This window comes from Solilutibacter pythonis, from assembly GCF_003697345.1.
In the GTDB taxonomy this organism is placed as follows: domain Bacteria; phylum Pseudomonadota; class Gammaproteobacteria; order Xanthomonadales; family Xanthomonadaceae; genus Solilutibacter; species Solilutibacter pythonis.
Window position 1 is genome coordinate 111689 of record NZ_RFLY01000001.1, and the last position, 56308, is coordinate 167996.

The 56308-nt window shown below is 65.3% G+C and carries 52 protein-coding genes (2 of these 52 cut by a window edge); 32 read left to right on the plus strand and 20 right to left on the minus strand.

The annotated features are described in order from the left end of the window. Positions 1-363, plus strand: partial view of an RluA family pseudouridine synthase gene (locus EBB59_RS00550; RefSeq protein ID WP_122100207.1) — the final stretch only. Its footprint begins 594 nt before the window's first position; the window shows 363 of its 957 coding nt (coding positions 595-957); its start codon lies off the left edge, out of view; the stop codon is at positions 361-363. Positions 364-790: 427 nt separating this feature from the next. Here EBB59_RS00550 and EBB59_RS00555 read toward each other — a convergent pair whose 3' ends face one another. Further along, positions 791-1129 carry a 4a-hydroxytetrahydrobiopterin dehydratase gene (locus tag EBB59_RS00555; RefSeq protein WP_122100208.1) on the minus strand — a complete coding sequence of 113 codons (339 nt, stop codon included), beginning with the start codon at positions 1127-1129 and terminating at the stop codon, positions 791-793. Between the two features lie 48 nt (positions 1130-1177). Here EBB59_RS00555 and EBB59_RS00560 point away from each other — a divergent pair, with 48 nt between their 5' ends. Together EBB59_RS00560 and EBB59_RS00565 are read left to right on the plus strand one after the other, a co-directional pair. After that, the gene (locus EBB59_RS00560; protein WP_122100209.1) at positions 1178-1771 is read left to right on the plus strand and encodes an NfuA family Fe-S biogenesis protein; all 594 of its coding nucleotides are present in this window, start codon (positions 1178-1180) and stop codon (positions 1769-1771) included. Positions 1772-1799: 28 nt separating this feature from the next. After that, on the plus strand, positions 1800-3428 hold the full coding sequence (locus EBB59_RS00565; protein ID WP_147455468.1) for a hypothetical protein: 1629 nt from the start codon (positions 1800-1802) through the stop codon (positions 3426-3428). A 122-nt stretch (positions 3429-3550) separates the two neighbouring features. On the opposite strand, the gene EBB59_RS00570 is transcribed toward EBB59_RS00565, so the two are convergent. Together EBB59_RS00570 and EBB59_RS00575 are read right to left on the minus strand one after the other, a co-directional pair. Then, complete coding sequence (locus EBB59_RS00570; protein WP_122100371.1) at positions 3551-3970, minus strand: c-type cytochrome; 420 nt, start codon at positions 3968-3970, stop codon at positions 3551-3553. 8 nt (positions 3971-3978) lie between these two features. Next, the gene (locus EBB59_RS00575) at positions 3979-4320 is read right to left on the minus strand and encodes a c-type cytochrome (protein WP_122100372.1); all 342 of its coding nucleotides are present in this window, start codon (positions 4318-4320) and stop codon (positions 3979-3981) included. Positions 4321-4513: 193 nt separating this feature from the next. Between EBB59_RS00575 and EBB59_RS00580 the strand changes: the two genes are divergently transcribed. From EBB59_RS00580 to EBB59_RS00590, 3 genes are read left to right on the plus strand one after another with little or no spacing between them, the layout of a single operon-like run. Beyond that, complete coding sequence (locus EBB59_RS00580; protein ID WP_122100211.1) at positions 4514-5644, plus strand: efflux RND transporter periplasmic adaptor subunit; 1131 nt, start codon at positions 4514-4516, stop codon at positions 5642-5644. A 17-nt stretch (positions 5645-5661) separates the two neighbouring features. Then, a complete protein-coding gene (locus EBB59_RS00585; RefSeq protein WP_122100212.1) occupies positions 5662-9117 on the plus strand; it encodes an efflux RND transporter permease subunit in 3456 nt (1151 codons plus the stop codon). Next, complete coding sequence (locus tag EBB59_RS00590; protein ID WP_122100213.1) at positions 9114-12239, plus strand: efflux RND transporter permease subunit; 3126 nt, start codon at positions 9114-9116, stop codon at positions 12237-12239. The genes EBB59_RS00585 and EBB59_RS00590 overlap by 4 nt, the downstream gene beginning before the upstream one ends. A 22-nt stretch (positions 12240-12261) precedes the next feature. Here EBB59_RS00590 and EBB59_RS00595 read toward each other — a convergent pair whose 3' ends face one another. The 6 genes from EBB59_RS00595 to ykgO all read right to left on the minus strand — a co-directional run bounded on the left by EBB59_RS00595 (position 12262) and on the right by ykgO (position 16972). Continuing rightward, positions 12262-13074, minus strand: a complete 813-nt coding sequence (locus tag EBB59_RS00595) for a DUF4198 domain-containing protein (RefSeq protein ID WP_122100214.1) — start codon at positions 13072-13074, stop codon at positions 12262-12264. Positions 13075-13116: 42 nt separating this feature from the next. Next, positions 13117-14316 carry a TraB/GumN family protein gene (locus EBB59_RS00600; protein WP_211327663.1) on the minus strand — a complete coding sequence of 400 codons (1200 nt, stop codon included), beginning with the start codon at positions 14314-14316 and terminating at the stop codon, positions 13117-13119. 41 nt (positions 14317-14357) lie between these two features. After that, positions 14358-15245: a carbon-nitrogen hydrolase gene (locus EBB59_RS00605; protein WP_122100216.1), complete on the minus strand. Its 888-nt coding sequence runs from the start codon at positions 15243-15245 to the stop codon at positions 14358-14360. Next, positions 15245-16279, minus strand: a complete 1035-nt coding sequence (locus EBB59_RS00610; RefSeq protein WP_122100217.1) for an agmatine deiminase family protein — start codon at positions 16277-16279, stop codon at positions 15245-15247. The genes EBB59_RS00605 and EBB59_RS00610 overlap by 1 nt, the downstream gene beginning before the upstream one ends. 55 nt (positions 16280-16334) lie before the next feature. After that, the gene (locus EBB59_RS00615) at positions 16335-16661 is read right to left on the minus strand and encodes a hypothetical protein (protein WP_122100218.1); all 327 of its coding nucleotides are present in this window, start codon (positions 16659-16661) and stop codon (positions 16335-16337) included. 185 nt (positions 16662-16846) lie between these two features. Beyond that, on the minus strand, positions 16847-16972 hold the full coding sequence (gene ykgO / locus EBB59_RS00620) for a type B 50S ribosomal protein L36 (RefSeq protein ID WP_010342887.1): 126 nt from the start codon (positions 16970-16972) through the stop codon (positions 16847-16849). A gap of 128 nt (positions 16973-17100) precedes the next feature. Between ykgO and cmk the strand changes: the two genes are divergently transcribed. The 8 genes from cmk to EBB59_RS00660 all read left to right on the plus strand — a co-directional run bounded on the left by cmk (position 17101) and on the right by EBB59_RS00660 (position 25481). After that, positions 17101-17817, plus strand: coding sequence for a (d)CMP kinase (gene cmk / locus EBB59_RS00625; protein ID WP_122100219.1), 717 nt, complete (start codon positions 17101-17103; stop codon positions 17815-17817). A gap of 174 nt (positions 17818-17991) precedes the next feature. Continuing rightward, on the plus strand, positions 17992-19677 hold the full coding sequence (rpsA, locus tag EBB59_RS00630) for a 30S ribosomal protein S1 (RefSeq protein ID WP_122100220.1): 1686 nt from the start codon (positions 17992-17994) through the stop codon (positions 19675-19677). Positions 19678-19773: 96 nt separating this feature from the next. After that, positions 19774-20076 (plus strand): integration host factor subunit beta, encoded by a 303-nt coding sequence (locus EBB59_RS00635; RefSeq protein WP_122100221.1) that lies wholly within the window; start codon positions 19774-19776, stop codon positions 20074-20076. Between the two features lie 77 nt (positions 20077-20153). Continuing rightward, positions 20154-21332: a lipopolysaccharide assembly protein LapB gene (lapB, locus tag EBB59_RS00640; protein ID WP_122100222.1), complete on the plus strand. Its 1179-nt coding sequence runs from the start codon at positions 20154-20156 to the stop codon at positions 21330-21332. Then, a complete protein-coding gene (locus tag EBB59_RS00645; protein ID WP_122100223.1) occupies positions 21329-22315 on the plus strand; it encodes an MraY family glycosyltransferase in 987 nt (328 codons plus the stop codon). The genes lapB and EBB59_RS00645 overlap by 4 nt, the downstream gene beginning before the upstream one ends. Further along, positions 22315-24225: a polysaccharide biosynthesis protein gene (locus EBB59_RS00650; RefSeq protein ID WP_122100373.1), complete on the plus strand. Its 1911-nt coding sequence runs from the start codon at positions 22315-22317 to the stop codon at positions 24223-24225. The genes EBB59_RS00645 and EBB59_RS00650 overlap by 1 nt, the downstream gene beginning before the upstream one ends. A 6-nt stretch (positions 24226-24231) precedes the next feature. After that, entirely contained in the window at positions 24232-25131 is a 900-nt protein-coding gene (galU, locus tag EBB59_RS00655) for a UTP--glucose-1-phosphate uridylyltransferase GalU (RefSeq protein ID WP_122100224.1), read from the plus strand. Positions 25132-25136: 5 nt separating this feature from the next. After that, a complete protein-coding gene (locus EBB59_RS00660; protein WP_122100374.1) occupies positions 25137-25481 on the plus strand; it encodes a tRNA-binding protein in 345 nt (114 codons plus the stop codon). A gap of 117 nt (positions 25482-25598) precedes the next feature. Here the strand turns inward: EBB59_RS00660 and EBB59_RS00665 are convergent, their stop codons facing one another. The 3 genes from EBB59_RS00665 to EBB59_RS00675 form a co-directional block, all read right to left on the minus strand. Next, on the minus strand, positions 25599-26807 hold the full coding sequence (locus tag EBB59_RS00665; protein WP_122100225.1) for an acetyl-CoA C-acyltransferase: 1209 nt from the start codon (positions 26805-26807) through the stop codon (positions 25599-25601). Between the two features lie 26 nt (positions 26808-26833). Then, a complete protein-coding gene (locus EBB59_RS00670; RefSeq protein WP_122100226.1) occupies positions 26834-29206 on the minus strand; it encodes a 3-hydroxyacyl-CoA dehydrogenase/enoyl-CoA hydratase family protein in 2373 nt (790 codons plus the stop codon). Between the two features lie 76 nt (positions 29207-29282). Then, the gene (locus EBB59_RS00675; RefSeq protein ID WP_122100227.1) at positions 29283-29906 is read right to left on the minus strand and encodes a TetR/AcrR family transcriptional regulator; all 624 of its coding nucleotides are present in this window, start codon (positions 29904-29906) and stop codon (positions 29283-29285) included. A 246-nt stretch (positions 29907-30152) separates the two neighbouring features. On the opposite strand from EBB59_RS00675, the gene ndk reads away from it, so the two are divergent. The 9 genes from ndk (at position 30153) to EBB59_RS00720 (ending at position 38327) form a co-directional block, all read left to right on the plus strand. Beyond that, positions 30153-30578 carry a nucleoside-diphosphate kinase gene (gene ndk, locus EBB59_RS00680; RefSeq protein ID WP_122100228.1) on the plus strand — a complete coding sequence of 142 codons (426 nt, stop codon included), beginning with the start codon at positions 30153-30155 and terminating at the stop codon, positions 30576-30578. Between the two features lie 42 nt (positions 30579-30620). Continuing rightward, on the plus strand, positions 30621-31817 hold the full coding sequence (rlmN, locus tag EBB59_RS00685; RefSeq protein ID WP_245978864.1) for a dual-specificity RNA methyltransferase RlmN: 1197 nt from the start codon (positions 30621-30623) through the stop codon (positions 31815-31817). A 7-nt stretch (positions 31818-31824) separates the two neighbouring features. Then, positions 31825-32619, plus strand: coding sequence for a tetratricopeptide repeat protein (locus EBB59_RS00690; protein WP_158601673.1), 795 nt, complete (start codon positions 31825-31827; stop codon positions 32617-32619). 5 nt (positions 32620-32624) lie between these two features. Next, entirely contained in the window at positions 32625-33416 is a 792-nt protein-coding gene (locus EBB59_RS00695) for a helix-turn-helix domain-containing protein (RefSeq protein ID WP_122100231.1), read from the plus strand. Between the two features lie 92 nt (positions 33417-33508). Then, a complete protein-coding gene (locus EBB59_RS00700) occupies positions 33509-34132 on the plus strand; it encodes a YfgM family protein (protein WP_158601674.1) in 624 nt (207 codons plus the stop codon). Between the two features lie 55 nt (positions 34133-34187). After that, complete coding sequence (gene bamB, locus EBB59_RS00705; RefSeq protein ID WP_122100233.1) at positions 34188-35372, plus strand: outer membrane protein assembly factor BamB; 1185 nt, start codon at positions 34188-34190, stop codon at positions 35370-35372. Positions 35373-35375: 3 nt separating this feature from the next. After that, a complete protein-coding gene (gene der, locus EBB59_RS00710; RefSeq protein ID WP_122100234.1) occupies positions 35376-36776 on the plus strand; it encodes a ribosome biogenesis GTPase Der in 1401 nt (466 codons plus the stop codon). Between the two features lies 1 nt (position 36777). After that, positions 36778-37869 (plus strand): molybdopterin-synthase adenylyltransferase MoeB, encoded by a 1092-nt coding sequence (gene moeB, locus EBB59_RS00715; protein WP_122100235.1) that lies wholly within the window; start codon positions 36778-36780, stop codon positions 37867-37869. After that, entirely contained in the window at positions 37866-38327 is a 462-nt protein-coding gene (locus EBB59_RS00720; protein WP_122100236.1) for a DUF3592 domain-containing protein, read from the plus strand. Before moeB ends, EBB59_RS00720 begins: the two co-directional genes overlap by 4 nt. A 68-nt stretch (positions 38328-38395) precedes the next feature. Here EBB59_RS00720 and EBB59_RS00725 read toward each other — a convergent pair whose 3' ends face one another. After that, the gene (locus EBB59_RS00725; RefSeq protein WP_122100375.1) at positions 38396-39163 is read right to left on the minus strand and encodes an alpha/beta hydrolase; all 768 of its coding nucleotides are present in this window, start codon (positions 39161-39163) and stop codon (positions 38396-38398) included. A gap of 54 nt (positions 39164-39217) precedes the next feature. Between EBB59_RS00725 and folD the strand changes: the two genes are divergently transcribed. The 3 genes from folD (at position 39218) to guaA (ending at position 43331) form a co-directional block, all read left to right on the plus strand. After that, on the plus strand, positions 39218-40117 hold the full coding sequence (folD, locus tag EBB59_RS00730; protein ID WP_122100237.1) for a bifunctional methylenetetrahydrofolate dehydrogenase/methenyltetrahydrofolate cyclohydrolase FolD: 900 nt from the start codon (positions 39218-39220) through the stop codon (positions 40115-40117). A gap of 90 nt (positions 40118-40207) precedes the next feature. Continuing rightward, the gene (gene guaB / locus EBB59_RS00735; RefSeq protein WP_122100238.1) at positions 40208-41668 is read left to right on the plus strand and encodes an IMP dehydrogenase; all 1461 of its coding nucleotides are present in this window, start codon (positions 40208-40210) and stop codon (positions 41666-41668) included. A 103-nt stretch (positions 41669-41771) separates the two neighbouring features. Continuing rightward, positions 41772-43331 carry a glutamine-hydrolyzing GMP synthase gene (guaA, locus tag EBB59_RS00740; protein WP_122100239.1) on the plus strand — a complete coding sequence of 520 codons (1560 nt, stop codon included), beginning with the start codon at positions 41772-41774 and terminating at the stop codon, positions 43329-43331. Between the two features lie 580 nt (positions 43332-43911). Here the strand turns inward: guaA and EBB59_RS00745 are convergent. The 4 genes from EBB59_RS00745 to EBB59_RS00760 form a co-directional block, all read right to left on the minus strand. After that, positions 43912-44397 (minus strand): IbrB-like domain-containing protein, encoded by a 486-nt coding sequence (locus EBB59_RS00745; protein ID WP_245978866.1) that lies wholly within the window; start codon positions 44395-44397, stop codon positions 43912-43914. Between the two features lie 34 nt (positions 44398-44431). Next, positions 44432-44977: a GNAT family N-acetyltransferase gene (locus EBB59_RS00750; RefSeq protein WP_122100241.1), complete on the minus strand. Its 546-nt coding sequence runs from the start codon at positions 44975-44977 to the stop codon at positions 44432-44434. Then, positions 44974-46212, minus strand: coding sequence for a DUF3440 domain-containing protein (locus tag EBB59_RS00755; RefSeq protein WP_122100242.1), 1239 nt, complete (start codon positions 46210-46212; stop codon positions 44974-44976). The genes EBB59_RS00750 and EBB59_RS00755 overlap by 4 nt, the downstream gene beginning before the upstream one ends. A 222-nt stretch (positions 46213-46434) precedes the next feature. Then, positions 46435-47445 carry a helix-turn-helix domain-containing protein gene (locus tag EBB59_RS00760; protein ID WP_122100243.1) on the minus strand — a complete coding sequence of 337 codons (1011 nt, stop codon included), beginning with the start codon at positions 47443-47445 and terminating at the stop codon, positions 46435-46437. A 786-nt stretch (positions 47446-48231) separates the two neighbouring features. On the opposite strand from EBB59_RS00760, the gene tadA reads away from it, so the two are divergent. Next, positions 48232-48801 (plus strand): tRNA adenosine(34) deaminase TadA, encoded by a 570-nt coding sequence (gene tadA / locus EBB59_RS00765; protein WP_122100244.1) that lies wholly within the window; start codon positions 48232-48234, stop codon positions 48799-48801. On the opposite strand, the gene EBB59_RS00770 is transcribed toward tadA, so the two are convergent. After that, positions 48719-49198: a DUF2721 domain-containing protein gene (locus tag EBB59_RS00770; protein WP_122100245.1), complete on the minus strand. Its 480-nt coding sequence runs from the start codon at positions 49196-49198 to the stop codon at positions 48719-48721. The two genes, tadA and EBB59_RS00770, sit on opposite strands and share 83 nt — an antisense overlap. Before the next feature lie 64 nt (positions 49199-49262). On the opposite strand from EBB59_RS00770, the gene orn reads away from it, so the two are divergent. Next, entirely contained in the window at positions 49263-49823 is a 561-nt protein-coding gene (gene orn, locus EBB59_RS00775) for an oligoribonuclease (RefSeq protein WP_122100246.1), read from the plus strand. A gap of 44 nt (positions 49824-49867) precedes the next feature. Here orn and EBB59_RS00780 read toward each other — a convergent pair whose 3' ends face one another. Then, positions 49868-50773, minus strand: coding sequence for a mechanosensitive ion channel family protein (locus tag EBB59_RS00780; RefSeq protein ID WP_122100247.1), 906 nt, complete (start codon positions 50771-50773; stop codon positions 49868-49870). Positions 50774-50867: 94 nt separating this feature from the next. Further along, positions 50868-53240 (minus strand): phosphoenolpyruvate synthase, encoded by a 2373-nt coding sequence (gene ppsA, locus EBB59_RS00785; RefSeq protein WP_122100248.1) that lies wholly within the window; start codon positions 53238-53240, stop codon positions 50868-50870. Between the two features lie 90 nt (positions 53241-53330). Here ppsA and ppsR point away from each other — a divergent pair, with 90 nt between their 5' ends. The 4 genes from ppsR to EBB59_RS00805 all read left to right on the plus strand — a co-directional run. Further along, on the plus strand, positions 53331-54152 hold the full coding sequence (gene ppsR / locus EBB59_RS00790; RefSeq protein WP_122100249.1) for a posphoenolpyruvate synthetase regulatory kinase/phosphorylase PpsR: 822 nt from the start codon (positions 53331-53333) through the stop codon (positions 54150-54152). Positions 54153-54214: 62 nt separating this feature from the next. Continuing rightward, the gene (locus tag EBB59_RS00795; protein ID WP_122100250.1) at positions 54215-54688 is read left to right on the plus strand and encodes a DUF1249 domain-containing protein; all 474 of its coding nucleotides are present in this window, start codon (positions 54215-54217) and stop codon (positions 54686-54688) included. 574 nt (positions 54689-55262) lie between these two features. Next, positions 55263-55796: a hypothetical protein gene (locus tag EBB59_RS00800; protein WP_122100251.1), complete on the plus strand. Its 534-nt coding sequence runs from the start codon at positions 55263-55265 to the stop codon at positions 55794-55796. After that, a protein-coding gene (locus EBB59_RS00805) for a di-heme oxidoredictase family protein (protein ID WP_122100252.1) crosses the window boundary here: on the plus strand, positions 55793-56308 show its beginning. Its footprint extends 789 nt past the window's final position; 516 of the gene's 1305 nt are visible here — the first part of the coding sequence; its start codon is at positions 55793-55795; the stop codon falls past the right edge of the window. The genes EBB59_RS00800 and EBB59_RS00805 overlap by 4 nt, the downstream gene beginning before the upstream one ends.

Here is a 56308-nt window from a genome sequence, read left to right on the forward strand (position 1 = left end):
CATGTGGGCTTGCGCCAGGGCGGCGAGCGCCATGTGGTGGTCAGTCCGGCCGGCAAGCCTTCGACCAGCCATTTCCGCGTGCTGGAGCGGCGTGGCGGGATGAGTTGGTGCGAGGTGAAGATCGATACCGGCCGTACGCACCAGATCCGCGCGCATGCTCGCCATCTCGGCCACCCGGTGGCGGGCGACGACAAGTACGGCGACCCGGCCATCAACAGAAAACTGCGCGAGCAGGCGGGGCTGAAGCGATTATTCCTGCATGCGGCCAGCCTGCGTTTCGCCTTGGGCGAGGCGCGTGCCGAATACGTGCTGGATGCGCCGCTGGCGGCGGATTTGCGGGAGGTGCTGGACAGACTGGGGTGAGCCGGTTCAGTGGGGCTGTCCGTCCCGCTCGCTGCTGGCCATTTCCGGCATGTCGAGTCTAGATTGGAGCAGTTTGTTCAGTTCGGCTACCCTGTTCTGATAGCGTCGGTGGATCGAACCAAAGGTTTCGTTGTATTTCCCACTGGCCTTGATGCTTTCCAACTTGCTACGGTCATCTGGACTTGCAAAGCCAGGAAATTGTCGCGTGTCGCCCGCTGTTGTGTCGTCTCTTGGCTTCGTAGAGTGAGCACTAGAAGAAGCAACGAAATAGGGGTCAGTAAAGCACCGATGAAGGCAGCGAAGCCGCCCGCTTCCTGAAGGTTCCGCGGCCAGCCGAAGAAGACGACTGCAAAGCCCACCGCTCCCAGGCAGGAAAACAGGATGATCCACTCGAATGCGTTATGTGATTTGGTGTTTTCCGTCCGCTTCACCCCAGTCGCTCCGTTTTCGCCGCGCAGATGAAGTCGTTTTCGCTCAACCCGCCGACGTCGTGGGTGGAGTAGCGCACCACGCAGCGGTCGTAATGGACGGAAAGGTCGGGGTGGTGGTCCTCTCGGTTGGCCATGTGCGCCAGCGCGTTAACGAAGCTCATCGTGCGGTAGTAGTCGGGAAAGGAAAAGGTCTTGGAAAGCGCGGCGCCGTTTTCGGCCAGTTCCCAGCCCGGCAACTGCGGCAGCAATTCACGGATGCTGGCTTCGCTCAGGCGGTGCTCCTGCCCATGCTTCGGGCTACAGTGGGCATTGGCGAGGGGAACCAAATCGCTCATCGGTGTTCCTAAAGTCGGCAGTCATTGGGAGGCCGATAGAATACCCGCATGATCGACATCACCGAATCCGCACAGAATCATTTCCGCAAACTCCTTGCCAAGGAGGCGATGCCCGGCCTCGGCGTGCGTCTGTCCGCCGTCCATGCCGGCACGCCGCGCGCGGACGTGCGGCTGGAATTCGCGGGCCCGGATGACTTGTCCGGCGATGAGTGGGCGGTGGATTGCGAGGGCTTCACCCTGTGGGTGGATGCCGGCAGCGCCAAGGCGCTGGATGGCGCCCGTATCGATTACGAGCCGCGGGCCACCGGCGGCCAGTTGCAGATCCGCGCGCCGAAGATCAAGGGCGAGGTGCCGCAGGCCGACGCCTCGCTGGTGGAGCGGGTGATGTGGGTGGTGGAGCAGGAGGTCAATCCGCAACTGGCGATGCACCGCGGTAGCGTGCGGGTGGAGGAAGTGACCGCGGATGGCATCGTGGTGTTGCGTTTTGGCGGTGGCTGTCACGGCTGCGGCATGGCCGACATCACTCTCAAGCAAGGCATCGAGAAGACCCTGCTGGAAAAAGTGCCGGGCGTGACCGCGGTGCGCGATGCTACCGACCACGCCACCGGGACCGCGCCTTACGCGCCACGCGCGGGCGGCTGAGACGGTCCCAATGGCATCGAGAGAGGGGTTGCTTGCAGTGCTGCTGGCACGCGGGCGTGGGCGCGGATCGTCGGGCCATCCGGGGCTGCCCGGTTTCGGTGCCGATGGGTGGGACGGGTTCGATTCCGGCTGGCAATTGCCGGCCGCCGCTGGCCCGGCGCGCGATGAATTGGTGGCGGTCATGGCGGCGCGCCCGCCACAGTCGCCTCCCGCGATTCCGCCTGAACTCGGGCGTTGGCAGCGCTGGCGCGGCCTGTTCGATGCGGGCTGGGATCCCGGCGGCCGCACCGAGCCGCGCCTGCGTAACGGCGCGATGGTCTTCAGCCTGTTCGTCAATGTGTTGTTCGGGGTGTTCCTGTTGGCTTCGATGTATCTGCGTTCGGGCGGCGAGGCGCCACCGGAGGAGGAGACCATCCGTATCCGCATCACCGGCTTCGGCAGCCCGGAAACCCCGGGCGGCGGCGCGGCGGCGGCCGATGGCGAACCGCGTCCGGCCGTAGCCGCCCGCCAAGCGAATGCGGTGACGGCTTCGGCCCGTAGCGCGCGCCGTCCTGCGCCGGCCAGCGCCCGGGCGGTTGCGGCTGAAACACAGGTGGTCGAGCAGCTCTTGCAAGTGACGGAGACGGCTGAGCCGGTGGGCGCGTTCCGCCTGCCGCCGATGCGAACCCTGGCCGTGCCGACGCCGCGCGCGCCCGAATTGCGCGAGGCGCCGGCGCCGGTCGAGCAGGCGATTCCCGGCCCGTTGCCGGACGTGCGCGCGATCGATTTGCCGGCGGCGCGTGACCCAGTGGCGCGGGCGCCGGCGATGAACGTTCGCGAACGCGAGATTCCGATGCCCGAAGCGCCGCCGCCGATGCGTGTTCCGCAGCTTGCCGCGCCTTCGTCCGAGCCGCGTCTTGTGGTGCGCGAGCTGCCGCCTCGCGCCTTGCCCGACTTGCCGGCCGAGCGGGCCGACAGCGGCGCCGCGTCTGCTGCCGAAACGGCGGGGAATGCGCCTGCCGCCCATGCCACTGCCAGCCCGCGTCCCGGTTTGCCGGGAGCCGCCGAGCGCTCGCCACGGCCGGGTCAGGCAGCCTCGGGGGAGGAGGCCGGGCCGGCGCGCGCGCGCGCTTCCGGCGGCTGGTCGGCCCCGGTTCGCGGCGACGACTGGGATGCCGCCGCGCGCAACCGCGCGGGACAGGCCAGCGGTGGCGACCGCGGCAATCCGCGTGGCGCCGGTGGCCAGGGAGGGGGGCTGTCCGGCCCGGATGGCCGCCCGCGTCTGGTGGACGACCGTTTCAAGCCACGTTTCCCCGACCCTTATAAAGAGGGCACTTGGCTCAAGCGGCCCGGTTTGCAGGCGCGCGGCACCATGTTCGATAGCATTTGGCGGCCGTCCGAGACATTGCTGCAAGAGTGGGTGAGGAAAGGGGTGAAGTCGATGCGCGTCCCGATTCCCGGTACCGACCTGGAATTGGAGTGCGTGGTGTCGATGTTGCAGGCCTTGGGCGGCTGTTTGCCGGTGGCGGGCAAGAATGGCAAGTTCGACCAGCCCGCGCGCGCGCGGCCGGCGCCGCAGGTACCGTTCAAGCGCGAACTCTTCGAGAACCAGGGAGACCTGACGCCGCCCAACAAGACCGAAGCCCGGCCAGCCGAGCCGGGCGGTTCACCGGCCTGAGGCGGATGCGGGGCCGGCGTATGGGGGCGTGGCGTCCTGGGGATATGCCGGAGATGCGCACCCGGGCTCGAACAGTGGCTCGGGCATTGCTCTCAACTGGGCCGGGCCGCTGAAGCGGCCTGTCAGTGCGCCGACATGTCTTGCAGTTGGCTGGGGCGGCTGCCGAAGTAGGCGGAGACGTCGGCGATCTGTTGGTCGCTGAGCTTGGTCGCTTGCGGTGTCATCAAGGCGTGTTCGCGCTTGCCGTCGCGGTAGCGTTGCAGGGCATGGGCGATGTAGTCGTGATATTGGCCGCCGATCTTCGGATAGCTGGGGTCGATCGGCGCGTTGCCTTCCTCGCCGTGGCAACTGACGCAGCTCTGGCCGGTGAGGGCCGTGCTGCCGGCGAGTTCCTTGCCGCGGGCGATATCCCCTTTGGGCAGGCCGGCCGAGGACGAGCTGCCTTGATCGCCGTCGCTGGAAGCGGTGGTGTCGTCGCCGTTGGCGCAGGCAATGACGGAAAGGGTGATGGACAGGATGGCGAGGAGGCGGAAAGTCGTCATGCGCTGGCTCACTGGGTCTTCAGGCTGGCGAGGTAGGCCGCGATGGCGGCGATGTCCTGTTCCGAAAAACTCTGCGCCTGGGCCTGCATGGTTGGATGCTGGCGTTTGCCCTGTCTGTATTCGGTCAGCGCGTTTTTCAGATAGATCTCGGACTGGCCGACCAGCTTGGGTACCCGGTAGCTGGGGTAGGCGTTCTTGTAGCCGGCGATGCCGTGGCAGCCGCGGCAGGTGTAGGCCAGGCTGGCGCCGTCGGCGGCGGGCCGGGGCGGGGTGGCGGTGGCCGCGTTCTGCGCGGTGGCGGCGAACGGCAGCAACAGCGCCAAGCAGGCGGTGATCATGGTCGGTCGCATCGGTCTGTACCCGGAGTCGGAGGGGTGCCGCTTCCTGCGGATTTCGCGGAGTATAGCCGCCTTGAACAAATATGGAATTCCCGTGTTGATCTCGATCAAACCAGGTGGTGATGTCATGACATGACCTTCGGCACCTTCACGGATTTTTCAGCAGGTGATTTACTTTCATACAACACCGATCATGAGCCAGCCCATGTCCGTTTCGTCTCCGACGTTTTCCCGCCATTGCCTGCGCGGTGCCGCCATCGGCGTGCTGGTTCTTGCCCTGGCCGTTGGTCTGGTGGCCTGCAAGCGCGGTGACGCCGCCGGCAAGTCGGATGGCCAGGCCGAGAAGGTGGAGGCGGTGCCGGTCGAGGCCGTGCGCGTCGCCCAGCGCACCATGACCGCCAGCTATACCGGCACCGCGGCGCTGGAAGCGCGTGGGGAGTCGCAGGTGGTCGCCAGGACCTCGGGTGTGGCCTTGCGAGTATTGGCCGAGGAAGGCCAGCAGGTGCGCGCCGGCCAGCCGCTGGCCCGCCTCGATCCCGCCCGCGCCAGCTTGCAGGTAACGCAGAGCAATGCCCAGGTGGCCAAGCTGGAGGCCAATTACCGCCGCGCCGTGCAACTGGCCGAGCAGAAGATGGTCAGCGCCAACGATGTGGACCAGCTCCGTTTCGATCTTCAGAACGCTCGCGCGACCAACCAGATGGCGCGGCTGGAGTTGTCCTACACCACGGTGGTGGCGCCGATCTCCGGGGTGATCGCTTCGAAAACGGTGAAGCCGGGCAATTTCGTGCAGATCAATTCGCCGATTTTCCGCATCGTCGATACCTCGCGGCTGGAGGCTACGCTGAACGTGCCCGAGCGCGATATCGACCGCATCAAGCCGGGGCTGCCGGTGCAACTGGCGGTGGATGCGTTGCCGGGCCGTGGCTTTGCCGGCCAGGTCGATCGCGTCGCCCCGGTGGTCGACGCCGGCAGCGGTACCTTCCGTGTCATTTGCGGTTTCGAGGGCGGCGGCAGCCTGCAACCGGGCATGTTCGGGCGGATGGCGATCAACTACGACCAGCGCGCCGACGTCCCGGCGATCCCGCGCGTCGCCCTGCTCGATGACGGCAGTGAGCCGGCCGTGTACGTGGTGCGCGCCGGCAAGGCCGAGCGTGTGCCGGTCAAGCTCGGGTATGCCGATGGGGCGTACGTCGAGGTGCGCGAGGGCCTGAAGCTTGGCGAACAGGTGGTGACTGCCGGCAAGAGCGCCCTGCGCGAGGGCGGCGCGGTGCAGGTGATCGACCCGAATGCGCCGGCCAGGACGGGCGTCGCCGCCCCGGCCGCGTCCGCCAAGTAGTGACGGAGCCGCCCGCGATGACGCCTTCCCGTGGCTTCAATCTGGTCGAGTTCGCAACCCGGCGCCGCGTCACCATTCTGATGATGATGGTGACGCTGGTGCTGTTCGGCTTGATCGCGCTGTCCGGCCTCAAGGTCAATTTGTTGCCCGATCTCAGCTATCCCACGCTCACTGTCCGCACCGAGTACACCGGCGCTGCGCCGGTCGAGATCGAAACGCTCATCACCAAGCCGGTCGAGGAAGCGGTTGGCGTGGTCAAGGGGCTGCGCAAGCTGAAGTCGGTTTCGCGCACCGGCCAATCCGACGTGGTGCTGGAGTTCGTCTGGGGCATCGACATGGACAAGGCCAGTCTGGAAGTGCGCGACAAGATGGAAGCCCTGCAACTGCCCCTGGACGCCAAGCCGCCGGTACTGCTGCGCTTCAACCCCTCCACCGCACCGATCATGCGCCTGGTGCTGGCGACGAAATCCACCGACGGCGACGACAGCGCGCTGACTCGGCTGCGTCGCTACGCCGACGAGGACTTGAAGAAGAAACTGGAGCCGGTCGGCGGCGTGGCCGCGGTCAAGGTGGCGGGTGGGCTGGAGGACGAGATACAGGTCGAGATCGACCAGCAGAAACTGGCCGCGCTCAACATCCCGATCGACACCGTGATCAACCGGCTGAAGCAGGAGAACGTGAATCTCTCCGGTGGCCGACTGGAAGAGGGCGCCCAGCGCTATCTGGTGCGCACGGTCAACCAATTCGGTTCGGTGGACGAGATCGCCGAGCTGCTGGTCACTACCCGCAATGCCGGCAATGCCGAGGCCGAAAGCGCCGCGGCGCAGATGGCGCGAGTGGCGGCGGCCTCGGGCGATGCCAACGCGATGTCGGCCGCGGCCTCGGTGCAGAGCGCCACTGGCGGCGGCGGCGCCGAACCCGGCGGCGGTTTGCCGGTGCGGCTGAAGGACATCGCCAGCGTGCGCCAGGGCTTCAAGGAGCGTGAGGCGATCATCCGCCTTGGCGGCCGCGAGGCGGTCGAACTGGCGATCTACAAGGAAGGCGATGCCAATACCGTCGCCACCGCCGACAACATCGACAAGACGCTGGCGGCGATCCGCAAGCAGATGCCGCCGGAGGTGACGCTCACCACCATCGATGACCAATCGCAGTTCATCCGCCATGCCATCCGCGACGTGCAGGTGGATGCGGTGATCGGCGGCTTGCTCGCGGTGCTGGTGATCTTCCTGTTCCTGCGCGATGGCTGGAGCACTTTCGTGGTCTCGCTGTCGCTGCCGGTGTCGATCATCACCACCTTCTTCTTCATGGGACAGCTCGGACTTTCGCTCAACGTGATGTCGCTGGGTGGCCTGGCGCTCGCCACCGGGCTGGTGGTGGATGACTCGATCGTGGTGCTGGAGTCGATCGCCAAGGCGCGCGAACGCGGTCTGGGCATCCTCGATGCGGCGATCCGGGGCACGCGCGAAGTCAGCATGGCGGTGGTCGCCTCCACCTTGACCACCATCGCCGTGTTCCTGCCGCTGGTGTTCGTCGAGGGCATTGCCGGCGAACTGTTCCGCGACCAGGCGCTGACGGTCGCCATCGCCATCGCGGTCTCGCTGCTGGTTTCGATGACCTTGATCCCGATGCTGTCCTCGCTCAAGGGCCGCGCACCCCTGGCCTTCCCCGAAGAGGCGCCGCGCGAACGCTTCGAGGCGCGCACGCACTGGCAGAAGCCGTTGGTGGCCGGGTCTCACGGCATCGGCCGGCTGTTTTCGATGCTCGCTTACGGCCTCGCCCGGGGGCTGGTGCGGCTTTGGCGCGGGCTGGTGCGGGTAGTGTCGCCGGTGATGGGCAAGGCCAGCGACATCGCGATGGCGCCTTACGATCGCGCCGAACGCGGCTACCTCAAGCTGTTGCCGGCGGCGCTGAATCGCCCGGCGCTGGTGCTCATCGCCGCCTCCGGCGTATTTGCGGCATCGATGCTGCTACTGCCGCTGCTCGGCGCCGATCTGATTCCGCAGCTCGCCCAGGATCGTTTCGAAATGACGGTCAAACTGCCGCCCGGCACGCCGCTGCGCGAAACCGATGCCGTGGTGCGCCGCTTGCAGGGCAAACACGGTGGCGATGCCGGCTTGCAGGCGCTCTACGGTGTGAGCGGCAGTGGCACCCGGCTCGATGCCAGCCCGACCGAAAGCGGCGAGAACATCGCCAAGCTGACAGTGGTGATGAAGGGCGGTGGCAATGCGAAGACCGAGGCCGCGCTCACCGACGGGCTGCGTCGGTCGATGGCCGGGCAGGTCGATACCCAGGTCGATTTCAGCCGCCCGGAATTGTTCGCACTGTCCACACCGCTGGAGATCGAGGTGTCCGGCAACGACATCGGCGAGGTCGAGACGGCCGGCCGCGGACTGGCGGCGATGCTGCGCGCCAATCCGCACTATGCCGATGTCAAATCGACCGTGGAGCAGGGCTATCCCGAGATTCAGATCCGCTTCGACCAGGCGCGCGCGGCGGCGCTCAACCTCACCTCGCGGCAGATCGCCGACGTGGTGGTGAAGAAGGTGCGCGGCGAGGTGGCCACGCGCTACGGCTTCCGCGACCGCAAGATCGATGTGCTGGTGCGCGCCGAGGCCGACCAACGCGCCACGCTGGAGGACATCCGCAGCCTGGTGGTGAATCCCGGCGCCGGCAGGCCGGTGCGTTTGTCCGCGGTGGCCGAGGTCGAGGCCGGCACCGGTCCCAGCGAGATCCATCGCGCCGATCAGGTGCGCGTCGCGGTGGTCTCGGCCAACCTCGAAGGCATCGATCTCGGCGGCGCGGTGGAGGAAGTGCGGAAGATGGTCGCCGCCAATCCGCTCGGCGCCGACATCGGCCTGCATATCGGCGGGCAGGGCGAGGAGCTGCAGGCCGCGGTGCGTTCGCTCTTGTTCGCCTTCGGGCTGGCGGTGTTCTTGGTCTATCTGGTGATGGCCTCGCAGTTCGAATCGTTGCTGCATCCTTTCGTCATCCTCTTCACCATCCCGCTGGCGCTGGTCGGCGCGGTGCTGGCGTTGTTCCTGACCCGCTCGCCGGTTTCGGTGGTGGTGTTCATCGGCCTGATCCTGCTGGTGGGGCTGGTGACCAAGAACGCGATCATCCTGATCGACAAGGTCAACCAGTTGCGGTTGGAAGGCGTGCCCAAGCGCGAAGCGCTGGTCGAAGGCGCGCGCTCGCGCCTCAGGCCCATCGTCATGACCACCGCCTGCACCCTGTTCGGTTTCCTGCCGCTGGCGCTGGCCTTCGGCGAGGGCGCCGAAGTACGTTCGCCGATGGCGATCACGGTGATCGGTGGCCTGCTGGTCTCGACCTTGCTCACGTTGCTGGTGATTCCGGTGGTGTACGACCTGCTCGACCGCGGGCAGGACGCGGACTACGCCGAGCGTGGCCGCCGCGAACGCGAGGACCGTCTCGCGCTGGACGCCGCCCTGGCCGAGGATGGGGCCGCCGGATGAGCATCGCCGAGCTCAGCATCAAGCGTCCGATCACCACCATCATGCTGTTCGTGTCGATGGTGGTGGTGGGGTTGATCGCCGCGGTGCGGCTGCCGCTGGAATCGATGCCGGATGTCTCGGCGCCGTTTCTCTACGTGATGCTGCCGTACCCCGGCTCCACGCCGGAGGAAACCGAGCGCGCCCTCCTGCGTCCGGCCGAGGAGACGCTGGCGACCATGACCGGCGTCAAGAACATGCAGAGCAACGCGACCAGCGAGAGCGCCGGGGTGTTCCTGCAATTCTCCGATTGGAGCCGGGACATCGCCATCGCCACCGCCGAGGCGCGCGAGCGCATCGATGCCATCCGCAACGAGTTGCCGGACGACCTGCGTCGCTACATGGTGTTCAAGTGGTCGAGCGCGGACGAGGCCGCGATCACCCTGCGCGTCTCCAGCCGTTCGCTCGATCTCACCCGCGAATACGACCGTCTAGATCGCGGCTTCAAGCGTCGGCTGGAGCGCATCCCCGGCGTGGCCAAGGTGGAAATCCACGGCGCGCCGCAGAACGAAGTGGAAATCGCCGTCCAGCCGGACCGGCTGAGCGCCAATGGCGTCAGCCTGGATGCGCTGGCGGCCAAGCTGCAAACGGTGAATTTTTCGGTATCCGCCGGCGAGATCGACGACGGCGCGCGCAAGCTGCGGGTGCAGCCGCAAGGCGAACTGCGCGACCTCGACCAGCTCCGTGAACTGGTGCTCGACACGCGCGGCACGCGACTGTCGGATATCGCCGAGGTGCGCCTGAAGCCGGTGACGATGCGCTCCGGCCGCCGCCTCGATGGCCGGCCGGCGGTCAGCATCGATATCTATAAGGAGCGCGATGCCAACCTGGTGCAGGTCTCGCGCGAGGTCAACGCGGAGGTGGCGGCGATCAAGCGAACTTCCGCCGTGCGCGACATCACCGTCAGCGTGGTGGAGGACCAGGGCGAGGCGGTGGTGGGTTCGCTGCTGTCGCTGGCCGAGGCCGGCGTGATCGGCCTGCTGCTGTCGATCATCGTCCTCTACTACTTCCTGCGCGACTGGGCGGCGACGCTCATGGTGACGCTGGCGATCCCCATCTGTTTCATCATGACGCTGGGCTTCATGTACTTCGCCGGCGTCACGCTCAACGTGCTGACGATGATGGGGCTGCTGCTTGCCATCGGCATGCTGGTGGACAACGCCGTGGTGGTGGTGGAATCGATCTACCAGGAGCGCGAGAAGATGCCCGGCCAGCCGCGTCTGGCTTCGATCCTCGGTACCCGCCACGTCGCCATCGCATTGACCGCGGGCACGCTCTGCCATTGCATCGTGTTCGTGCCCAACCTGTTTGGCGAGCGCGACATGATCTCGATCTACATGGCGCAGATCGCGATCACCATCAGCGTCTCGCTGCTGGCCTCCTGGCTGGTGGCGGTGAGTCTGATCCCGATGCTTTCGGCGAGGTTGAAAACGCCACCGACGCTCGGCAACCGGCGCGGCTTCATCCATCGATTGCAGGAACGATACGCCGGCTTTCTGCGCTGGACGCTGGAGCACCGCGCCAAGAGCGTGCTCGGCATCGTTTTCATCGTCGCCATCAGCGCGATCCCGGCGGTGATGACCAAGAACAACATGTTCGGTGGCGATGAAGCCGGCTCCGTCTTCATCCGGTTCCAGTGGAAGGGCGCCTACACCCGCGCGCGGATGTCCGAGGAGGTGTCGCGGGTCGAACGCTACATCGAGGCCAACCGCGAGCGTTTCCGGGTCAATTGGGTGTCCTCGCGCTTCTCCGAGAATGGCGGCGCGGGCGTCTACGTCGAGCTGACCACCAAGGACCCGGAGGCCACCGAGCGCGTTACCGAGGCGATCCGCGAGGGCTTGCCGAAATCGGCCCGCGCCGATATCACCCTGGGCCGCCAGGATGGGCCGGGCGGCGGCATGCGGACGAAGAAGATCGAAGTGCGGCTGGTGGGCGATTCCACCCAGATGCTGGGCGAACTCGCCACCGACGTGGTGCCGATCCTCGCGCGTCGTCCCGAGCTGCGCGATGTGCGCGTGGATGCCGGCGACCGCAACACCGAGCTGGTGGTGCGGGTCGATCGTGAACGCGCGGCGGCGTTCGGTTTCAGCGCGCAGGAAGTGGCGGGTTTCGTCGGCATGGCATTGCGCGGACAGCCGCTGCGCGAGTTCCGTCGCGGCGACGTGGAGGTGCCGCTCACCGTGCGCTTCGCCGACGCGGAGCGTTACGACGCCAGCGACCTTGCCGCCCTCACGGTGAAATCGAAAGACGGCCGCGATGTGCCGCTGATGGCGATGGCGGACGTGACCTCGCAGCCGGCCGCCGGCGTCATCCAACGCACCAACCGCCAGACCACGCTCAACCTCACCGCCAACCTGGCGCCGGGCACCACCATGCCCGAGGCGCGCAAGGCGATGGAATCGGCGCTGGGCCATGTCGCCTGGCCGGCGGGCTACAGCTACACCTTCGACCGGGTCAACTTCATGGACGAGAGCGAGGCGATGCGGCAGATGCTGTTCAATCTGCTGATCGCGGTGGTGATGATCTACGTGGTGATGGCGGCGGTGTTCGAATCGCTGCTGTTCCCGACCGCGATCATGAGCGGCGTGGTGTTCTCGATCTTCGGCGTGTACTGGCTGTTCTGGCTGACTGGCACCGAGTTCAACATCATGGCCTTCATTGGCATCCTGGTGCTGATGGGCGTGGTGGTGAACAACGGCATCGTGATGGTGGAGCACATCAACAACCATCGCCGCGCCGGCATGAGCCGCACCGACGCACTGGTTGCCGGCAGCCGCGAGCGGCTGCGTCCGATCCTGATGACGATGGGCACGGCGATCCTCGCCATGATCCCGATCGCGATCGGCAAGACCCAGATGGCCGGCGACGGCCCCAGCTATTACCCGATGGCCCGCGCCATCGCCGGCGGGCTGGCGTTCTCCACTGTGGTCAGCCTGCTGTTTCTGCCGACCATCTACGCCATCCTCGACGACTGGCGCGCCAACACCGCGCGGATGTGGCGGCGCGCGCGCGGCGTGTCGCCGCCGGGTGGCGGAGCGGGTGCGGTCGCGAACGTTGCACCGCTTGCCGCGAGTCGGCAGGGGTGAATTCGAAGGGTGGTGGCAGCGCTCACTCTGGCTTCGGCAGCCGCACTTCGAGCGTCAGCGCGGCGTTGTGGCTTTCCCACAGCCCGGGGCCGGTTTTCTTGTGCGATGTGGTGAGGAGATAAATCAGGCCGGCGCGCGTCGGTTTCAGGGTGAATTCGCCATTGGTATCGGCGTGCAGGTTGCTGGCGCGGATGTTCTCCACATCGTAGAGATCCTCGATGCGGTGATGGCGGTAATGTTCGTTGTCCTCGGCGATCACGATGCGCGCATGGGCGACGGGCTTGCCGTCGTGCAATACGCGCAAGCGCAGGCTGTCGCCCAGTGTCAGCGCGGTAGGGGCGGAGAGGGGAATGATCTCGATGCCCTCGTTGAACGGGCGCGGCGCGTAATTGGCTTCGCCCTGGCTGATATGGGCATCGGCGCGGCTGAAATATTGCATCCGTGCCGGTTGGCCGCGGTGGCGCGCCATGTCGTCGGCGAAATACAGTTTGCCTCCGGCGGTTTCCACGGCGTGGTAATTCGGCCCTTTTCTGACGCCCGTGCTGATCCGGTAGCTGCCTTCGCCCGCCAGCCGCGGTTCGAGATAGACGGCGGCGGGGGTGCGGGCGGTGGCGGTCAGCGGTGTCCGCTTGCCGTCGGGGCCGACCATCACGAAATTCGGTGAGTCCATTGCGAAATCCGCCTGGAACGGCAATTCCGTGAAGGCGGATTCGATGTGCAGGCGCGGATGCTCGACCTGAAACTGGTTGGGTTTCAGGAAGGGTACGTGCGCGCTCAGCCCGCTGCTGGCGAGGAGCAGGAGGGAGGCGCAGAGGCGGTGTGCGAGATTTTTCATCGTTGGCTCCAGGGGGAATGTCGCTTGCCGGCGGATCGGCCTTCAGCCGATCAGTTTGCCCAGCATCTTTGCCCCGCCCAGCCAGACGCCGATCATGGTGCCGAAGTTGGTCAGGAAGAACACCAGCATGATCCGCGAGACGCGGTTGCGGTATGCGCCGCGTAGCGAGGTCACGTCGTCGCGGAGCGCCATGAAGTCGGCGTAGGTCGGTTTGCGCAGGCCGGCCTCCACCAATGCGCTGACCATGCCCGAGGCCAGCGCCGGGTGCAGGGGCGTTACCGGCGAGGCGAGCGCGGCGGCCAGGATGCTCAGAGGGTGCCCGCCGGCGAGCAGACAGCCAAGGGCGCCAAGCCCCGCGGTCAGCGCCACCCAGTAGCCAATCAGGTTCGCGCCGACATCGAATCCACCGCGCCAGAACCCCCAGGCGAATCCGCCCAGCACGAAGACGGCGAGAAAGATCGTGAACCACGGAATGTCCGATTTCGGCTTCAGCGTTTCCAGGCGCTCCAGCGCATCGGCGGGTAGATCCTCGTCCTCGCGCAGGTGGCGCGCGGTTCCGGCCAGATGCCCCGCGCCGATTACCGCCAGCACGCGCTTGGAATCGCCCGCGCTCTGGCGGAGTTTCGCCGCCATGTAGGCATCGCGCTCGGCGATCACCGTTTCGTACAGCACCGGGCTGCCTTCGGCGAATTCGGCGAAGCTCGCTTCCAGCATGTCGCCTTCCTTCAGCTTCTCGATGGCGTCGTCCTCGACTTTCTCGTCGAACAGCAGTGAGGCGAGGATGCCGCCGCCCAGCTTGGCGCGCTGCCACCAGCCCAGCCGTTCGGAGGCGCGTTTGAAGGTGAGGCCGATGTCGCGGTCGATCAGGTGCGTCGGCAGGCCGCGCGCCTTGGCTTCGCCAGCCGCGGTCTTCAGTTCGGCGCCAGGCTCGATGCCGAGCTGCTCGGCCAGCCGTCGCTGGTAGGCGGCCAGGCCGAGGTTGGCGGCGAACATCGGGATCTTGTTCTCGCGGATCACCTTGACGATGTCGAGCTTGGCAAGCTGCTCCGGGTCGTTCATCGCCGCGTGGCGTTGCGTGTCCAGTTCGACCGCCACGGCGTCGAATTCGCCGCCGCCGATCGCCGCGCGCACGGCGTCGACACTGGCCTGCGAGACGTGCGCGGTGCCGAGCAGGGTGTAGGTGACGCCGTCGCGTTCGACGACGGCATGCGGCTGGCCGCGCCAGTCGAAATCTTCTTGCATCGTGTGTTCTTCTCGTGGAGTGCCGGCCATGCCAGGGGGGCTTAGTCGCGGTAGCGCCGGGTCAGGTCGCCATAGGCATCGATGCGGCGATCACGCAGGAACGGCCATATCCGGCGCACGTGCTCGCTGCGTTGCATGTCCACCTCGGCCATCAGGATCGTCGGTTCGGCGCCGGCCTCCGCGATGAACTCGCCCTGCGGGCCGAGTATGTGCGAGTTGCCCCAGAAATCGATGCCGGATGCACCGAGTGGCGATGGCTCGTGACCCACGCGGTTGCACGAGAGCACCGGCAACCCGTTGGCCACCGCGTGTCCGCGATGCGAGAGCACCCAGGCGTCGCGCTGGCGGGTCTTCTCGTCTTCGCTATCGTCCGGCTCCCAGCCGATGGCGGTCGGGTAGAGCAACAGCTCGGCGCCGGCCAGCGCCATCAGGCGTGCGCCCTCGGGATACCACTGGTCCCAGCACACCAGCACGCCGAGCCGCCCGACCGAGGTGTCGATCGGGGTGAAGCCGAGATCGCCGGGGGTGAAATAGAACTTCTCGTAGAAGCCGGGGTCGTCCGGGATGTGCATCTTGCGGTATTTTCCGGCGATGCCGCCGTCGGCTTCGAACACCACGGCGGTGTTGTGGTAAAGGCCGGCGGCGCGCTTTTCGAAGAGCGAACTCACCAGCACCACGCCGTAGCGCTTCGCCAACTGACCGAGCCGTTCGGTGGAAGGGCCGGGGATGGTCTCGGCCAGGTCGAATTCATCCACCGATTCGTGCTGGCAGAAATACGCGCCGTTGTGCAGCTCCTGCAACAGCACCAGTTTCGCGCCCCGTGTGGCGGCCTCGGCCACGCGCGATTCGACTTGGGCGAGATTGGCTTCGGCGTCGCCGTGGTTGCTTTCCTGCACCAGGGCGACGGGCAGGGTCTTGTACCGGGACATCAGCGAAGCCCTCGTGGAAGTTGCATGGTGATGCAATGCAGGCTGCCGTTCTGCCGGATCAAGGGGCGGCATGGTACCTGCACGATTTCGCGCCCGGGGAACGCCGTGGCCAGCACGGTGGCGGCGCGCTCGTCGGCGTCGTCGCCGTAGGCCGGCATCAGCACCGCATCGTTGACGACCAGAAAATTGGCGTAGCTGGCGGCCAGCCGGCGGCCTTCGTCCAGGATCGGTTTGGCCCACGGCAGCGGGAACAGCCGGTACGGCCGGCCGTCGCGAGTGCGCAGCGCGGCGATTTCGTCGGCCATCGCCTTCAGTTCCGCGTGGTGGGAATCGTCCGTGTCGTCGCAGGACTGGAACACGATGGCGTGATCCGGCGCGAAGCGGGCGAGGGTATCGATGTGGGCGTCGGTGTCGTCGCCTTCCAGATAGCCATGGTCGAGCCAGAGCACGCGCTCTTGCCGCAGCCAGCCGCAGAGCTTCGCCGTCAATGCCTCGCGGCTGGCGCCGGGGTGGCGCAGGGACAGGCATTGCCAGGTCGTGAGCAGCGTGCCGTCGCCGTCGCTGTCGATGGCGCCGCCCTCCAGCGCGAAATCGATCGACTCGTGTTGGGCGCTCCCCAGTGCGCCTTGCGCGCGCAGGCGTTCGATCAGCCGGTCGTCGTCGCCGGCTTCGAACTTGCCGCCCCAGCCGGTGAAGCGGAAGTCGAGCAGGCGGAACGCCGCCGGGCCGGCCGTGAGGGTGATCGGGCCGCTGTCGCGCAGCCATGTGTCGTCGTAGGGAGCGGTGACGAAACTCACACGCGCCATGTCGATGCGGTTGGAGCGCAGGCGCGCCTCGGCATAGGCCTCGACGTCGTCGTCACCGACGATGACGACAACCGGCTGGAAGCGCGTGATCGCCGCGGTCAGTGCGATGTAGGTTTCTTCGACTTCGCCGAGATGCTCGGCCCAGTCGGTCTCGGCGTGAGGCCAGGCGATGAGGATGGCCGATTGGGGTTCCCATTCGGCAGGCAGGCGCAATAGGTTCTCGGTCATGGGGCAATGGCGGGCAGCCGCGTTTCACGGCGAGGGGAAAGGGAGAAAGGACGGCTCAGCGAATCGGTGGTTTCGGGGGCAGCTCGTTGGGCGAGGCTTGATTCAGTACCACGTCGATCACCTTGCCGCGTTCGAAATAGACGGTGTAGGCGGGGTAGACCCAGCGCTCGATGGTCGGCCACTGGCGCTTCTGGCCGCCGCGTGGATCGAGCCGCGATTGCGGCGCGCCGAAGTGGCGCTCCACCTCGGCCATGCGGGTGCCGCGCGTGGGTTTGGTGGTGCCATCTTTCTGCTTGATACGCTCGGCCAGCAGCACGTCGGCGTGGGCGCGGGGGAGCATGAGCAGAAGGCCGCAGGCGGCGAGGATCGGTAGGCGGGGCATGGCAAGGTTCCGGTCGCGGGATGTTGCCGATTCTAGTTCAGCTTTTCGGATCTGCATGGCGCCGTATACACGCGGGCTGGCCGGCGCAGCGAATTTGCCGGCACGAAAAAGCCGCCCAAGGGCGGCTTGTCGGCCACGGCCCCGGCCGTGGAGAGGGGCTGAAGCAATGCCCCGTGTTTGGTTTCTCAGCGCTGGCGGGCCTTGAAACGTGGGTTGGACTTGCAGATCACGAAGACCTTGCCGCGACGGCGAACGACCTTGCAGTCGCGGTGACGGGCCTTCGCCGACTTCAGGGAGGACAGGACCTTCATGACAAACCTCTGATGGCGAAACGGATGGGAATAACGAAGCCCGGCATGATACCAGTAAAATCCTTGCGGGCTCAAGGGGTTGGAGTGGAGGCGTCCGGTCAGGTCCGTGCTTCGTTAAACTGGCCGGCATGAACGACGCCACCGAAGCCGCCCGAATCGCCATTCCCGTGTTGACCATCGACGGGCCTTCCGGCTCCGGCAAGGGCACCATCAGCCGGCGGGTGGCGGAGCGTCTAGGTTGGCATTATCTCGATTCCGGTGCGCTTTATCGCGCGGTCGGTGTGGCCGCGGCCTGGGAGGGCGTGGATCTGGGGGACGAAGCGGCGGTGGAGGCGTGTGCGCGGCGTACGCGCATCGAGTTCCGTGACGACGCCCAGGGCGAGCCCAGGGTGATCGTCAACGGCCAGGACGCCACCGACCGGCTGCGGCTGGAGACCAGCGGCGCCGCGGCCTCGGCCATCGCGGCGATGGTCGGCGTGCGCGCGGCGTTGGTGGAGATGCAGCATGGTTTCCGCCGGCCGCCGGGCCTGGTGGCGGATGGCCGCGACATGGGAACGGTGATTTTCCCCGATGCCGGCCACAAGGTGTTCCTGACCGCGAGCGCCGAGGAGCGTGCCGAGAGGCGGCATAAGCAGTTGATGCAAAAAGGGGTTTCCGTTAAGCTGAGCAGTCTGCTGGGCGAGATCGTCGCCCGTGACGAGCGAGACGCCAGCCGGGCGGTCGCGCCGCTCAGGCCGGCGCCGGATGCTGTCGTCATCGACACCACCGGCATCGGCATCGAAGCGGTGGTGGCCCGCGTACTGGCGCTCCTTGATGGAATGCGCCACGAACCGGCCCGGCCTTGACGCCCGCGCGGTACGGCCTCGACCAGCAGGACACGCCCGTCGGAAGCGATTCCGGCGGTTTTCCACTTCAACACTCACGGCCATGGGCAATCCCGCCCGCGCCGACAACGGGTGGAGCCAGACGCACCGCGATCGACCCGCGTCCGGTTCTGAAGATCAACCTAGAGAATAGAAATGACCGAATCATTTGCCGAACTGTTTGAACAGAGTCAGCAGCAGCTGGCCAAGCTGAAGCCGGGCGCCATCGTCACCGGTACTGTCGTGGATGTCCGCAACGACGTGGTGGTGATCAACGCCGGCTTGAAGTCCGAAGGCATCGTGCCGATCGAACAGTTCCGGAACGAGGCCGGCGAAATCGACGTCGGCATCGGCGACCAGGTGAAGGTGGCGCTGGATTCCATCGAGAACGGCTTCGGCGAGACCGTGCTCTCGCGCGAGAAAGCCAAGCGCGCGATGGTCTGGGACGAGCTGGAAGAAGCACTCGAAAAGGGCGACATCATCACCGGTCGCATCAGTGGCAAGGTCAAGGGCGGTTTCACCGTCGACATCAAGGACGTCCGCGCCTTCCTGCCCGGTTCCCTGGTGGACGTGCGCCCGGTGCGCGATCCGGTCTACCTGGAAGGCAAGGAGCTGGAGTTCAAGCTCATCAAGCTCGACCGCAAGCGCAACAACGTGGTGGTCAGCCGCCGCGCGGTGGTGGAGTCGGAGCACTCCGAGGAGCGCGAGGCGCTGCTGGAGAAGCTGGTCGAGGGCGCCAAGCTGAAGGGCGTGGTCAAGAACCTGACCGATTACGGCGCGTTCGTCGACCTGGGCGGCATCGATGGCCTGCTGCACATCACCGACATGGCGTGGAAGCGCGTTCGTCATCCGTCCGAAGTGGTCGAGGTTGGCCAGGAGCTGGACGTGCGCGTGCTGAAGTACGACCGTGAGCGCAATCGCGTCAGCCTGGGCCTGAAGCAGATGGGCGAGGATCCGTGGGACAACATCTCGCGTCGTTATCCGGCCAACACCCGCGCCTTCGGCAAGGTTTCCAACGTGACCGATTACGGTGCGTTCGTCGAAATCGAGCCGGGCGTCGAGGGCCTGGTGCATGTGTCCGAGATGGACTGGACCAACAAGAACGTGAACCCCTCCAAGGTGGTGCAGGTCGGTGACGAAGTCGAAGTGATGGTGCTGGACGTGGACGAAGAGCGTCGCCGCATCTCGCTGGGCATGAAGCAGGTCTCCTCGAACCCGTGGGAAACCTTCGCCGTCATCCACAAGAAGGGCGACAAGGTCTCCGGCCAGATCAAGTCGATCACCGATTTCGGCATCTTCATCGGTCTGGACGGCGGCATCGACGGTCTGGTGCATCTGTCCGACCTCAGCTGGAACACCAACGGCGAAGACCTGGCTCGCAACTTCAAGAAGGGCGATACGGTCGATGCCGTGGTGCTGGCGGTCGATCCCGAGCGCGAGCGCATTTCGCTCGGCGTCAAGCAGCTGGAGCAGGACCCGATGGGTTCCTACGTCGCTTCCAACAGCCGTGGCTCGGTGGTCAAGGGCACGGTGAAGGAAGTCGATGCCAAGGGCGCGGTGATCGAACTGGCCGATGGTGTGGAAGGCTATCTGGCCGCCCGCGACATCTCGCAGGATCGCGTTGAGGATGCCTCGCACGTATTGAAGGTGGGCGACGAAGTCGAGGCCAAGATCATCGGCACCGATCGCAAGAGCCGAGTCATGCAGCTCTCGATCCGCGCCAAGGATCAGGACGAGATGAACGAGACCCTGGCCGAGTACAACCGCAGCCATGCGGAGGCCGCCAGCGGTACCACCCAGCTCGGCGCCCTGCTGCGCGAGCAGCTCGGCAAGTCCGAGTAACCCGCGTCAATGCAATGCCGGCGGCGGCACCTTGGGGTGCCGCCGTCGTGATCTGCCTGCGGCCATGTCGGCACGGGCGGTTTCAGAGTCAGTGGAATGACCAAGTCGGAACTGATCGAACTCCTCAACCAGCGCCAGCGTCATCTCAAGGCCGAAGACGTAGAACTCGGCGTACGCACGCTGCTGGATATGATGAGCGCCAGTCTCGCCAGTGGCGGGCGCATCGAGGTGCGCGGCTTCGGAAGTTTCTCGCTGCACTACCGGCCGCCGCGTACCGGCCGCAACCCCAAGACCGGCGATGCCGTCGCGCTGCCGGCTAAGTACGTTCCCCATTTCAAACCCGGCAAGGAACTGCGCGAACGCGTCAGCGAAGTCACGCCGGTCGGCGATGACGCCTGAGCCTCGCCCCACGGACCGGCTTGCCGCCGATACGGCAAGTCTGGGACGATGCCGACTGACTATCGCGACTCCATCGAATGGCCTTCCTTGATCAATGGTTCTGGTTCGTCCTGCTGCTGCCCGCCGCGGCGGTGATGGGCTGGGTGATCGGCCGTCGCGGCGGCGAGCGTCATAGCGACAGCCAGGTCAGCAAGCTTTCCACCACCTATTTCCGTGGCCTCAACTACTTGTTGAACGAGCAGCCGGACAAGGCGATCGAACTGTTCCTGCACATCGCCGAACTCGACAAGGAGACTTTCGAGACCCAGGTCGCGCTTGGGCACCTGTTTCGCCGCCGTGGCGAGGTCGATCGTGCGATCCGCTTGCATCAGGCGCTGGTCGAGCGCAAGGATCTATCCGACGCCCAGCGCGCGCAGGCACTGCTGGCGTTGGGCGAGGACTACATGAAATCCGGCCTGCTCGACCGCGCGGAAACGGTGTTCGGCGAACTGGCCGTCCTCGATCAGCGCGCGCCACAGGCCCTGCGTCATTTGATCGACATTTTCCAGTCCGAACGCGATTGGGATCGGGCGATCGAGAACGCTCACCGCTACGAGGTCGCCACCGGCGAGCCGATGGGCAGGTTGATCGCGATGTTCGAATGCGAACTGGCCGAGCGCCATCGCGCCAATGGTGATCTCGATGCGGCGCGCACGGCCATCGCCCGCGCTTATGCGGCCGATTCCGACGCGGTGCGGCCCGGCATGCTGGAGGGCCGGATCGAGGCCGCCGCCGGTAACGATGCCGCCGCGATCAAGGCATTCGAGCGCGCCGCCCGGCACGATTCGGACTACCTGCCCGACATCTTGCCGACGCTGTTGCAGTGCTACGAGCGTACCGGCGACATTCCCGGCGCGTACCGCTTCCTTACCGAAATGACCGAGCACTATTCGGGCGTCGCCCCGGTGCTGGCATTGACCCGGCTGACCGAGCGCGAGGAAGGGGTGCATGCGGCCCGTGTGTACCTTGCCCGGCAATTGAAGGATCGTCCCTCGGTTCGTGGCGAGGCGGCGCTGATCGATCTCACCCTGGCCGATGCCAGCGATCCGATGTCCACGCTGCACGAGCTTGGCCGCATCACCGACCAGTTGTTGGTGCGTAATCCCAGCTACCGCTGCGGCAACTGCGGGTTCGGGGCGCGTTCGCACCACTGGCAATGCCCGAGTTGCCGCCAGTGGGGCACGGTGAAACCGCTGTTGAACTACGCGGTGGTATGACCGCCGGCGAGTGGATACTCGCGGCGGCATGCCTGGTTTGCCTGGCGGGCACCGGTCTCGCCAGGCGTTACGCCCTGCATCGACAATTGCTCGATCTTCCCGGCGATGCCCGCCGCAATCATAGGGTCGCCACCCCGCGTGGTGGCGGTATCGCCATGGGCGTGGTGATGGTGGTGGCCTGTGTTGGTCTTGCGCTGGGCGAGGCCGCCGCCTGGGGCTGGATCGCGGCGGGGCTTGCCCTGGTCGGCGGTATCGGCTGGTGGGATGACCATCGCCCCCTGCCAGCCATCTTGCGTCTGCTCGTGCATGCCGTGGCGGCGGCGCTGCTGGCCGTGGCCGGGTACGGCCTGGGGTGGCCGGTCTGGTTGATCGTGGCCGCCTTCGTCGCCGCGCTTGTGCTGACCAACATCTGGAACTTCATGGATGGCATCGATGGCATCGCCGCTTCGCAGGCGGTGTTGGTGGCCGGCTGTGCGTTCTTTCTGCTCGCGGCGGGGGTGGGGAAGACGTGGGCATTGGTGGTGGTGGGCGCCGCCGCTGGTTTCCTGGTCTGGAATTTCCCGCGCGCGAAGATATTCATGGGCGATGTCGGCAGTGGCGCGCTCGGCTACGGCCTGGCCGTGGTATGGGCGACGACGGCGATGGCCGACCGGCAGGCGGGCATGCTCCTGCTGTTTCCGCTTTCGGCCTTCCTGATTGACGCCGGTTTGACGTTGGCCGGACGAATGTGGCGGGGCGAGCGCTGGTGGCAGGCACATTCCAGCCACAGTTATCAATTGGCGGTGAGGCGGCTGGGGCGCCACGTTCCGGTCACGCTGGGCTACCTGGCTTGGACGTTGGCTGGCGGTTGCTGGGCTTACTGGGCCATGACGGAGGATTGGCGGTTTATCATGCTTGCGCTGAGCGGATGGTACTCGGCCGGTGCGATCGTCTGGCGATGGTTGCGTCGCCCCTCGAAAGCAAGGAACGGGAGCCAAGCATGATGCTGTCGTTGCGTGAACGCTGGACATCCGCACTGCCGCGGTTGCTCATCATGTTGCATGACCTGGCGATGGTCGGGTTGTGCTGGCAGGGTCTGTATTGGATCCGCTACAACCTGTTTCCGGCCGGGCCGATGCCACCGTTCGACCTGCTGGAGCTTCTGGTCGTGCTGGCGGTGCAGGGCGCGGTATTCCACGGGGTGGGGTTGTACCGTGGGCTCTGGCGATTCGCCAGCATGCCGGATCTGGCGAATTTGCTGAAAGCGGCGGTGCTGGGTTTGACCGGTATCGTCATCGGTCTTTTCCTCTACAACCGTCTGGAAGGCGTGCCGCGGATCGTGCTGGTGATGTATCCGTCGGTGCTGGTGGCGCTGCTTGGCATGCCGCGCCTGGTCTATCGCGCCTGGAAGGATTCCAGCCAGGAGCGTAGCCGCGAATCGGCCACCCGAACACTGATCCTCGGCGCCGGCCAGGCTGGCGAAGCTTTGGTGCGGGATCTGCTGCGCTCGCCGCTTTACATGCCGGTAGGGCTGCTCGACGATGCGCCGCGCCTGCGCGGAACCCGTGTGCACGGCATGCCGGTGCTCGGGCGGATCGACGAGGCCGGCGACATCGCGCGTGAAACCGCCGCCCGCCTGCTGGTGATCGCAATGCCGTCGCTGCCCGCCGACCGGATGGAACGGGTGATCTCGATCTGCGAATCCACCGGCCTGCCGTTCCGCATGGTGCCGCGCCTGCACGATGTGTTGAGCGGGCGCTCCTTGCCGGGTGAGTTGAAGGAAGTGGCGATCGAGGACCTGCTGGGGCGTGAATCGGTTCCCGCCGATTGGCAGGCCATCCGTGGCTGGCTGGGCGGGCGCAGCGTGCTGGTCACCGGCGCCGGTGGCTCGATCGGTTCCGAGTTGTGTCGTCAGTGCGTGAGAAACGGCGCATCACAGATCACCTTGATCGAGCAGGACGAACTCTCGTTGATGCGGATGGAGCAGGAGCTGGCGCGCGATTTTCCCGCGGTCGGCCGGACGCCGATCCTGGGCGACTGCGGCGATCCCGCCGTCATCTCCCACGCACTGCGACAGGCCGATATCGAAGCGGTATTCCATGCCGCCGCCTACAAGCAGGTGCCGGTACTGGAGGGGCAATTGCGCGAGGCGCTGCGTAACAATGCGTTGGCCACCGAAACCGTCGCCCGTGCCGCGCACAAGGCCGGCGTGGGGACTTTCGTGCTGATCTCCACCGACAAGGCGGTCGATCCGGCCAACGTCCTGGGGGCCAGCAAGCGCCTGGCCGAATCGCTCTGCCAGTTGCAGGCGCGCTACAGCAGCACCCATTTCGTCACCGTGCGTTTCGGCAACGTGCTGGATTCGGCCGGCAGCGTGGTGCCGCTGTTCCGCGAGCAGATTCGCCTGGGTGGGCCGGTCACGGTCACCCACCCGGAAGTCACCCGGTTCTTCATGACCATTCCCGAGTCCTGCCAACTGATCCTGCAAGCGGCGGCGATCGGCGCGCACGATGCCATCTATACCCTCGACATGGGTGAGCCGGTGCCGATCCGCCGCCTTGCCGAGCAGATGATCCGTCTGGCCGACAAGCAGCCCGGCCGCGACATCGCTATCGTCTATACCGGCTTGCGCCCTGGCGAGAAGCTGCACGAAACCCTGTTTCATGCGGAGGAGGGATACCGCCGTACCGCACATCCGAAGATATTGCAGGGCGAAGTGCGGGAACTGGAAGTCGCTTCGTTGCAGGTGGCGTTGGAAGGCATCCGCGTCGCTGTCGCCAGTTATGACGAGGCCGCCCTGGCGCGTTGGCTGCAACAGGCGGTGCCGGAGTTTTCGCCGGCCGAGAATGATCCCGCCGATGCCGGCATCATCGTTCCATTCCCTCATCGGCGCAGTCGCCAGCACAGGAGATAGTCGTTCGTGTCCCAGCCCCGTATTCGCAAGGCGGTTTTCCCGGTTGCCGGTCTCGGCACACGCTTCCTGCCGGCGACCAAGACCGTACCCAAGGAAATGCTGCCGATTGTCGACAAGCCGCTGATCCAGTATGCGGTCGATGAAGCGGTCGATGCCGGCTGCGACACGCTGATCTTCATCACCAACCGTTACAAGCATGCCGTCGCGGATTACTTCGACAAGGCCTACGAACTCGAACAGAAGCTGGAAAAGGCCGGCAGGGCCAAGCAGTTGGCGCTCATCAAGGATGTGCTGCCCCAGGGCGTGCGCGCGATCTTCGTCACCCAGCCCGAGGCGCTGGGCCTGGGGCATGCGGTGTTGTGCGCGCGGGCGGTGGTCGGCGACGAGCCGTTCGCCGTGCTGCTGCCGGACGACCTGATCTGGAGCCGTGGCGATGGCGCATTGAAGCAGATGGCCGATCATGCCGGGCGTACTGGCGGCAGCGTGATCGCGGTGCAGGACGTGCCGCGGGCGCAGACGAAAAGCTACGGTATCGTCGATGCGCCAGATTTCGACGGCCAGGCCGGGCGTATCCGTGGGATCGTCGAGAAACCCGACCCGGCCGAGGCGCCCAGCAATCTCGCCGTTGTCGGGCGCTATGTGCTTTCGCCGCGCATCTTCGATCTGCTGGAACGTACCGGGCAGGGCGCGGGTGGTGAAATCCAGCTCACCGATGCCATCGCCGCCCTGCTGGAAGGCGAGCGGGTCGATGCCTTCCGTTTCCACGGCACCCGTTTCGATTGCGGCACCCACCTTGGGTTGATCGAGGCCACGGTGCGTTATGCCCTCGACCACGAGCTGCTGAGCGGCGAGGCGCGCCGGATGATGCAAGCGGCATTGGCCGAACTTGGCGTCGTGGAATTGTGAGCGCGGTGCATGAAACCGCCGCGCCGATCGATTGGGCCGCCTTTCAGCGCGTCGAATTCCGCATCGGGACGGTGGTGCGGATGGAGGCGTTTCCCGAGGCGCGCAAGCCGGCCTGGAAAGTCTGGGTGGATTTCGGCCCGCATGGCGTCAGAAAGACTAGCGCGCAGATCGTCGATCTCTACGACGCGGAATCTCTGCTCGGCAAGCAGGTCCTTGGCGTGATCAATTTTCCGCCGAAGCGGATCGCCGGTTTCATGTCCGAATTCCTGTTGACCGGCTTCCACACCGACGATGGCGTGGTGATCGCCACCACCGAGCGGCCAGTATCGAACGGCGCGCGCCTGGCCTGAAGCGGCGGGCGGCGGTTCGGCACGACCTCGCCGGGCGGATACCACGAAACGAAGCGGGCCGGGAATGTCATCCCGGCCCGTTGCGTTTTCAGTGCTGAATGACGGTTTTTTGCGCGATCACAGCGCTTCGAACACGCCCGCCGCGCCCATGCCGGTGCCGATGCACATGGTCACCATGCCGTATTTCTGCCGGTGCCGGCGCAGGCCGTGGACGATGGTGGCCGTGCGAATCGCGCCGGTGGCTCCGAGCGGGTGGCCGAGCGCGATGGCGCCGCCCAGCGGGTTGACCTTGGCGGGGTCCAGCTTGCAATCGCCGATCACGGCCAACGCCTGTGCGGCGAACGCTTCGTTCAACTCGATCCAGTCGAGCTGATCCTGGGTGAGGCCGGCTTGTTTCAGCGCCTTGGGGATGGCGGCGATCGGGCCGATGCCCATCACTTCAGGGCGCACGCCGGCCACCGAGAAGCTGACGAAGCGGGCCAGCGGCGTCAGGCCGTAATCCTTGACCGCCTGCTCCGAGGCCAACAGCACCGCCGCCGCGCCATCGCTCATCTGTGAGCTGTTGCCGGCGGTCACGGTGCCGCCGAATTGAGCGTTGCGGAATACCGGCTTCAGCCTGGCCAGGGCTTCCATCGTGGTGCCGGGACGTGGGCCTTCGTCGGTATCCGCCATCCGGTTGCGGGTCAGGATGGTGTCGTCGGCCAGGTCGGGCAGATGACTGACGATGTCGTAGGACGTGATCTCCTCCTTGAACTCACCCTTGGCGATCGCCGCCAGCGCTTTCTCGTGCGAAGCCACGGCGAACGCATCCTGCGCCTCCCGGCTCACCTTCCACTCTTCGGCGACCTTCTCGGCGGTGATGCCCATGCCATAGGCGATGGCCGTGTTCTCGTTGCTGGAAAACACCGCCGGCGAAAGCGCCACCTTGTTGCCCATCATCGGCACCATGCTCATGCTCTCGGTGCCGCCGGCCAACATCAGGTCGGCATGGCCGAGGCGGATCTGGTCGGCGGCCATCGCCACCGCCTGCAAGCCGGAGGAGCAGAAGCGGTTGACCGTCTGCGCGGCCACCGTGTTGGGCAGGCCCGCCAGCAGCACGCCGATGCGCGCCACGTTCATGCCTTGCTCGGCCTCGGGCATGGCGCAGCCGATGATGGCGTCATCGATGCGCGAAGTGTCGATGCCCGGCGCCTGCGCCACCACCGATTTCAATACATGCGCCAGCATGTCGTCGGGACGGGTGTTGCGGAACATGCCTTTCGGTGCCTTGCCGACCGGAGTACGGGTGGCGGCGACGATGTAGGCGTCTTGGATTTGCTTGCTCATGTGTGCGTGTCCTGTGTCGTCGCGGATCAGTTACGAAGCGGCTTGCCGGTCTTCAGCATGTGTTCGATGCGGGCCTGGGTCTTGTCCTGTTGCGCCAGCTCGACGAAGTGCCGGCGTTCCAGACGGATCAGCCATTCCTCGTCCACCATCGCGTTGCGGTCGATCCCGCCGCCGCAGATCACCGTGGCGATGCGGGTGGCGATCTCGTTGTCGTAAGGGCTGATGAAACGGCCTTCCAGCATGTTGACCAGCAGCATCTTGAAAGTGGCGATGCCGACATCGCCGGCCACGCGGATGTGACGCGCGGGCAAGGGCGGTCGATATCCGGCGTCGGCCAGCGCCCGGGCCTCGGCCTTGGCGACGGTCAGCAGCTCGTAGGCGTTCATCACGATACGATCGCTCTGGCGCAACAGGCCCAGCTCCTTGGCTTCCAGCGCGGAGCTGGAAACCTTGGCCATCGCCGCGGCCTCGAAGCCCTTCTTCAGCTCGGCGAAGACATCGCCGTTCGCGCCGGCCGCCTGCGAGGCGCGCACGGCGAACTCCTTCAGGCCGCCACCGGCCGGCAACAGGCCAACGCCGGCCTCCACCAGCCCGATGTAGCTTTCCAGATGCGCCACGGTCTTGGCCGAATGCATCTGGAATTCGCAGCCGCCGCCCAGGGCCAGGCCGCGCACGGCGGCCACCACGGGCACCAGCGAATACTTGATGGCCTGGCTGGTCTTCTGGAAGTTGGCGACCATCGCCTCGAACTGGTCGACCTTGCCGTCCTTCAGCAGGCCGAGCGCGCCGGCCAGATCGGCGCCGGCGGAAAACGGCTCGGACGCTTGCCAGATCACCATGCCCTTGAACTGTTTTTCGGCAATGGCGATCGCTTCCTGCACGCCGTTCAGAACGTGGTCGTTGACCGTGTGCAGCTTGGTCTTGAAGCTGAGTACGGCGATTTCTTCGCCGTCGTCGGCCCACAGGCGCACACCTTCGTTTTCCCACACGGTCCTGCCCTGGGCGAATTTCTCGCCCAGCACCGGGTCGGGGAATCGCTGGTGTTGGTAGACGGGCAGGGCGGAGCGCGGCAGCAGCTTGTCCTGCGTCGGGCTGTAGCTGCCTTCGGCCGAATACACGCCTTCGCGCGCCAGTACCCAGGCCGGCAACGGGGCGGTGCTCATGGCCTTGCCGGCGGCGATGTCCTCGGCGATCCATTCCGCCACCTGCTTCCAGCCGGCCGCCTGCCAGGTTTCGAACGGGCCGAGCTTCCAGCCGTAGCCCCAGCGGATAGCGAGGTCGACGTCGCGCGCGGTCTCGGCGATGTCCTTCAGGTGGAAGGCGGCGTAGTGGAACAGGTCGCGGAAGACCGCCCACAGGAATTGCGCCTGCGGGTGCTCGCTGCCGCGCAGGGCGGCGAACTTCCTGGTCGGGTCTTTTTCTTTCAGGATTTCGACCACTTCAGGCGCGGCGCCCGCACTCTGGGGGGCGTAATCCTGCGCGGCGAGATCGAGAACGAGGATGTCCTTGCCGACCTTGCGATAGATGCCCGCGCCGGTCTTCTGTCCCAGCGCGCCTTTCTCGACCAGCGCCTTCAGCCAGTCCGGCGCGGCGAAGTATTCGTGCCAGGGGTCATCGGGCAGGGTATCGGCCATGGTCTTGACGACATGGCCCATGGTGTCGAGGCCAACCACGTCGGCGGTGCGATAGGTGGCCGATTTCGGACGGCCCAGCAACGGGCCGGTCAGTGCGTCGACGGTATCGAAACCGAGCTTGAAGCCGGCGGTGTGGTGCATCGTGGCCAGGATCGAGAACACGCCGATGCGGTTGCCGATGAAGTTCGGCGTGTCGCGAGCGATCACCACGCCCTTGCCGACGTAGCTGGTCAGGAAGGATTCCAGCCCCTCCATCACGCGCGGCTCGGTGTAGCGGGTCGGGATCAGTTCGACCAGATACATGTAGCGCGGCGGGTTGAAGAAATGCACGCCGCAGAAACGGTGGCGAAGCGCTTCCGGCAGCACGTCGGCCAGTTTGTTGATGCCCAGGCCGGACGTGTTCGAAGCCAGCATCGCATGCGCGGGCACGTGCGGCGCGATCTTCCGGTACAGGTCCTGTTTCCAGTCCATGCGCTCGGCGATGGCCTCGATGACCAGATCGCAGGAGGCGAGTTCGCCCAGATCGTCCTCGTAGTTGGCCGGCACGATGGCCTCGGCCAGCGACTTCGCGCCGAGCGGCGCCGGCGAAAGTTTGGCGAGGTTGGCGATGGCCTTCCGCACGATACCGTTCTTGTCGCCTTCCTTGGCTGGAAGGTCGAACAGCACGGTATCGATGCCGGCGTTGACGAGTTGAGCGGCGATTTGCGCGCCCATCACGCCTGCGCCCAGCACGGCGACGCGGCGGATCAGGAGTTTTTCGGACATGTCAGGCTCCAGTGGGTAGGGTGGGCCGGGTTCGGCGCCGGAGGGGTTGCGGGTGTTGCGGATGTTGGCTGGCGGCTCATGGGGCGGCCCTGAGCCCGGCTTCGGCGAAAGCGATCAATTCGGCGGCTGCGCGCTGGCGGTGCTCGTCCTCGCCGACATCGTGCGGGCGCTTGATCGCGCCGAAATCGGCCATGGCATAGGTGAGTGCGCCGGCGACGAAATCCAGACGCCAGTACAACTGCTCCTTCGACAGCCCAGGCAGGCAGCCGGACAACGCCTTGGCGAAATCGCGCAGCACATGGCCATAACGTGAGGACAGGAAAGCGCGAAGGCCGTCGTTCTTCTCCGCGTAGGCGCGGGCGATGACGCGGATGAACGCCACGCCGCCGCCGCGATCCTGAGATACCGCCAGGGCCGGAATCACGAAAGCGCGCAGGATCGGTGCGATCTCGCCCGGGTATTCGCTGACGGCTTGCTTCAGTAAATCGCTGCGGGCGGCGCTCATTTCGTCCATGCGTCGGCGGAATACCTCGTTGATCAGGTTTTCCTTGCTGCCGAAGTGGTAGTTGACCGCGGCGATGTTGACATCGGCTCGGCTGGTGACTTCGCGCAACGAGGTGCCGGAAAACCCCTGCTGGGCGAACAGTCCCTCGGCGGCGTTGAGGATGCGGTCTTTGGTGTTGAACTGGCCGGTGGCCATGGCAAGCGTGCGATTCAAACGAGCGATTGATTCTAGGGCGGGTGGATGCCCCCGTCATGTTGCGCCGCCGCATGGGAGCGATGCCCCGGAAGACCGCCGCCGCCCTTTGGACAGGCTGTGTACGTGGCGTCAAGCATTCGCTAGACTACCCGTCAATTATTCGCGTAAGCCCGCGATTTTTCGCCAAATTGACGACCACCCGTTCGCGGGCTATTGCCCGTGGAACACCGAAACCCGGAGAATGCCATGGCGCTGGAGCGCACCCTGTCCATCATCAAACCCGATGCCGTCGCCAAGAACGTGATCGGGGAGATCTACACCCGTTTCGAAAAGAACGGTCTGAAGGTGGTTGCCTCGAAGATGAAGCAGCTTTCCAAGCAGGAGGCCGAGGGCTTCTATGCCGTCCACCGCGAGCGCCCGTTCTTTGGCGCGCTGGTCAATTTCATGATCTCCGGCCCGGTGATGATCCAGGTGCTGGAAGGGGAAGGCGCGGTCGCGAAGAATCGCGAACTGATGGGAGCCACCAACCCGAAGGAAGCCGCGCCGGGCACGATCCGCGCCGACTTCGCCGATTCCATCGATGCCAATGCCGTCCATGGTTCGGATTCGCTGGAGAATGCCGCGATCGAAATCGCCTACTTCTTCCCGGCCACCGACGTCCACGCGCGCTGAGACCGCGGGCGCGGCCAACGGGCAGGAGATGTGAGCGAGACCATGCAACCGTTGATGGCCCAGGGCGCGCCCGTCGCGTCGAAGACGGCGGCTGTCCCGGGCAAGCGCAACCTGCTCGAACTCGATCGCGCGGGGCTTGAGGCGTTCTTCGTCGAGACGCTCGGCGAAAAGCGCTTCCGCGCCCAGCAGGTGATGAAGTGGATTCACCACCGCCATGCCACCACGTTCGAGGAAATGACCGATCTCGGCAAGGCGCTGCGCGCCAAGCTGGAAGACAGCGCCGAGATCGTCGTCCCCAACGTGCTGTTCGACAAGGGTTCCGGGGACGGCACCCACAAATGGCTGTTGGGGATGGATGGCGGCAACGCCATCGAGACCGTCTACATCCCGGACAAGGGGCGCGGCACGTTGTGCGTGTCCTCGCAGGTGGGCTGTGGGCTGAACTGCTCGTTCTGCTCCACCGCGACGCAAGGCTTCAACCGCAACCTCTCCACCGCCGAGATCGTCGGGCAGGTGTGGGTGGCGGCCAGGCGCCTGGGCAATGTGCCGCATCGCCAGCGCCGCGTCACCAACGTGGTGATGATGGGCATGGGCGAGCCGTTGATGAACTTCGACAACGTCGTCCGCGCGATGAGCGTGATGCGCGACGACCTGGGCTACGGCCTCGCCAACAAGCGCGTCACGCTTTCGACCGCGGGTTTGGTGCCGATGATCGACCGCCTCGGCGCCGAGAGCGACGTGTCGCTGGCGGTTTCGTTGCACGCGCCATTCGATGAACTGCGCAACGAGCTGGTGCCGCTCAACCGCAAGTACGGCATCGCCACGTTGATGGACGCCTGCGTGCGTTACGCGATGCGCAAGAAGGGCGAATCGGTCACTTTCGAATACACCCTGATGAAAGGCGTCAACGACCAGCCCGAGCATGCCCGCGCGCTGGCCCGGTTGATGCGCGATTTCGACCGCCGCGTGCAGATGAAGGACGCGGCGAAGGTCAACCTGATCCCCTTCAACCCGTTTCCCGGCACCCGCTATGCACGTTCCGGCGACGAGGACATCCGCGCCTTCCAGAAGGTGCTCAACAATGCCGGGCTGGTGGCGCCGCTGCGCCGCACGCGCGGCGACGACATCGATGCCGCCTGCGGTCAGCTCAAGGGGCAGGTGCTCGACCGTACCCGTCGCCAGGCCGAGCACGCCAAGCGGCTGAAGGCTTCGGAAGGGGGATTCGATGCGGCGGCTTGAGCGACTTTTGATCGCATGGATATCCATCGCCGGATTGCTGCTGGCCACTGGCTGCAATCGCCTGACCTTCATCAAGCCCAATCTGGATAAGGTCAAGATCGAGCAGGTGCGTCAGCCGGTGGTGGCGCGTGACAGCCCGGTGGTGAAGGCGCGCATGGCCGCCCAGCAGCAGGTGGTGCAGGCATCCGGCGCGTTGCAGGACGGCAATCCGGCCGAGGCCGAGCGGCTGGTGCGCGCGGCGCTCAAGGCCGATCCGGCGTCGGTCGACGCCCATACGGTGATGGCCGCCTTGAACGAACGTCTGGGGCGTAGCGCCGAAGCCGGCGACTGGTTCAAGAAGGCGGCGGAGATGTCCGGCGGCCGCTCGCGCGAGGTCGGTAATTACGCCGCCTGGATGTGCGGCAGCGGCCGCGCCGGGGAGTCCCTGGCGGTGTTCGATTACGCCTTGCAGGGCGCGCAGGATGAATCCTCGCGCGCGGGCATCCTGGCCAATGCCGGTGCCTGCTCGGTGCAGGCGGGCATGGACGAGCGTGCCAACGGCTATCTACGGCAGGCGATCCGTCTCGATCCGGAGAACGCGCTGGCGCTGGAGAAGCTGGCCGGCCTGGCCGAAAAGCAGGGGCAGTGGATGGAGGCTCGCGCCTTCACCGAGCGCCGGCTTGCCTTGCCAGCCGTGGATGCCCAGACCCTGCGGGCCGCCGTGCGGATCGAGACTCGCCTTGGCGATGCGCGCGCCGCCGCCCAGTACCAGCAGCGTCTTCAAAACGAATTCCCCGCCGCCGCGACCAAAACCGGGAACTGATCCTGATGAACAGCAGCAGCCCCCACCACGAATCCCAAGCCGCCAGTGCCGAGCGCTTGCGACAAGCGCGCGAGCATGCCGGTCTCTCGCTGGAAACGCTCAGCGCGGAATTGCATATGCCGGTCAGGACGCTGGCCGCCCTGGAGTCGGGCGATTGGTCGAAGCTGGGCGCCCCGGTGTTCGTCCGGGGCCAGTTGCGCAGCTATGCGCGCCGCCTTGGACTGGACGCGGAATCGCTGTTGGCCGACGCCGACGTCGCCCCGGTGCGGCCGGTGCAACTGGTAAGCCGCGAGCATGTTTCCGGCTGGGAGCGTTTCTTTAACCAACTCGGCACCAAGATCGTCTACGTGGTGATGACCCTGGGCCTGGTGATCCCGACCTGGATGGCGTTGACCCGCTCGCCGGTGTCGGATCAGGATATGGCCGCCGCCAAGGGCATGGCGTTGGATGGCACCCGGTCCGAGATGTCCTCCAACCAGTTGCCAGTGACCGCTTCGATGGCGCCGCTGCCGAAAAAACCGGTCGCACCTGCCGCCGCGCTGGGCTTCGTATTCGATGGCGAGAGCTGGGTGCAGTTCTATGCCCCCGATGGCAGCACGCTGGAGAAGGGCTTGATGAAGCCCGGGGACCGTCGCCAGTTCGCGCCGGGCCAATTGGGGCGCGTGGTGATCGGTAATGCCTCGGAAGTCCGGGTGCTGCGTGCCGGCGAAGCGCTGGACATGACCCCTTGGCTGAAGTCGAACGTCGCGCGCTTTGCGGTATCCTCTGACGGATCGCCCGCAACCCCGGCACCGTGACGGCCTGACACCCCTCAAGCCCTTGCAAGCCCGCGGGAACCCTTTCCCGTCGAATGACGCTGCGCCCCGCGCGGCAAGAGAAACCGAAAGCAATGGATGAACTTCTGAACGAACACGAGCAGGGCGAACGCGTCCGCTCGTGGCTGCAACGCAATGCGCTGAGCCTGATTGGCGGCATTGGCCTGGGTCTCGGCCTGATCTATGGCTGGCAGTGGTGGCAGAGTCGCCAAGCCGCCGAAAGCCAGTCGCAGGCGATGGCCTACGCCGACTTCGAGAAACAACTGGTGGCCTCGCCCGAGACGGCGGCCAAGGCCTACGACAAGATTGGCGTGGATACGCCCTATGCCGCGCTCGCTGGTCTGGAACTGGCCAAGGCCCGGGTCGATATGGGCAAGGAAGCCGAAGCTCTGGCGCTGCTGCGTAAGATCAAGACGGGCGATGCCGGTATTCGCGCCGTGATCGACCAGCGCATCGCCCGTCTGCTGGTGGATACCGGCAAGCCGGCCGAGGCGGTGGCGCTGCTTGGCAAGGGGAGCGATGCCGCTGCGCTGGAAATTCTTGGCGACGCTCAGGCCAGGCTGGGGCAGGGGAGCTTGGCAAAGGCCGCCTACCAGCAGGCGTTGCGCAGCCTCGAGGAAGGTTCACCGCAGCGTCAACTGGTCGAGCTCAAGCTGGCCGAGGTCGGCGGCAATCCCGAAGACGGCAAGGCCGGCTGATTCCAGAATCCCCAGACGGTGTGCCGCGCGCACCGCTCGTCCAGAAGGAAATTTCATGTATCGCAACCGTACTCTGTTCCAAGTGACCGGCCTGCTCGCCTGCGCTATCGCGCTGTCGGGATGCACCACCGTCAAAGGCTGGTTCGGCAGCAAGAACGACAAGGCGAACAAGCCCGCCGAATTGGTTGATTTCACCCCGACCGCTTCGCCGCAGCGCCTGTGGACGGTCGGCCTCGGCAAGGGCGAAGGGCGTTCCGGTGCGCGCCAGCGCCCGGTGGTGGCCGGTGGCAAGGTGTATGCCGGCGGCGGCGACAGTGGCGTGCGCGCCATCGATCTTCAAAGCGGCCAGACCCTGTGGACCTGGAATGGTGAGAAGAAATCGCGTTGGGTCGGAGGCCCGGGTGTCGGCGAGGGGCTGGTGGTGGCTGGCAGCCTCGATGGCGAGGTGGTCGCGTTGGACGAGGCCAGTGGCGCCGAGCGCTGGAAGGCCACGGTGCAGAACGAAGTGATTGCCGCTCCGGCGGTGGGCGGCGGGCTGGTGTTCGTGCGCTCCAACGATGGCCGCGTCACCGCCTTCGATGCCGCCAATGGCAGCCGGCGCTGGAGCTGGCGCGCCGACATGCCGGCGCTGACCGTGCGCGGCAATGCCGGCCTCACCCTCGGCCCGGGTTACCTGTTCGTGGGTAACGACAATGGCCGCGTCACCGCGCTGTCCAGCGCCGATGGCAGCGAGCTGTGGGAGGCCACCGTGGCGCAGCCGGAAGGTCGCAGCGAACTCGACCGCATGAACGATGTCGATGGACAGCCCGTGTTGGACGACACGCTGCTTTACGTCTCCAGCTTCAAGCCGCGGACCATGGCGATCGAAGCGCCGACCGGCCGTGTGTTGTGGCTACAGGAGAATGGGGGCGTCGGTGGCGTTGGCCTGGGGGGCAGCCGCCTCGCCGTGACCGATGCCAAGGACGTGGTCTGGGCGCTCGATCGCAGCGGCGGCGCGCCGATGTGGCAGCAGCCGGCCTTCGTCCGCCGCAGCGTGACCGCGCCGGCGGTACAGGATGAGTACGTGGTGGTTGGCGATTACGATGGCTATCTGCACTGGCTGCGGATGGAGGACGGCAAGATCGCCGCTCGAGCCCGGGTCTCGCGCAAGCGCGTGCGGGCGCAGCCGGTGGTGGCCGACGGCATCCTGCTGGTCCAGGATGTGGCCGGCAATCTCGCCGCATACCGTCTGGGCCAGTAACCCATGTTGCCGATCGTTGCGCTGGTGGGGCGGCCCAATGTCGGCAAGTCCACGCTGTTCAATGCCCTGACTCGGAGCCGGGACGCGCTGGTCCACGACCAGCCCGGCGTCACCCGTGATCGCCATTACGGTGTATGCCGCTTGCGTGAAGATCAGCCGTTCGTGCTGGTCGATACCGGTGGTATCGCGGGCGAGGAAGTCGGCTTGGCCGGTGCCACCGCGCGCCAGGCCCGGGCCGCCGCCGAGGAAGCCGATCTGGTCCTGTTCGTGGTCGATGGTCGCGAAGGCCCTTCCGCGCTCGACGACGAAATCCTGCGCTGGCTGCGCAAGTCCGGCCGTCCCGTGCTGCTTATCGTCAACAAGGTCGATGGCCTCGATACCCGGCAGGCGCTCAACGAATTTTCCCGTTACGGCTTCGACGAGGTCGTGCCGACCGCCGCCTCGCACCGTTCCGGTATCGACGAACTGCTCGAAGTCGTTTATCCGCGCCTGCCCGACGCCGGCCGAGGCGAGACGTTGGACGACGACCCCGAGCGTGTGCGCGTCGCCTTCATCGGTCGCCCGAACGTGGGCAAGTCCACTCTGGTCAACCGTATCCTCGGCGAGGAGCGGATGATCGCTTCCGACGTGCCGGGCACCACCCGCGATTCGATCGCCGTCGACCTGGAGCGCGATGGTCGGAAGTACCGTCTGATCGACACCGCCGGCCTGCGCCGCAAGTCACGCGTGGACGAGGCGGTGGAGAAGTTCTCGGCGGTCAAGACCTTGCAGGCGATCGAGCAATGCCAGGTCGCGGTGCTGATGCTCGACGCCACCGAGGGCGTCACCGATCAGGACGCCACCGTGCTTGGCGCCATTCTCGATGCCGGCCGCGCGCTGGTGGTCGCCATCAACAAATGGGACGGGTTGTCCGATTACCAGCGCCAGCAGGCCGAGGGCATGCTCTCGCGCAAACTGGCGTTCGTCGACTGGGCCGAGGCCGTGCGGATTTCGGCCCTGCACGGTTCCGGCCTGCGCGAACTGTTCCGCGCCGTGCATCGCGCCCATGCTTCGGCGACGCGCGAATTCGGTACCAGCGAAGTTACCCGTGCCATCGAAATCGCCTGCGAGAGCAACCCGCCGCGAGTGGTGCGCGGGCACGTCGCCAAGCTGCGTTTCGCCCATCCCGGCGGCAGCAATCCGCCGACCTTCATCGTCCACGGCTCGCGCTTGCGTACCCTCTCGGATACTTACAAACGCTATTTGGAAAACTTCTTTCGCCGTCGCTTCAAGCTGATCGGCACGCCGGTACGCTTCGTGTTCAAAGAGGGCGAGAACCCCTACAAGGACAAGAAGAATGTGCTGACCGAGCGCCAAGTGGCGAAGAAGCGCCGGCTGATCCGTCACGTCAAGCGCAAAGGTTGAGATGCCCGGCGTGCGCCGCCTGACACCGGCCCAAGCGCTCGCTCGCGTCGAAGCCGGCGCACGGTTGGTCGATGTGCGCTCCAGCGACGAACAGGCCGCCGGCATGGCGGTGGGGGCCGAGGCTATCGCCCAGGACGCTTTGTTGGAAGACGCGGCCGCGCACCTGCCGCGCGATGCCGGAATCGTGCTGATCTGCCAACGCGGCGTGCGCTCGCTTCGTGTCGCCGAGGCGATGATGGCGCAGGGCTTTGCCGACATTGCCAGTATCGAAGGCGGTACCGATGCTTGGCGGCGCGATGGCCTACCGATGAGCGCGGCCACGCTCGACGCCGATTTCCTCGAACGCTACTCACGCCAATGGCGCCTGCCGCAAGTCGGCATCGAGGGGCAGCGGACGCTGCGGCGCGCGCGCGTGGCGATGATTGGCGCGGGCGGGCTGGGGGCGCCGGCGGCGTTCTACCTTGCCGCGGCCGGCATCGGCCATCTGCGCCTGATCGACGACGATGTGGTGGATCGCAGCAATCTGCAACGGCAGATACTGCATGTCGATGCCGGCGTCGGCCACGCCGCCAAGGTCGATTCCGCGCGCGAGCGGCTGCTGGCGCTGAATCCGTCGATCGAGGTGGAAGCGCTACGGACGCGGGTGGATGCCGGTAACGTCGATGCGCTGATCGCCGATGCCGACGTGGTGTTCGATGGCGGCGACAACTTTCCGGTGCGCCAGGTCTTGAACGATGCCTGCCTTCGCTTCGGCAAGCCGCTGGTCTATGGCGCGGTGCAGCGTTTCGAGGGCCAGGCCAGCGTGTTCGACGCCGGCCGCCGGCGCGGCCAGGCTCCCTGCTATCGCTGCCTGTTCCCGGAAGCCGCCGACGACGCGCCCAACTGCGCCGAAGCCGGCGTACTCGGCGTGGTGCCCGGCATCATCGGTCTGGTGCAGGCGACGGAGACGTTGAAATTGATCCTCGGCATCGGCGAGCCGCTGGTGGGCCGCTTGCTGCGCTTCGATGCCCTGACGATGCGTTTCCGCGAAACCCGGCTGATGGTCGATCCCGACTGCCCGGCCTGCGGGTCATTGGCGATGGGTGAAAAATGAGCGTGCTGGATGTCGTCGCCATCGCCGTACTGATGCTGGGGTCGGGGATGAGCGTGATGGAATGGCGCAATATCCGTCTCGGCATCGAATCCCGGCGTTGGCGCGCGGTCCCCTGTTTGATCAACAAGGCTTGGGTCGGTGAGCACCCGCATGGCGATAGCGGCGACGACGATGTTGGCTACAGCGCCAATGTCGAATACGAATACAAGATCGGCATGCGGCGTTTCCGCTCGACCCGGTTGAGTTTTCAACCGACACGGGGGCTTTCCCACGAGGACGCCTCGGCACTGTTGGCTGGGCTGGTGATGGGCCAGCGAGTGACGGGGTGGTACGACCCGCTGGAGAAATCGCGTTCGGTCTTGATCCCCGACATCGCCACCGGCAACGCGTTTGCGCTGGTGTTGCCCGCGGTGCTGGCCGTTTGCGCCGCTGTCTGGCTGGTGGCGCGGTTCGCGTGATTTCGATGCGGGCAGGCGGCTTGCTTGAGTGTTCGCCTCGTCCTGGCGGATGGTGTGGCCGCTCGCCGTTACCGGAGAAAATCCGCCAGCGCTTGCCGGAATCCTTCCGCCTCCGCGAATGTATTGTGGTCGCCTTCCAGTTCGACCACCCAGGTATCGTCGGGCAGGGCGCGCAACAGGGCGTCGGTGTTGGCGGCCGGGATCACCTGATCGTGGCGGGCGCGTATCACCATCGCCGCCAGAGGCTTGCCGCGCAGCCAGTCGGCGCTGTCATAGCGTTCGCGTAACAACAGGCCGACCGGCAGCCAGGGGTAATGCGCTTTCGCCACGTTCTTCAGCGAATCGAACGGGGTCACCAGTACCAGCTTCGATACCGGCCGGTTCGCGGCGACATGGGCCGCCACGCCACTGCCCAGGCTGCGGCCGATCAGTGCTACCGGCTGGCCGGGATGACGCTTCGCCACCGTGTCGTAAAAAGCCAGCGCATCGGCGTGGATGGCCGGGCTGGCGGGTGCGCCCTCGCTGCCGCCGTAGCCGCGGTAGGGCAGGAAGTAGCGACTCCAGCCCGGGCAGCATTCGCGCAATTCGGCGCGCGCGGCCTGCAAGGTTTCCGCGTTGCCGCCGAAATAGAGCAGGGCGCGGGGTTGGCCGGGGTCGTCCACCCAGCCGCGCAGGGTGACGCCATCCGGGCGCTTCAGGGTGAAGCTGGGGGGAATGGCGTCGCCATTGCTGGCATCCGGGAAATACACCAGCCGGCGCTGGTTCAGGAAGAACAGCGCGATCACGCCGGACACGAGCGCGAATATCAGCGTGGCGATGACGATGACGGGTTTCATCGCGCGATCATCGCCCGGATCGAGGCTGGCCGCGAGCGCCGCCGCCCGGCGATAATGGCCGCTTTCGCGCACGATGGGCCCGCACGCATGACTTCAGCCAGGATTCTCGACGGCAAACGCATCGCAGATGATGCGCTGCATGCGATGAAGGCGGAGGTCGACGCGCGCGTCGCCACCGGCAAGCCACGCCCGGGATTGGCGGTGATCCTGGTGGGCAACGACCCGGCCTCGCAGTCCTACGTGCGCAACAAGCGCCGCGCGGCCGGGATCGTCGGCATCCAGACCTTCGATTACAACCTGCCGTCCGCCACCGAGGATGAACTGCTGACGCTGATCGACCGGCTCAATGCCGATCCGGCGGTGAACGGTATCCTGGTGCAGTTGCCGTTGCCGGGCATTCCCGATGCTTCGCGCCTGATCGAACGCATCGATCCCAAGAAGGACGTGGATGGTTTCCACCCCATGAACGTCGGGCATTTGGCCTTGCGCCAGTTCGGCCTGCGTCCATGCACGCCGCGCGGAATCATTCACCTGCTGAAAGCCACCGGCGAGCCGATCCGTGGGGCCAACGCGACCATCATCGGTGTCTCCAACCACGTGGGACGGCCGATGGCGATGGAATTGCTCATCGCCGGCTGCACCGTGACCTGCTGTCACCGTTTCACCCCGCCGCAAGTGCTGGAGGCATCGGTGCGCCATGCCGACATCCTGGTGGTGGCGGTGGGCAAGCCGGCGTTGATTCCGGGCGAGTGGGTGAAGTCGGGTGCGGTGGTGATCGATGTCGGCATCAATCGCACCGACGATGGTCGCCTGGTGGGGGATGTCGGCTTCGATGCGGCCGCCGAACGCGCTGGCTGGATCACGCCGGTACCGGGCGGGGTGGGGCCGATGACCGTCGCCACTTTGATGCGCAATACGCTGGAAGCCGCCGAACTGGCCGACGCCGGTATTTGATGCCCGGCCCGCCGTGGCGCGATCGCGGCAGATGCGTCGCGGCGCCCGGGCGCGGTAGAATATCGCGCTTCCCAAGCCATCGGCCCCGCCATGCTCCGTATCCTGGCAGAAGCGCTCACCTACGACGACGTTTCGCTCGTCCCGGCGCATTCCACCGTCCTGCCCAAGGACGTTTCGCTCGCCGCCAACCTCACTCATTCCCTGCGCCTCAACCTGCCGATCGTCTCGGCGGCGATGGATACCGTGACCGATGCGCGCCTCGCCATCGCCATGGCCCAGCTCGGCGGCATCGGCATCCTGCACAAGAACATGAGCTGGCAGGAGCAGGCCGCCAGCGTGGAGCGGGTCAAGAACTTCGAATCCGGCATCATCCGCGAGCCCTTGACGGTGACGCCGCAGACCACCATCGGCGAGGCGATCAAACTTACCCGCGCCCGCAACATTTCCGGCGTGCCGGTGGTGGATGCCTCGGGTCAACTGGTCGGCATCGTCACCGGCCGCGACATGCGTTTCGAGAAGAAACTCGACGACCCGGTCTACAACATCATGACTCGCAAGGAGAAGCTGGTCACGGTGAAGGAAGACGCCAGCGACGACGAAGTGCTCGACCTGTTGCACAAGTACCGTATCGAGAAAGTGCTGGTGGTGAACGACGATTTCGCCTTGCGTGGGCTGATCACCGTCAAGGACATCCAGAAGAAGCGCGATAACCCCAATGCCGCCTACGACATCGACGAGCAGCTCCTGGTCGGCGCCGCGGTCGGCGTCGGCGGCGATACCGAGCAGCGCATCGAGGCGTTGGTCGAAGCGCAGGTGGACGTGATCATCGTCGATACCGCGCATGGTCATTCGCAGGGCGTGATCGAACGCGTGGCCTGGGCGAAGAAACGGTATCCGAAGTTGCAGGTGGTCGGCGGCAATATCGTCACCGGCGATGCGGCGCTGGCGCTGATGGATGCCGGCGCCGATGCGGTAAAGGTGGGCGTCGGTCCCGGCTCGATCTGCACCACCCGGGTGGTGGCGGGCGTCGGCGTGCCGCAGGTGACGGCGATTTCGATGGTGGCCGATGCCCTGCAAGACCGCATCCCGCTGATCGCCGATGGCGGCATCCGTTATTCGGGCGATCTGGGCAAGGCGCTGGCCGCGGGCGCATCGACCATCATGATCGGCGGGTTGTTCGCCGGCACCGAGGAAAGCCCGGGCGAAACCGAACTCTTCCAGGGCCGCAGCTACAAGAGCTATCGCGGCATGGGCAGCCTGGGCGCCATGGAAAAAGGCTCGAAAGACCGCTATTTCCAGGATTCGGCCGATGCCGACAAACTGGTGCCGGAAGGTATCGAGGGCCGTGTGCCGTATCGCGGCCCGCTCGCCGGAGTGGTGCACCAGCTTGCTGGTGGCCTGCGCGCGACGATGGGTTATGCCGGTTGCGCGAGCATCGAGGAAATGCGCAAGAAGCCGCAGTTCGTCAAGGTCAGTGGCGCCGGTCAGCGCGAATCGCACGTTCACGATGTGCAGATGACCAAGGAACCGCCGAACTACCGGGCGGGGTGAGCGCGCGCATACGCGAACGACCGGCCTGGATGGCCTGGCCGGGCGCTCCGAAGCCGAATCGCTGCGCCAGCGAAGGCAATCTTTTCTTCAAGTACGTCGCCTCATGACCGACATCCACTCCGACAAAATCCTCATCCTCGATTTCGGCGCGCAATACACCCAGCTCATTGCGCGGCGTATCCGCGAAATCGGCGTGTATTGCGAGATATGGGCCTGGGATCACGATCCGGCCGAGATCGCCGCATTCGGCGCCAAGGGCATCATCCTGAGCGGCGGTCCGGAATCGACCACCGAGCCGGGATGTCCGGCCGCGCCGCGTCAGGTGTTCGATGCGGGCGTGCCATTACTCGGCATCTGCTACGGCATGCAGACCTTGGCGGTGCAACTGGGCGGCGCCACCGAAGCCGGCAACCAGCGCGAATTCGGTCATGCCGAGCTGGAACTCGTCGCCGATGATCGCCTGATGCCGGTGCTGAAGACGTTGCCGGATGGCAGCAACGTCTGGATGAGCCACGGCGACCATGTTTCGAAAGCGCCGCCGGGCTTCACTATCACGGCGAAGACCGACCGCCTCGGCATCGCCGGGTTTGCCGACGATGCACGCGGTATCTACGGCGTGCAGTTCCACCCGGAAGTGACCCATACCCGCGGCGGCGAGGCGTTGCTGCGCCGTTTCGTGGTGGATATCTGCGATTGCCGGACGCTGTGGACGCCCGCCAACATCATCGAGGACCAGATCGCCCGGGTACGCGAACGGGTCGGTTCGGACGAAGTGATCCTCGGCCTGTCCGGTGGCGTCGACTCCTCGGTGGTGGCCGCGCTTCTGCATCGGGCGATCGGTGAAAAACTGACCTGCGTGTTCGTCGATACCGGTCTGTTGCGCTGGCAGGAGGGTGACCAGGTGATGGCGACCTTCGCCGAGCATCTTGGCGTCAGGGTCATCCGGGTCAATGCCGCCGATCGCTATTTCGACAAGCTCAAGGGCGTCGAAGACCCGGAAGCCAAGCGCAAGGTCATCGGCAATCTGTTCGTCGAGATATTCGACGAGGAATCGGCCAAACTGAAGAACGCCAAGTGGCTGGCGCAAGGCACCATCTATCCGGACGTGATCGAATCGGCCGGCAGCAAGACCGGCAAGGCGCATGTCATCAAGAGCCACCACAATGTCGGCGGCCTGCCCGAGGACATGAAACTGGGCCTGGTGGAACCCTTGCGCGAACTATTCAAGGACGAGGTACGCCGGCTGGGCGTGGAACTCGGCCTGCCGCGCGAGATGGTCTATCGCCATCCATTCCCCGGGCCGGGGCTGGGCGTTCGCATTCTCGGGGAAGTGAAGCGCGAATACGCCGACTTGTTGGCGCAGGCCGACCATATCTTCATCGATGAATTACGCCGCGCCGATCTCTACGATAAGACCAGCCAGGCGTTCGCCGTATTTCTGCCGGTGAAATCGGTTGGCGTGGTCGGTGACGCCCGCGCCTACGAATGGGTGATCGCCCTGCGCGCGGTCGAAACCATCGATTTCATGACCGCGCACTGGGCGCACCTGCCGTACGATTTTCTCGGCAAGGTCAGTAACCGCATCATCAACGAGTTGCGGGGAATCTCACGCGTGGTCTACGACATCAGCGGCAAGCCGCCGGCGACGATCGAGTGGGAGTGATTCGGTGTGGAAAGCACACAGAGGCATGCGATTTTGCAGTGCGACGAAGACGGTTGCGATGAATCAATGCGTGAGAATAAACTCTGTCCGAGCTTGTGGAAATAATGTGGGAATTAATGTTCGGAGTATTTGAGCTGCTTGATATTGGGTCGACAATGATCCATGACAACGAAACCAGCATCACCGATCTCCAGGGGCGCAAGGGCACACGCGAATACGATATTTTTGACGGTCTCACCAAAAAAGAACCACGGCCGCCACGTTGCATCAGCGGAGTGATTCGGGCTTGATATCGGTTGGCGCTGAGTAGCGCGAGAACACATCCAGGCCCACGTTTGGGCCTTTGGGTGATTTCATCCGGTACTTTTTGGTATCGTTAATCGCTGTTTTTCCGGGGTGATTCAAAGCCCTGCGGTAATGGTCCTGAATGCAGGTTGCTGGGCATAGGTGGCGGGGGGGGGGAGCCCGTCTAACCAACGTCATTCCGGCCGGGGCGCGTGTCCGGCGGGGGGCGTTGTGGCGGCTTCGGGTTGAGCCGCAAGTTCAAGCGCCGGCTCGAATTTGGTCGCTTACTTCCGCTTCAATCCCAGGAGGGGGAGTACTTGTGGTCGCGGAAGAGTTCCGGTAGCCCCGAAACCTGCTTGAAACGCAGCACTTCGTCATCGTCCATGCCAAGTTCGCGAGCCACGTCGATCTCGTCCCAGCCTGCGCGCAGCAGCATGACCACGATGTCGGTCATGGGCAGTGCGCCATGTACCCCGCGCGCCCGGTTATGGCGGATGGTGCTGGCGATGCGGTCGGCCTGGTTCTCTCGTGCGGCGCGGATGGCCACCACCGGCAAGTGGCCGTGTAGTCGTTGCCGGATACGGCCTGCTTTCTTGCCCACCCTTTGCCGGTGGAAACCATCGACGATGACGTAATGCTCCTCCGTCTCCTGATGCGCGACGATCGGCTGGGTGAAGCCGTCGGCATCGATGGACAGCGCCAGCAGCTTCATCTCGGGCGGCGCGACGGTATTGGGGTTATAGTCGTTGCCTTCCACCTGGTCGCAAGGGACCCATTGCACGAAATCCACCGGTTCGTCCGCGAATGGGCTGTGTTCATGCAAATGCCGGCGTATTAGGTTGATGGCTTCGATTTGCCGTTTCAACGGCAGGCAGTCCAGTTCCTGGAACAGGTTTCTGGCCCGTTCCACCAGTTTCTCGACTTGTGGCATGTGTGCTCCTTACCAAGGATACCCAGCGTCCCCGGGCGCTCCGTACTTGAAATCCATATGGCGTTAGATAAGCCGCGCAGCCCTCGGGCACCCGCATGGTGCAGCCCAGCTCCAGATCATCGATGTAGTCCAACACCTGCTGGCGCAGCACGCGGAACAGACCATGTCCGCGCGCTTCGCTGCGCACGTAGCACTCGCGGATGCGTATCACGTCCGGCTGCCGCTCCACGCTGATGAAGCCCAGTACCCGAGCCTGGTGCTTGTCTTTGACGATGAACCACCGGTAGCGGGGGCCGTCGTTGAGCGGGTAGCCGCCGCATTCGCGGCGTACCGTGGCGCTGGCGAAGAAGCGCCCCATCAGGGCAAAGAAGGCCGCCTCGTCGTCCGATGAGCGTAGTTGCAGGAATTCGCAGTTCTCCAGGCTGATCACGATGTGTTTTCCTCGGTTGGTGTCAGCGAGTCGACGTCGCGCCGGGCGAAGCCGAACGACAACGAGCGCGCCATGTCCTGCTTGAGCAGCGACATGGCCACGCGTCGCCATGATGGCTGGGCTCTGCGGTTCTCCAGGGCAGGCACACCGGCGTCCGGCCAGTTGTCCAGTGGGTAGTCGTGCTGTTCCCACCAGCGGATGAAGCAGCGGATACGGCGCGCATACACCACCTGCAATTGCTCCGGCATGCTCCGCAGAAGGAACTGGCTGTACTGTTTCCAGGTGCTGAATGTTGGCGGCAGGCCGAGTCCGCCGCGATAGCCCAGCAGGCGCTGGCGCGAATATCGTGCCGCGTAGTTGGCACCGGCCACGCGCCGGACGACACGGAACCACGTTTGAGGCTCCAACTGGTGGAACAGGTCCAGTCCCTTGCGCTGGTCGTCGCCGTAGGGCTGACAGATGCGCATTTGCGAGAATGGCACGCCGGCCAGGTGCATGTGGTCGTAAAGACGGTTGTAGGTGTGGCCGTGTTCGGCCGTATAGCGCCACAGGTCGGCGAACTTCCAGTCGTAGATTGGGAAGAAAGTCACCGCGCGGCCGCTGGCCAAGTCGCGCGCGCTCCATTGAATCGCCGTGTCAGTGCCGGGTGGAGTCCAGGCGCATTTCTTCACCCGTGCCCGGCGCTTGACCGCCAGGTAGCGATTGAGCGACTCGTCCGAGCGGATGCCGACAAGGAAGGCCGTGGGCACATCCTGCGCCAGCCATTCGTTGAAGGCCGGCACGAATTCCTCGAATTCCATGCGGTAACGGTAGAAGGGAAAGAACCCCTGGTCGCGCACCACCGAGGGATGCGTCGGCATGGGGCGCACCCAGTCCATCTCCCGTCCGGGTTCCCACGCGCACCAGTACGGCTCCCGCAGGCTGGAGGCATTGCGCAGGTTGATCGGCAGGCAGATCCACCACGGCCGCACATCCTCGCGGGAGAACATTTCCTCTACGTGGGCGATGGTGGCGCTGTACTGCCCCTCCAGGTCGATGAATAGCGCATCCACCGCGCCGCGACCCATCTCGGATGCGACCTCCAGCGCCAGATGCAGCATGACCGAACTGTCCTTGCCGCCGGAGAAGGCCACACAGACACGATCGAAATGTTCGAAGACGAGCCGGGTACGGGCCTTGGCGGCTTGATAGACATCCAACTCGTGATAGCACTTCCCTTTCGCAGATCCAGCCATCCCGACTCCCAGAAAGAGAAACGCATGAATGGCCCGCATCGGACTTCGTAAGTGTCCTGAATACCGGGCCATCATAGCCGCAATGGGAGGGCTTCCGACGCGGGGCGAATGCGAATGGTGGAGCGCCAATCCTGAAGTGAAATAGTAGGATCGTCTTCATGATCGGCTGATCGTCGTTATTTTTGCCGGCCAGTGCAGACGCGCAAGACCTGTCGAGACGTCTTACTTGAGGCAGCGACGATACTGTCCTGGCGTCATGCCGAGCACTTGCCGGAAGGCGCGGGTCATGTGTGTCTGGTCGGAGAAACCGCAGGCGGTAGCGACCTCGGCAAGTGTCATGCCGCCCTGTTTGATGAGCGCCTTGGCCTGCGTCACCCGCATGCTCTGGCGGTACTGGTGGGGCGTTTGCCGCAAGGTGCGGGTGAATCGCTGGAAAAGCACGGTACGGCTCAAGCCGACTGCCGCCGCCAGCTCGCTGAACGTGAACTGGCGGGCCAGCGAATGGCGCATGAATTCGTCCACCTTCTTGAGCTGGGATGGCGACAAGCGCGCATTGGCATGGGCGGGTTCATTTCCCCCGAGCACGCAATATCGATGAAGGATATGACTGGCGACCGCGCGCGCGATGTACTCGCTGCGCCAGTTGCCTTCCAACCCCTCCAGGAGCATCTGTTTCGTTGCGAGCATCAGATGCGACAAGGTGGGGTCGGCGGCCGCGAACGCCGCCTTGTAGCGGAAATTCATCGTTCCGAGGTCGTAGATGTTTTCGGCGACTTCCTGAAGCACGCTGTCCTTCAGGAAAAAGTGAAGTGTGCGGGGAGTGTTGCCAATCGCATCCACGACCGATTCCCCTGGCGGGGTCATGACGAGTGTGTGCGGTTCGAGCGTGCCGGCAAGCGTTTGGCCCGCCACCTTGCGCCGGATGGTGCGTGGGGTCAGCACGGTTGTGATCCAGATGCAGGCGGTTGGACGATGCTCGGCGACGTGCGGTGTTTCCCGCGTGATGGCGGCGGCCATATCGCTCCATCCATGCCCTTCGCTGGAGTGAAGGATCTCGATGTCGTCGATGAGCGGAAGCGATGTTTCGTTCAACGCATATTCGATTACGGAGCGCGCATGGGCGCGGTAATGAAGGGGCGATGGCAGGTTTGGCGCGCCCGCTGGCCTTTGGGTTTTGCTCTCGTTCCCCATGGTCTGGTCGCCGTTGTTCGGCTCGTGCTTTCCCGAAAACAAGGAGTTCTCATGGCGGCGTGAAAACCCACGTTGCCGGTACCCGCCAGAAGCAAAGGCTCTGGCCGGAAGAGTCGTCCAGGCTGACCCCGAGCCGCTATTATGTATCAACGGTCACAGACATGCGAGGCGCGTTTATGAGCCTCTGCTACGGATTTATGCGCTAAAAATGGTAGTGGCGCCGGCAGCGGATGGTTCGCGTCGCGGCTCGCCATGGCCTCGACGCACGTTGCCATGCGGAAGTCCGTACTCGCACTTCGGTTCCGGGAAATTCACCTCGTGGATTCGGACGATTCAAGGTGGAAGTGGCGGCCCACTATCTTTTGTGCGAATGGGTTGGCAATAGCTTGTATCAATTACAAAGTCTGTGGAGTTTGGCGGGAGTGCAGCAGTACCAACGTCAGGAGGCCGTCATTTATGCGCGAGTTTTGCCTTGCGGAGTGGTGTCATGCCCATCTTCCGTCGGTATGCGAATGGCGGCTTCTCATTTCCGCTATTTGATATCATTACCGACGATTGGCGAGGTCGATGGTCAGAGTCCGCGCTCTGTGTATCATCCGATTCGCCGCGCGAGCGGGGTAGGCGGTGGAAGTGACGATGCGGTTTCATGTCGATCGAGATCAATCTTTTGATCATGCACGTTTGGGCCACTTAGCTGATGATGGAGCGGACGGTCGATCCCCACGCCCCGACCCGGAGCCGATTTCATTTCGTCATGAATGACAGCAACGTGCCAGCCCGCGCAGGGCGGAATGCGATTCGCTACCAGCGAGCCAATGGAATCATTGTATGACGGCCTCCGGCCAGCGCTTTTCCTCCGATGAGACATGGATGCGGCATGCCTTGGCGCTTGGCGAGCGTGCCATGCGCGAGGACGACGAAATCCCCGTTGGCGCGGTGGTGGTATCGCCTGAAGGCGAGGTGATCGGCGAGGGCGGGAACCGCAACATCGCCGAGTGCGACCCCAGCGCCCATGCCGAGATCGTGGCGATGCGTCGCGCGGGCAAGGCGCTGGGCAACCACCGGTTGGTCGGTTGCACCTTGTACGTCACACTGGAGCCTTGCGCGATGTGCGCGATGGCGATCGTGCACGCGCGCCTCGCCCGGGTCGTGTTCGGCGCCTTCGACCCCAAGACCGGCGCGGCCGGCAGCGTGTTCGGGCTGTTGACCGATCCGCGTCACAACCATCGCGTCGAGGTGACGGGCGGCGTATTGGCGGAGGAGGCGGGGCTGCGTCTCAGCAACTATTTCCGCGCCAAGCGCGGCAAAGCGCCGCTCACGGCCTTGGCGCCGGAGATCGACGCAATCGAGCCAGCTCCTGGTCCATCTCCAGGTCGAAACTCTGCACCGACAGGCTGACCTCGCGCCACAGCCACAGGCTTGCGCCCATCAGCATCAGTACGCCGGCTACCGCCAGCATTGTCGGGACCGTGCCCATGCGGAAGCCGGTGAAGGCATCGACGGCCAGCGTCAGGCTGGTGCCGACGAAGGCGCCCAGCCCCAGGTAAAGCATGCGGCAAGCCTGCAAGACCAGGTGCGCGCGCCGGCGGTGGCGGATGATCTGGCTGTCGGCATGTTCGCGTGCTTCCTCGGGAATCTGCTCCCATTCCTTCATGAGCGTGCGCAGTCGGTCCACCACCCGTGCCAGCCGGTTGTTGGCCGAGATCAGCAACGAGGAGGTCGCGGTGATCAACAGCGCCGGTGTGACCATCGTGGCAAGAATCGCGTAGTGGCTGGTGAGTGCGTTTTGGAACATCGGAAGCGGAAGCGGCAGGACGAATCGTTATCATGCCAACGATTCCCCAACCACGCGAACCCGCATGCAAGATAAGCCCGAAGAGCGCCTGATCTGGATCGACCTGGAAATGACCGGACTCGACACTGGCGCCGATTCCATCCTGGAAATCGCCACCGTCGTGACCGATGCCCAACTCAACGTGTTGGCCGAAGGGCCGGAGCTTGCCATTGCCCACGGGCTGGCGCGGCTCGAAGCGATGGACGAATGGAACCGCCGCCAGCATGGCCAGTCCGGGTTATGGCGACGCGTGCTGGAGGAAGGCGTTTCACTGGAGGCGGCCGAGGCTCGCACGCTGGCGTTCCTGCGCGCATGGGTGCCCGAGCGCGCTTCACCGATGTGCGGCAATTCCATCTGCCAGGATCGTCGCTTCCTGCATCGGCAGATGCCGTCGCTTGAGCGGTATTTCCATTATCGCAACCTGGATGTCTCGACCATCAAGGAGCTGGCGTGCCGCTGGGCGCCCGAGGTGATGGCCGGCTTCAGCAAGGAAAGCGCGCATACCGCCTTGAGCGACGTGCGCGATTCCATCGCGGAACTGGCTTACTACCGCCGCCATCTTGGCGCATTGGCATCGACCGATTGAACGGGCCGATTGCGTTGGCTGGTTGAGTCTGCCCGCGGCGGCTATCAGTCGGCGTCCACCGGCACCGAGGATTTCAGCAGTTCGCCCAGCGGTTTGCCGTCGGCATCCTGGTGGTAGACATGCAGATCGCGCTGCGGGTAAGGGATGCTGATGCCGGCGGTGGCGAATTCTCGATGCACCGCCTCGATCAGTTCGCTGCGGACTTCGAGAAAGTCGTCGGGCTTGCACCAGGCGCGCAGCGAGAGATTCACGCTGTTTTCGCCCAGGTCGGTTGCGAGCACCACGGTGGCCGGGCTTTTCAGCACCATGGGGCAGTTGGCGGCGAGTTCGAGCAGCACCTTGCGCGCGTGGTCGATGCGGTTGCCGTAGCCGATCCCCACGGCGACGTCGACGCGGCGCACCGGCTTATGGGTGAGGTTGACGATGGCCTGCCGGGTGATCTCGCTGTTGGGCAGCACGATCAATTCGTTCTGGTAGGTGCGCAGAAAAGTGGTGAAGATGCGTACCTGCTCGACCACGCCTTCGATGCCGCCGATTCTGATGCTGTCGCCGGCCTTGAACGGGCGCAGCATGATCAGCATGACGCCCGAGGCGATGTTGGAGAGCGAGTCTTTCAACGCCAAGCCGATGGCAAGGCCGGCGGCGCCGACCATCGCCAGCAATGAAGTCGTGGGGATGCCGAGCTGTTGCAGGGCGGCGATCACCACCACGACCATCAATGTGGCGAAGGCGACATTACGCAGGAAGTTGCTCAGGATCGTATCGACCTGGAAGCGGCCGAGCACGCGGTCGAGCAAACCGACTAGGCGACGGGCCAGCCACCACCCCACCAGTGCGATCGCCAGGGCCGCCACCAGGTCGAGCGCCTTGTCGGCGAGGTTGGCACTGAACCAGTGTTGGAGAGTGGTGGGCGTGGCGGTGGCCGGTGCGTTGGGAGCGCTGCTTTGCATTCAATGATCTCTCGAAGTGGGAGTATCCCGACACATGCGGGGAAGAGCGGTTTCCCGTGGCCGCTGGGGCGCGGCATTCCTTCCCCGTAGTGACTCAGGCCGATTTCGATCGGGCGAGCTTGAGCCAGGTATCGACCACGGTATCGGGATTGAGCGATACCGATTCGATGCCTTCTTCCATCAGCCACTGGGCGAGATCGGGGTGGTCGCTCGGCCCCTGGCCGCAGATGCCGACGTACTTGCCCTTCTTCTTCGCCGCACTGATCGCCATCGAGAGCATTTTCTTCACCGCCGGATCGCGTTCATCGAACAGATTGGCGACGATGCTGGAGTCGCGATCCAGGCCCAGTGTGAGCTGGGTCATGTCGTTGGAGCCGATCGAGAAGCCGTCGAAGATGTCGAGGAACTCGTCGGCCAGCAGCGCGTTGGAGGGGACTTCGCACATCATGATGACCTTCAAGCCGTTTTCGCCCTGTTTGAGGCCGTTGCTCGCCAGCACCTCGATGACCTTGCGGCCTTCGTCGAGCGTGCGCACGAACGGGATCATCACCCACAGATTGTCCAGGCCCATCTCCTCGCGTACGCGTTTGACCGCGCGGCACTCCAGCGAGAAGGCTTCGGCGAAGCTCGGGTCGATGTAGCGAGAAGCGCCACGGAAGCCGATCATCGGGTTTTCCTCGTGCGGTTCGTAGCGCGCGCCGCCGACGAGATTGGCGTATTCGTTCGACTTGAAGTCGGACAGGCGCACGATGACCGCGTGCGGCGCCACCGAGGCGGTGATGGTGGCGATGCCCTCGGCCAGGCGGTCGACGTAGAAATCGACCGGCGAGGCGTAGCCGGCGATTCTGGCGTCGATCCTGGCGCGAGTTTCGGCATCTTGGCGGTCGTATTCCAGCAGCGCCTTGGGATGGATGCCGATATGACTGGCGATGATCATCTCCAGGCGCGCCAGGCCGATGCCGGCGTTCGGCAATTGGCCGAAATCGAAAGCGCGCTCCGGGTTGGCCACGTTCATCATGATCTTGAGCGGCGCCGGCGGCATGTTGTCGAGATCGGTGGTGGTGCGCTCGAAGGGCAGGGCGCCCTTGTAGATGTAGCCGGTGTCGCCCTCGGCGCAACTGACGGTGATCGCTTCGCCATCGGTGATGGTGTCGAGCGCGTTGCCGGTGCCGACCACCGCTGGCACGCCGAGCTCGCGGGCGATGATCGCCGCGTGGCAGGTACGGCCGCCACGGTTGGTGACGATGGCGGCGGCGCGCTTCATCACCGGTTCCCAGTCGGGGTCGGTCATGTCGGCGACCAGCACGTCGCCGGGCTGTACGCGGCTCATGTCGTCGAGCGTGCGCACGACACGGGCGAGGCCCGCGCCGATCTTCTGGCCGATGGCGCGGCCCTCGGCGATCACCTCGCCGCGTTGCGAGAGCGCGTAGCGCTCGATCTGGGTGGCCTTGGCTCGGGATTTCACCGTTTCCGGGCGGGCTTGCAGAATGTAGAGCTTGCCGGTGGCGCCGTCCTTGCCCCATTCGATGTCCATCGGGCGGCCGTAATGCCGTTCGATCACCAGGGCTTGCTTGGCGAGCTCGTGGACGTCGGCATCGGTGATGGAGAACTTGTCGCGCAGCTCGGCCGGGGTGTCCTCGGTGCGCACGCGCTCGCCGGGCGCGTCGGAATAGATCATCTGCAACTGCTTGCTGCCGAGCGCGCGGCGCAGGATCGCCGGTTTGCCGGCGGTAAGCGTGGGCTTGTAGACATAGAATTCGTCCGGGTTGACCGCGCCTTGCACGACCATTTCGCCAAGGCCGTAGCTGGAGGTGACGAACACCACGTCGCGGAAGCCGGATTCGGTATCGAGCGTGAACAGCACGCCCGAGGCGCCGATGTCCGAACGCACCATCTGCTGGACGCCGGCGGAGAGGAATACGTCCTCGTGCTTGAAGCCGTGGTGGACGCGATAGGCGATGGCGCGATCGTTGTAGAGGCTGGCGAAGACTTCCTTGACCTTCTGCACCACGTCGTCGGCACCGGTCACGTTGAGGAAGGTTTCCTGCTGGCCGGCGAAGGAGGCGTCGGGCAGGTCCTCGGCGGTGGCGGAGGAGCGCACGGCGACCGCCAGTTCGTCGCTGCCGGCCTGCTTCGACATCTCGACGTAGGCCGCGCGGATGTCGGCTTCGAGCGCGGGCTGGAGTGGCGCGTCGATGACCCAGCCGCGGATTTCCGCGCCCGCCGCGGTCAGTGCGGGAACGTCCTCCACGTCGATGGTGGCGAGCCTGTCGTAGATGCGTGCGTGCAGGTCGTTGTGGGCGATGAAGGCTTTGAAGGCGTCGGCGGTGGTGGCGAAGCCACCCGGCACCGAGACGCCCAGCCCGGCCAACTGGCCGATCATCTCGCCGAGCGAGGAATTCTTGCCGCCCACCTGGGCGAGGTCGGTCAGGCGAAGGTCTTTCAGCCACAGAATGTTGGCGCTCAAGGCAGGCTCCAGGGAGGGAAGGGGACGCGGCGGTGCCGACAACGCGCTATTTTAGCAACCCCCGCTAGTATGGTTCGAGCCACAGTACTCATGTCCCAGTCGCGCCCGGTTTTTTACGTGTCGGATGGCACCGGCATCACCGCCGAAACCATCGGCCATAGCTTGCTGACGCAGTTCACCGACCAGGTGTTCGAGAAGGACCGGCTGCCGTTCGTCGACAATCCGGCCAAGGCGCACGAGGCCGCCGCCGAGATCCGGCGGGCCGGCGAGCGCACCGGGGTGCGGCCGATCGTGGTCAATACCGTGGTGGACAGCGAATTGACCGCGATCCTGGCCGAAAGCGGGGCATTGATGCTGGACGTGTTCGAGCCGTTCATCGCGCCGCTGGAGGAGGAATTCGGACACAAGCGTCAGCCGCGTGTGGGACAGGCGCATGGCATCGTCGATTTCGACGTCTACCACCAGCGCATCAACGCGATGAACTACGCGCTGACCCACGATGACGGTATCCGCCTCGACTACAGCGACGCCGACTTGATCCTGGTGGGCGTGTCGCGCGCCGGCAAGACGCCGACCTGCATCTACCTGGCGCTGCACCACGGCGTGCGCGCGGCCAACTACCCGCTGACCGAGGAGGATCTGGAAAGCGACCGCCTGCCGGTCAGGCTGCGCCCTTACCGGCACAAGATCTTCGGTTTGACCATCGACCCGGTGCGGTTGCGGCAGATCCGCCAGGAGCGCCGGCCCGATTCGCGCTACGCCCAACTCGACACCTGCAAGCGTGAAGTGGCCGCGGCCGACGTGATTTTCCGTACCGAACGAATCCCGGTGCTCTCGACCACGCACGCATCCATCGAGGAGATCGCCAGCCGGGTGTTGGAGACGCTGGGCATCAACCGGGAAATGTATTGAACTCCGGGGCGGTGGTCGCGCGGGCTTGGATGCCCGGTATGGAAATCCCATAGGATCGGCGCATGAACGCAGTCGTTTCCCGCACCCGTCATCGGCCCGGGCTGAGCCGTCTTGGCTGGTTGATGGGTCTGTACGCCGAAAATCACCGGAAGCTGGAGCGCCTGTTCGCCCCCGCGCCGCTGGCCAAAGGTCGGTATCTTTCCGATGCCGGACGCGGCCTGCGGTTGCGGCTGGAGGTCATCGAGCAGCACAAGTTCACCACCGAAATGCGCTTGACCTACGACGTACTCGATCCCGTCACCGGAGAACCCGATCCTTCCGCGCACGTCCGGTTCTACCGCGATGCGCGCCAGGCCGAGGCCACGCATTGCTACGTCGGGCGGTGCTGGCAGGATGTGATCGGCATGTATCCGCCACCCGTTGAATTGATCGACCATCGCCTGAGGATGAACACTTTCTTATCCAAATGGCTGGATTATCTGGCCGGGCAGGGGCATGGCGTGGCCACCTTGCGGCCACTGCCGGCAGGCGGGTGACTGGAGACGGGAAACGCGCCCTGGCGCCACCCACCGCCCAATTGGGTGGAAGTGCGATGACTGGCCGAGTGGCGGTCGGGATTCGTGGATAGCCGGTCGGCTGAGTATCCCGGCCCGACACACCCGCTGGCCAGATCGCACCCGCATGAGCCGATGAGACGGGGCATTCAGATCGGCTCCGGGTGCTCAGAAACCGGTCTCGCCATTGGGGCCGGGGGGAAGCATGATGACCGGCCGAGTGGCGGTTGGGATTCGTGGACAGCCGGTCGGCTGAATATCCCGGCCCGACGCCCCCGCTGGCTAGATCGCAACCGCTTGAGCCGATGAGATGGGCATTCAAGATGGGCTCCGAGCGCTCAAAAACGGGTCTCGCCATCAAGGTGATGTGGGGTGCCGGCCAAACGCAGAGACTTGCGCGCGCGGCGGAAAGCGCTTGGGCTGGCTATTGACTCGGTGCATCGTGATTCCACGAAAGGCGCCGGGACTGGGCGTTGGCGTGGCGCGATTCCATGTATCCGGCGCTGCCGCAGTCTGATACGATATATCCAATCGAATATATCGATACCGATCCACCATGCGTCTGAAGAATCTGCTTCCCGCCCCTCTGTTGCTTCTGGCCGGAGCACTCAACGCACAGTCGCTGCCGGTCGGCTGCGACACCTTTAGTTGGGATGTCGCCGACGAACTGGCGGTGCTGCGGACCGAGCCGCGGCCGATCATCGTCAGTGATGGTTCTCCGGGTAGCGAAGTGCGTATCGAGCTGGGCAGTTTCCGCCGCGCCATCCTGCGGCCGCAGGCGGAAGTGCGACTGGCCGCCCGACCCGGCAAGCCCATGCTGGAGGATGACGCCAGCGGCGGGCTGTTGACCTTCCGCGTGCCCGAAGACGGACGTTACCGGGTATCGATCACCACCGGGCACTGGATCGATGTGGTCGACAACGGACAAGTCGTGCGCTCGCTGGATTTTCAGGGCCGTCGCGGTTGCCCGCTGGTGCACAAGATCGTCGAATACGACCTGCCGGCCGGGCGCGACCTGCAACTACAGTTCATCGGCGGCGCGGCGTTGGAATCGGGCGTTGCCATCACCCGGGTGCGCGCACGTAAATGAAGCTGTTGACCGGGTTTGGCCTGTGCCTGCTTTCGGGCATGGCGCTGGCCACGACGCTGCCCGCGCTGGTCGAAGTGCGGGCGGATGGACGCGCCCCGCAACCATGGCGCACGCTGAATGCCGTGGACGTAGAGCGCTTCGAACTTGGCCACGCGGTGTTCAACACCTCGTGGTTGCCGGCCCGTGGCAACGCCAGCCGCCGTGACGGTCTCGGCCCCGTGTTCAATTCCGTCTCCTGCGATTCCTGCCACAACAGCCGTCGGCGCGGCCGTGGGCCGAGCGGTAATGGGCCGGTGCCGACCGACTTCGTGGTCCAGGCGGGGCGTCTGCTGGCCGATGGCGGCCTGCAACGCGGGCACCCACGCTTCGGCCACGTCATCAATACCGATGCCATCGACGGCCACCGCTCCGAGGCGACGATCGGCATCCGTTACCAGGCCCGCGCGCGCACCCGTGCCGACGGCAGCCTGCAATGGCTGCACCACCCGGAATACCTCATCGGCATGCCCGAT

Excerpts from the sequence above, each read along its gene's own strand:
- EBB59_RS00555 (WP_122100208.1), bottom strand. The coding sequence starts at position 1,129 with ATGAGCGATTTGGTTCCCCTCGCCAATGCCCACTGTAGCCCGAAGCAT.
- EBB59_RS00560 (WP_122100209.1), top strand. The coding sequence starts at position 1,178 with ATGATCGACATCACCGAATCCGCACAGAATCATTTCCGCAAACTCCTT.
- EBB59_RS00570 (WP_122100371.1), bottom strand. The coding sequence starts at position 3,970 with ATGACGACTTTCCGCCTCCTCGCCATCCTGTCCATCACCCTTTCCGTC.
- EBB59_RS00575 (WP_122100372.1), bottom strand. The coding sequence starts at position 4,320 with ATGCGACCGACCATGATCACCGCCTGCTTGGCGCTGTTGCTGCCGTTC.
- EBB59_RS00580 (WP_122100211.1), top strand. The coding sequence starts at position 4,514 with ATGTCCGTTTCGTCTCCGACGTTTTCCCGCCATTGCCTGCGCGGTGCC.
- EBB59_RS00585 (WP_122100212.1), top strand. The coding sequence starts at position 5,662 with ATGACGCCTTCCCGTGGCTTCAATCTGGTCGAGTTCGCAACCCGGCGC.
- EBB59_RS00590 (WP_122100213.1), top strand. The coding sequence starts at position 9,114 with ATGAGCATCGCCGAGCTCAGCATCAAGCGTCCGATCACCACCATCATG.
- EBB59_RS00595 (WP_122100214.1), bottom strand. The coding sequence starts at position 13,074 with ATGAAAAATCTCGCACACCGCCTCTGCGCCTCCCTCCTGCTCCTCGCC.
- EBB59_RS00600 (WP_211327663.1), bottom strand. The coding sequence starts at position 14,316 with ATGCAAGAAGATTTCGACTGGCGCGGCCAGCCGCATGCCGTCGTCGAA.
- EBB59_RS00605 (WP_122100216.1), bottom strand. The coding sequence starts at position 15,245 with ATGTCCCGGTACAAGACCCTGCCCGTCGCCCTGGTGCAGGAAAGCAAC.
- EBB59_RS00610 (WP_122100217.1), bottom strand. The coding sequence starts at position 16,279 with ATGACCGAGAACCTATTGCGCCTGCCTGCCGAATGGGAACCCCAATCG.
- EBB59_RS00615 (WP_122100218.1), bottom strand. The coding sequence starts at position 16,661 with ATGCCCCGCCTACCGATCCTCGCCGCCTGCGGCCTTCTGCTCATGCTC.
- ykgO (WP_010342887.1), bottom strand. The coding sequence starts at position 16,972 with ATGAAGGTCCTGTCCTCCCTGAAGTCGGCGAAGGCCCGTCACCGCGAC.
- cmk (WP_122100219.1), top strand. The coding sequence starts at position 17,101 with ATGAACGACGCCACCGAAGCCGCCCGAATCGCCATTCCCGTGTTGACC.
- rpsA (WP_122100220.1), top strand. The coding sequence starts at position 17,992 with ATGACCGAATCATTTGCCGAACTGTTTGAACAGAGTCAGCAGCAGCTG.
- EBB59_RS00635 (WP_122100221.1), top strand. The coding sequence starts at position 19,774 with ATGACCAAGTCGGAACTGATCGAACTCCTCAACCAGCGCCAGCGTCAT.
- lapB (WP_122100222.1), top strand. The coding sequence starts at position 20,154 with ATGGCCTTCCTTGATCAATGGTTCTGGTTCGTCCTGCTGCTGCCCGCC.
- EBB59_RS00645 (WP_122100223.1), top strand. The coding sequence starts at position 21,329 with ATGACCGCCGGCGAGTGGATACTCGCGGCGGCATGCCTGGTTTGCCTG.
- EBB59_RS00650 (WP_122100373.1), top strand. The coding sequence starts at position 22,315 with ATGCTGTCGTTGCGTGAACGCTGGACATCCGCACTGCCGCGGTTGCTC.
- EBB59_RS00665 (WP_122100225.1), bottom strand. The coding sequence starts at position 26,807 with ATGAGCAAGCAAATCCAAGACGCCTACATCGTCGCCGCCACCCGTACT.
- EBB59_RS00670 (WP_122100226.1), bottom strand. The coding sequence starts at position 29,206 with ATGTCCGAAAAACTCCTGATCCGCCGCGTCGCCGTGCTGGGCGCAGGC.
- EBB59_RS00675 (WP_122100227.1), bottom strand. The coding sequence starts at position 29,906 with ATGGCCACCGGCCAGTTCAACACCAAAGACCGCATCCTCAACGCCGCC.
- ndk (WP_122100228.1), top strand. The coding sequence starts at position 30,153 with ATGGCGCTGGAGCGCACCCTGTCCATCATCAAACCCGATGCCGTCGCC.
- rlmN (WP_245978864.1), top strand. The coding sequence starts at position 30,621 with ATGCAACCGTTGATGGCCCAGGGCGCGCCCGTCGCGTCGAAGACGGCG.
- EBB59_RS00695 (WP_122100231.1), top strand. The coding sequence starts at position 32,625 with ATGAACAGCAGCAGCCCCCACCACGAATCCCAAGCCGCCAGTGCCGAG.
- EBB59_RS00700 (WP_158601674.1), top strand. The coding sequence starts at position 33,509 with ATGGATGAACTTCTGAACGAACACGAGCAGGGCGAACGCGTCCGCTCG.
- bamB (WP_122100233.1), top strand. The coding sequence starts at position 34,188 with ATGTATCGCAACCGTACTCTGTTCCAAGTGACCGGCCTGCTCGCCTGC.
- der (WP_122100234.1), top strand. The coding sequence starts at position 35,376 with ATGTTGCCGATCGTTGCGCTGGTGGGGCGGCCCAATGTCGGCAAGTCC.
- moeB (WP_122100235.1), top strand. The coding sequence starts at position 36,778 with ATGCCCGGCGTGCGCCGCCTGACACCGGCCCAAGCGCTCGCTCGCGTC.
- EBB59_RS00720 (WP_122100236.1), top strand. The coding sequence starts at position 37,866 with ATGAGCGTGCTGGATGTCGTCGCCATCGCCGTACTGATGCTGGGGTCG.
- EBB59_RS00725 (WP_122100375.1), bottom strand. The coding sequence starts at position 39,163 with ATGAAACCCGTCATCGTCATCGCCACGCTGATATTCGCGCTCGTGTCC.
- folD (WP_122100237.1), top strand. The coding sequence starts at position 39,218 with ATGGCCGCTTTCGCGCACGATGGGCCCGCACGCATGACTTCAGCCAGG.
- guaB (WP_122100238.1), top strand. The coding sequence starts at position 40,208 with ATGCTCCGTATCCTGGCAGAAGCGCTCACCTACGACGACGTTTCGCTC.
- guaA (WP_122100239.1), top strand. The coding sequence starts at position 41,772 with ATGACCGACATCCACTCCGACAAAATCCTCATCCTCGATTTCGGCGCG.
- EBB59_RS00755 (WP_122100242.1), bottom strand. The coding sequence starts at position 46,212 with ATGGCTGGATCTGCGAAAGGGAAGTGCTATCACGAGTTGGATGTCTAT.
- tadA (WP_122100244.1), top strand. The coding sequence starts at position 48,232 with ATGACGGCCTCCGGCCAGCGCTTTTCCTCCGATGAGACATGGATGCGG.
- EBB59_RS00770 (WP_122100245.1), bottom strand. The coding sequence starts at position 49,198 with ATGTTCCAAAACGCACTCACCAGCCACTACGCGATTCTTGCCACGATG.
- orn (WP_122100246.1), top strand. The coding sequence starts at position 49,263 with ATGCAAGATAAGCCCGAAGAGCGCCTGATCTGGATCGACCTGGAAATG.
- EBB59_RS00780 (WP_122100247.1), bottom strand. The coding sequence starts at position 50,773 with ATGCAAAGCAGCGCTCCCAACGCACCGGCCACCGCCACGCCCACCACT.
- ppsR (WP_122100249.1), top strand. The coding sequence starts at position 53,331 with ATGTCCCAGTCGCGCCCGGTTTTTTACGTGTCGGATGGCACCGGCATC.
- EBB59_RS00795 (WP_122100250.1), top strand. The coding sequence starts at position 54,215 with ATGAACGCAGTCGTTTCCCGCACCCGTCATCGGCCCGGGCTGAGCCGT.
- EBB59_RS00800 (WP_122100251.1), top strand. The coding sequence starts at position 55,263 with ATGCGTCTGAAGAATCTGCTTCCCGCCCCTCTGTTGCTTCTGGCCGGA.